General features: G+C 51.2%; 49 protein-coding genes and 1 riboswitch (1 of these 50 running past the window's edge). Of the genes, 21 read left to right on the forward strand and 28 right to left on the reverse strand.

Going from position 1 to position 57671, the window contains the following annotated elements; genetic code table 11:
• Positions 1-246, forward strand: a 246-nt coding sequence (locus OH663_RS18945; RefSeq protein ID WP_263525791.1) for a hypothetical protein, incomplete at its 5' end; no start/stop codon positions are given.
• A gap of 25 nt (positions 247-271) precedes the next feature.
• Here the strand turns inward: OH663_RS18945 and murI are convergent.
• Together murI and btuB are read right to left on the reverse strand one after the other, a co-directional pair.
• A complete protein-coding gene (gene murI / locus OH663_RS18950) occupies positions 272-1123 on the reverse strand; it encodes a glutamate racemase (RefSeq protein ID WP_048223449.1) in 852 nt (283 codons plus the stop codon).
• Positions 1068-2951 (reverse strand): TonB-dependent vitamin B12 receptor BtuB, encoded by a 1884-nt coding sequence (gene btuB, locus OH663_RS18955; protein WP_045449384.1) that lies wholly within the window; start codon positions 2949-2951, stop codon positions 1068-1070. The genes murI and btuB overlap by 56 nt, the downstream gene beginning before the upstream one ends.
• A 65-nt stretch (positions 2952-3016) precedes the next feature.
• Positions 3017-3212, reverse strand: a riboswitch (cobalamin riboswitch).
• Positions 3213-3327: 115 nt separating this feature from the next.
• On the opposite strand from btuB, the gene trmA reads away from it, so the two are divergent.
• On the forward strand, positions 3328-4428 hold the full coding sequence (gene trmA, locus OH663_RS18960) for a tRNA (uridine(54)-C5)-methyltransferase TrmA (RefSeq protein ID WP_200013361.1): 1101 nt from the start codon (positions 3328-3330) through the stop codon (positions 4426-4428).
• Between the two features lie 57 nt (positions 4429-4485).
• Here trmA and OH663_RS18965 read toward each other — a convergent pair whose 3' ends face one another.
• The gene (locus tag OH663_RS18965; protein WP_045449381.1) at positions 4486-4845 is read right to left on the reverse strand and encodes a YijD family membrane protein; all 360 of its coding nucleotides are present in this window, start codon (positions 4843-4845) and stop codon (positions 4486-4488) included.
• A 15-nt stretch (positions 4846-4860) separates the two neighbouring features.
• Entirely contained in the window at positions 4861-5496 is a 636-nt protein-coding gene (gene fabR / locus OH663_RS18970) for an HTH-type transcriptional repressor FabR (protein WP_003028862.1), read from the reverse strand.
• A gap of 191 nt (positions 5497-5687) precedes the next feature.
• Between fabR and sthA the strand changes: the two genes are divergently transcribed.
• Entirely contained in the window at positions 5688-7088 is a 1401-nt protein-coding gene (sthA, locus tag OH663_RS18975; RefSeq protein WP_048223440.1) for a Si-specific NAD(P)(+) transhydrogenase, read from the forward strand.
• Here the strand turns inward: sthA and oxyR are convergent.
• From oxyR to OH663_RS19015, 8 genes are all read right to left on the reverse strand, one after another.
• The gene (oxyR, locus tag OH663_RS18980; protein ID WP_045449377.1) at positions 7071-7988 is read right to left on the reverse strand and encodes a DNA-binding transcriptional regulator OxyR; all 918 of its coding nucleotides are present in this window, start codon (positions 7986-7988) and stop codon (positions 7071-7073) included. The two genes, sthA and oxyR, sit on opposite strands and share 18 nt — an antisense overlap.
• A gap of 268 nt (positions 7989-8256) precedes the next feature.
• Entirely contained in the window at positions 8257-9738 is a 1482-nt protein-coding gene (locus OH663_RS18985; protein ID WP_200013362.1) for an FGGY-family carbohydrate kinase, read from the reverse strand.
• Positions 9739-9748: 10 nt separating this feature from the next.
• A complete protein-coding gene (locus tag OH663_RS18990; RefSeq protein ID WP_048223436.1) occupies positions 9749-10630 on the reverse strand; it encodes an L-ribulose-5-phosphate 3-epimerase in 882 nt (293 codons plus the stop codon).
• On the reverse strand, positions 10630-11676 hold the full coding sequence (locus OH663_RS18995; protein WP_200013363.1) for an ABC transporter permease: 1047 nt from the start codon (positions 11674-11676) through the stop codon (positions 10630-10632). The genes OH663_RS18990 and OH663_RS18995 overlap by 1 nt, the downstream gene beginning before the upstream one ends.
• A gap of 13 nt (positions 11677-11689) precedes the next feature.
• Positions 11690-12682, reverse strand: coding sequence for an ABC transporter permease (locus tag OH663_RS19000; protein WP_200042382.1), 993 nt, complete (start codon positions 12680-12682; stop codon positions 11690-11692).
• Complete coding sequence (locus tag OH663_RS19005; protein WP_048223429.1) at positions 12675-14192, reverse strand: sugar ABC transporter ATP-binding protein; 1518 nt, start codon at positions 14190-14192, stop codon at positions 12675-12677. Before OH663_RS19005 ends, OH663_RS19000 begins: the two co-directional genes overlap by 8 nt.
• A 61-nt stretch (positions 14193-14253) precedes the next feature.
• Positions 14254-15258, reverse strand: coding sequence for a substrate-binding domain-containing protein (locus tag OH663_RS19010; RefSeq protein ID WP_048223427.1), 1005 nt, complete (start codon positions 15256-15258; stop codon positions 14254-14256).
• A gap of 145 nt (positions 15259-15403) precedes the next feature.
• The gene (locus tag OH663_RS19015) at positions 15404-16216 is read right to left on the reverse strand and encodes a DeoR/GlpR family DNA-binding transcription regulator (RefSeq protein ID WP_048223424.1); all 813 of its coding nucleotides are present in this window, start codon (positions 16214-16216) and stop codon (positions 15404-15406) included.
• 430 nt (positions 16217-16646) lie between these two features.
• Between OH663_RS19015 and araD the strand changes: the two genes are divergently transcribed.
• Positions 16647-17339 carry an L-ribulose-5-phosphate 4-epimerase gene (gene araD, locus OH663_RS19020; RefSeq protein ID WP_200012991.1) on the forward strand — a complete coding sequence of 231 codons (693 nt, stop codon included), beginning with the start codon at positions 16647-16649 and terminating at the stop codon, positions 17337-17339.
• Between the two features lie 60 nt (positions 17340-17399).
• Here araD and argH read toward each other — a convergent pair whose 3' ends face one another.
• The 3 genes from argH to argC form a co-directional block, all read right to left on the reverse strand.
• Positions 17400-18773: an argininosuccinate lyase gene (gene argH, locus OH663_RS19025; RefSeq protein WP_048223418.1), complete on the reverse strand. Its 1374-nt coding sequence runs from the start codon at positions 18771-18773 to the stop codon at positions 17400-17402.
• A 108-nt stretch (positions 18774-18881) separates the two neighbouring features.
• Positions 18882-19658, reverse strand: coding sequence for an acetylglutamate kinase (gene argB, locus OH663_RS19030; protein WP_144243093.1), 777 nt, complete (start codon positions 19656-19658; stop codon positions 18882-18884).
• Positions 19659-19665: 7 nt separating this feature from the next.
• Positions 19666-20670: an N-acetyl-gamma-glutamyl-phosphate reductase gene (argC, locus tag OH663_RS19035; RefSeq protein ID WP_200012987.1), complete on the reverse strand. Its 1005-nt coding sequence runs from the start codon at positions 20668-20670 to the stop codon at positions 19666-19668.
• 155 nt (positions 20671-20825) lie between these two features.
• Between argC and argE the strand changes: the two genes are divergently transcribed.
• The 4 genes from argE to OH663_RS19055 all read left to right on the forward strand — a co-directional run bounded on the left by argE (position 20826) and on the right by OH663_RS19055 (position 27933).
• Positions 20826-21977, forward strand: a complete 1152-nt coding sequence (gene argE, locus OH663_RS19040; RefSeq protein ID WP_045449364.1) for an acetylornithine deacetylase — start codon at positions 20826-20828, stop codon at positions 21975-21977.
• A gap of 365 nt (positions 21978-22342) precedes the next feature.
• Positions 22343-24994, forward strand: coding sequence for a phosphoenolpyruvate carboxylase (ppc, locus tag OH663_RS19045; protein WP_045449361.1), 2652 nt, complete (start codon positions 22343-22345; stop codon positions 24992-24994).
• A 209-nt stretch (positions 24995-25203) separates the two neighbouring features.
• The gene (locus OH663_RS19050; RefSeq protein WP_045449359.1) at positions 25204-26937 is read left to right on the forward strand and encodes a phosphoethanolamine transferase CptA; all 1734 of its coding nucleotides are present in this window, start codon (positions 25204-25206) and stop codon (positions 26935-26937) included.
• A 135-nt stretch (positions 26938-27072) separates the two neighbouring features.
• Positions 27073-27933, forward strand: coding sequence for an AraC family transcriptional regulator (locus tag OH663_RS19055; RefSeq protein WP_045449357.1), 861 nt, complete (start codon positions 27073-27075; stop codon positions 27931-27933).
• Here the strand turns inward: OH663_RS19055 and OH663_RS19060 are convergent.
• From OH663_RS19060 to OH663_RS19080, 5 genes are read right to left on the reverse strand one after another with little or no spacing between them, the layout of a single operon-like run.
• A complete protein-coding gene (locus OH663_RS19060; protein WP_045449354.1) occupies positions 27920-28276 on the reverse strand; it encodes a PTS fructose-like transporter subunit IIB in 357 nt (118 codons plus the stop codon). The two genes, OH663_RS19055 and OH663_RS19060, sit on opposite strands and share 14 nt — an antisense overlap.
• A gap of 1 nt (position 28277) precedes the next feature.
• Positions 28278-29156 carry a [formate-C-acetyltransferase]-activating enzyme gene (locus OH663_RS19065; RefSeq protein WP_200012986.1) on the reverse strand — a complete coding sequence of 293 codons (879 nt, stop codon included), beginning with the start codon at positions 29154-29156 and terminating at the stop codon, positions 28278-28280.
• Positions 29122-31419: a formate C-acetyltransferase gene (locus tag OH663_RS19070; RefSeq protein ID WP_045449351.1), complete on the reverse strand. Its 2298-nt coding sequence runs from the start codon at positions 31417-31419 to the stop codon at positions 29122-29124. Before OH663_RS19070 ends, OH663_RS19065 begins: the two co-directional genes overlap by 35 nt.
• 25 nt (positions 31420-31444) lie before the next feature.
• Positions 31445-31765: a PTS fructose-like transporter subunit IIB gene (locus OH663_RS19075; protein ID WP_045449349.1), complete on the reverse strand. Its 321-nt coding sequence runs from the start codon at positions 31763-31765 to the stop codon at positions 31445-31447.
• 14 nt (positions 31766-31779) lie between these two features.
• Positions 31780-32859, reverse strand: coding sequence for a PTS fructose transporter subunit EIIC (locus OH663_RS19080; protein ID WP_263525792.1), 1080 nt, complete (start codon positions 32857-32859; stop codon positions 31780-31782).
• A gap of 306 nt (positions 32860-33165) precedes the next feature.
• Here OH663_RS19080 and ptsP point away from each other — a divergent pair, with 306 nt between their 5' ends.
• From ptsP to gldA, 3 genes are read left to right on the forward strand one after another with little or no spacing between them, the layout of a single operon-like run.
• Positions 33166-35667 carry a phosphoenolpyruvate--protein phosphotransferase gene (gene ptsP, locus OH663_RS19085; RefSeq protein WP_200012982.1) on the forward strand — a complete coding sequence of 834 codons (2502 nt, stop codon included), beginning with the start codon at positions 33166-33168 and terminating at the stop codon, positions 35665-35667.
• Positions 35668-35679: 12 nt separating this feature from the next.
• Positions 35680-36342 carry a fructose-6-phosphate aldolase gene (gene fsa, locus OH663_RS19090; RefSeq protein ID WP_045449343.1) on the forward strand — a complete coding sequence of 221 codons (663 nt, stop codon included), beginning with the start codon at positions 35680-35682 and terminating at the stop codon, positions 36340-36342.
• 13 nt (positions 36343-36355) lie between these two features.
• Positions 36356-37459, forward strand: coding sequence for a bifunctional L-1,2-propanediol dehydrogenase/glycerol dehydrogenase (gldA, locus tag OH663_RS19095; RefSeq protein WP_048223407.1), 1104 nt, complete (start codon positions 36356-36358; stop codon positions 37457-37459).
• A gap of 59 nt (positions 37460-37518) precedes the next feature.
• Here gldA and OH663_RS19100 read toward each other — a convergent pair whose 3' ends face one another.
• The 4 genes from OH663_RS19100 to OH663_RS19115 form a co-directional block, all read right to left on the reverse strand.
• Positions 37519-38412 carry a DMT family transporter gene (locus OH663_RS19100; protein ID WP_045449339.1) on the reverse strand — a complete coding sequence of 298 codons (894 nt, stop codon included), beginning with the start codon at positions 38410-38412 and terminating at the stop codon, positions 37519-37521.
• 225 nt (positions 38413-38637) lie between these two features.
• Positions 38638-40818, reverse strand: coding sequence for a catalase/peroxidase HPI (gene katG / locus OH663_RS19105; RefSeq protein WP_048223404.1), 2181 nt, complete (start codon positions 40816-40818; stop codon positions 38638-38640).
• Between the two features lie 168 nt (positions 40819-40986).
• Complete coding sequence (metF, locus tag OH663_RS19110; RefSeq protein ID WP_045449335.1) at positions 40987-41874, reverse strand: methylenetetrahydrofolate reductase; 888 nt, start codon at positions 41872-41874, stop codon at positions 40987-40989.
• 109 nt (positions 41875-41983) lie between these two features.
• Positions 41984-42937, reverse strand: a complete 954-nt coding sequence (locus tag OH663_RS19115) for a LysR family transcriptional regulator (protein WP_200012980.1) — start codon at positions 42935-42937, stop codon at positions 41984-41986.
• 89 nt (positions 42938-43026) lie between these two features.
• Here OH663_RS19115 and OH663_RS19120 point away from each other — a divergent pair, with 89 nt between their 5' ends.
• Positions 43027-43401 (forward strand): carboxymuconolactone decarboxylase family protein, encoded by a 375-nt coding sequence (locus OH663_RS19120; protein ID WP_045449331.1) that lies wholly within the window; start codon positions 43027-43029, stop codon positions 43399-43401.
• 92 nt (positions 43402-43493) lie between these two features.
• Here OH663_RS19120 and metL read toward each other — a convergent pair whose 3' ends face one another.
• Together metL and metB are read right to left on the reverse strand one after the other, a co-directional pair.
• The gene (gene metL / locus OH663_RS19125; protein ID WP_200012978.1) at positions 43494-45926 is read right to left on the reverse strand and encodes a bifunctional aspartate kinase/homoserine dehydrogenase II; all 2433 of its coding nucleotides are present in this window, start codon (positions 45924-45926) and stop codon (positions 43494-43496) included.
• A gap of 2 nt (positions 45927-45928) precedes the next feature.
• Positions 45929-47089: a cystathionine gamma-synthase gene (metB, locus tag OH663_RS19130; RefSeq protein WP_045449327.1), complete on the reverse strand. Its 1161-nt coding sequence runs from the start codon at positions 47087-47089 to the stop codon at positions 45929-45931.
• A gap of 270 nt (positions 47090-47359) precedes the next feature.
• On the opposite strand from metB, the gene metJ reads away from it, so the two are divergent.
• Positions 47360-47677: a met regulon transcriptional regulator MetJ gene (gene metJ, locus OH663_RS19135; RefSeq protein ID WP_003862042.1), complete on the forward strand. Its 318-nt coding sequence runs from the start codon at positions 47360-47362 to the stop codon at positions 47675-47677.
• A gap of 54 nt (positions 47678-47731) precedes the next feature.
• On the opposite strand, the gene rpmE is transcribed toward metJ, so the two are convergent.
• A complete protein-coding gene (gene rpmE, locus OH663_RS19140; protein WP_008787040.1) occupies positions 47732-47944 on the reverse strand; it encodes a 50S ribosomal protein L31 in 213 nt (70 codons plus the stop codon).
• A gap of 204 nt (positions 47945-48148) precedes the next feature.
• Here rpmE and priA point away from each other — a divergent pair, with 204 nt between their 5' ends.
• The 7 genes from priA to rraA all read left to right on the forward strand — a co-directional run bounded on the left by priA (position 48149) and on the right by rraA (position 56154).
• Positions 48149-50347, forward strand: a complete 2199-nt coding sequence (priA, locus tag OH663_RS19145) for a primosomal protein N' (protein WP_048223394.1) — start codon at positions 48149-48151, stop codon at positions 50345-50347.
• Between the two features lie 157 nt (positions 50348-50504).
• Positions 50505-51530, forward strand: a complete 1026-nt coding sequence (cytR, locus tag OH663_RS19150; protein WP_045449321.1) for a DNA-binding transcriptional regulator CytR — start codon at positions 50505-50507, stop codon at positions 51528-51530.
• 93 nt (positions 51531-51623) lie between these two features.
• Complete coding sequence (gene ftsN / locus OH663_RS19155; protein ID WP_200012975.1) at positions 51624-52616, forward strand: cell division protein FtsN; 993 nt, start codon at positions 51624-51626, stop codon at positions 52614-52616.
• A gap of 91 nt (positions 52617-52707) precedes the next feature.
• Complete coding sequence (hslV, locus tag OH663_RS19160; RefSeq protein ID WP_003028805.1) at positions 52708-53238, forward strand: ATP-dependent protease subunit HslV; 531 nt, start codon at positions 52708-52710, stop codon at positions 53236-53238.
• Positions 53239-53247: 9 nt separating this feature from the next.
• Positions 53248-54579: an HslU--HslV peptidase ATPase subunit gene (hslU, locus tag OH663_RS19165; RefSeq protein ID WP_045449318.1), complete on the forward strand. Its 1332-nt coding sequence runs from the start codon at positions 53248-53250 to the stop codon at positions 54577-54579.
• Positions 54580-54646: 67 nt separating this feature from the next.
• A complete protein-coding gene (gene menA / locus OH663_RS19170) occupies positions 54647-55576 on the forward strand; it encodes a 1,4-dihydroxy-2-naphthoate polyprenyltransferase (protein WP_045449316.1) in 930 nt (309 codons plus the stop codon).
• 92 nt (positions 55577-55668) lie between these two features.
• A complete protein-coding gene (gene rraA, locus OH663_RS19175) occupies positions 55669-56154 on the forward strand; it encodes a ribonuclease E activity regulator RraA (protein WP_045449315.1) in 486 nt (161 codons plus the stop codon).
• Between the two features lie 216 nt (positions 56155-56370).
• On the opposite strand, the gene zapB is transcribed toward rraA, so the two are convergent.
• Positions 56371-56616, reverse strand: coding sequence for a septal ring assembly protein ZapB (zapB, locus tag OH663_RS19180; protein ID WP_005121725.1), 246 nt, complete (start codon positions 56614-56616; stop codon positions 56371-56373).
• A gap of 428 nt (positions 56617-57044) precedes the next feature.
• Between zapB and OH663_RS19185 the strand changes: the two genes are divergently transcribed.
• A protein-coding gene (locus OH663_RS19185; protein ID WP_045449313.1) for an MIP/aquaporin family protein crosses the window boundary here: on the forward strand, positions 57045-57671 show its 5' portion. The gene runs 219 nt beyond the window's last position; the window shows 627 of its 846 coding nt (coding positions 1-627); it begins with the start codon at positions 57045-57047; its stop codon lies off the right edge, out of view.

Below are 57671 nucleotides of genomic sequence, written 5' to 3' on the forward strand. Positions count from 1 at the left end.
TGCCCACACAGATTGTCTGATAAATTGTTAAAGAGCAGTGCCGCTTCGCTTTTTCTCAGCGGCGCGGGGTGTGCATATTACGCCATCCCGCTTCAGAGTCAAGCATTTATTTTTGCTTTTCTCCGCGAAGTTCTCAGTGGAACCCCGCTGACCCGGCGGCCTGTAGTCCGTTGTTCCGTGTCAGTGGAGGCGCATTATAGGGAGTTATTTCAGACTGACAAGGGGAAATTTAAAATAACTTTCTGAGTGCGTGTTTTTTCACCAAAACTGATTAAACCGTCAGCTTTTCGAGCGTTTTGAAGCCATAACGCTGCAAAACGGGCAATAATTGTTCAGCTTCTGTCGTCATTGCCATGCAGAAGGCAATGTTCTCATCAGTTGATTTCGCATCAGGCGCTTCATGTTCTAATAACCAAGCCGTTCGACGCGCAATCGCTGCTCCTGAATCCACCAGTCGCGTCCCTTCAGGAAGAACCTGCAAAAGTTCTTCCTGTAATAGAGGGAAATGCGTACATCCCAGGACCACCGTATCCGGTGGCTCTGGCATCCGTAGCCACGGCCGCAGAATACGACGCAGTTCCTCCAGGGAAACGGGTTCACCGTGCAGCTTCGCTTCAGCCAGCTCCACCAGCTCAGCAGATCCCAGCATTGCAATCTGGCATTCGTTAGCAAACCGCTCAATCAGTTCGTGCGTATAAGAGCGCTTTACTGTCGCACGCGTAGCCAGTAACCCGACGATGCCATTAGCCGTGAGTCGCGCCGCCGGTTTAATAGCGGGTACAACACCAACTACAGGGAAGGCGAACTTTTCGCGTAAGGCGGGGAGTGACACCGTACTTGCGGTATTACACGCGATGACAGCAAGTGAAAGGGGGTAGCGCAGCTGAACCGCAGTAACTATCTCAACGACACGCTCGACAATAAACTCCTCGCTCTTCTCTCCATAAGGAAAGGCAACGTTATCGAAAGCGTATATATAGTGGAGATCCGGCAAGAGATTCCGGATCTCATTGTAGACCGACAACCCACCGACGCCGGAATCAAACACCAGCACGGTGGGACGTGGATCAGAAGGTGTAGCTGCCAGACAAGGTGTATTCCCGTCCTGCAGTTTGGTAGCCATATACTGTCTCGTAATCTTTATCGAACAGGTTGGCGATTTTACCACGAACTGTCAGCTGTGAGGTGACCGGATATGAAAGTCCAATATCCCACAGACTAACACCACCTAGTTTAACCGGATGAGAAGTGCCGGTTGCTTCGTCATAGGCGTTGTCATTGCGCTGCCCCATATACTGGTAAGCCACATTCCAGCCGAGATCATAAATCTGCCCCGTCAGCTCATACTTCACCTGCTGTTTCGCACGGCGAGCAAGGGTCTTATTGGTTTCATCATCGCGCGGATCAACATATTGCAGCGTCAGGTGATGTTCCACCGGGCCGGTCGTCACATTCCCCGTCCACTCAAGCCCCTTAATAGTTGCCGACTTGACGTTGACATACTGGTTGAGGCCATTAGTGCTTTTATAGTCTATCAGGTTTTGAATTTCATAACGGTATGCCGAGAGACGCCAATCCAGTGGCCCGGTTAAACCATCAATCCCCGCTTCCCACTGTTTAGACTCTTCTGGCTTCAAATCCGGGTTGGCAGAGATACCAGAATAATATTCCGAAGCATAACGTGTAGCGCCAAACTGCTGACCCAGAGACGGCGCCAGGAAGCTGGTTCCGTAGGAAAGCGTTGCGCGATAGCCGTCCACAAACTCCCAACCGGCGGCGGTCTGCCACGTACCATGCCAGCCAAACTGCTCGTCGTGGTCTTCACGGCCTGAAGCTTCCAGCGTCACACTATCGATCTGCTGTTGCCCGGTCAGGTAAAGCCCGGTGGTATCGCGTTTGTAGACATCGGATTTTGTTGTGCTGCTGGATGTCAGCTTTTCCTGTTTCCAGTCAACACCACCATTAATCGCCCCATGCCCGACCTCAACGCTATTACCCCACTGGATATAGCGCTGTTCCATGTCATCCAGCGTGGCATCACCCGCATAGCGACCAAGATTATTGGTGTAGTTGTAATTTTTAAGATGTTGGTAATTAGCGATCAGTTGGGAAGAATAGATACCAGAATTGTAGCGCAGACCTGTATCCCAGGATTGGTTGTAATTCTGGCCTTCTTCATTACCTTTAGCAGAACCATATGCTGAACCCTGGTCGTAATCGCTGTTAGCGGTATAGCTATAGCCGCGGAAGAAGCCAGAGAGGTTATCGTCAAACTTGTGCTGCACGCCACCCCAGAACAGCTTATTACGGTAGCCATCACGATCGCTGTCACCGCTGTAAGGAGAATTAGGCTGGATATTAAAGCCTTTGGTGGTCTGGTACGCGCCGGCCGCTGTCACCATCGTGTCGCCAAAACGCTTGTTAACCGCACCATCATAGGTCTGGTAGCCGTGCGTTCCCATCCCTGCATTAATTTGCGCGCGCTCATCATCCGACATGGTAATGATATTGACCACACCACCAATCGCGCCAGATCCGTACACCGCTGAACGCGGTCCGCGAATGTATTCAATGCGTTGCACCAACGATACCGGAATCTGACCAATATCAATCGCGTTGCCAATACCCGCACGCGCCATTGGCACACCATCAATCAATACCAGAACATGGCGCGATTCAGTGCCACGGACATACAGAGAAGAACTACTCCCCATACCGCCACTCTGCGAGATGTCCACACCAGGAAGGCGGCGCATTACGTCATTGAGATCTTTTGACTGCCAGCGCTGAATATCTTCATGTGTCACCACATCGGTAGGCGCCAGAACAGTATTAACAGGCTGCTGAAAACGGTTCGCAGTGACGACGAGTGTATCCGGGCTAGCGTCCTGCGCCCAACCAGAAGATGCCGCGACGGAGAGTGCCGTCAACAGCAACGATTTTTTAATCATTGTAAAGCATCCACAATATAAGAAGGATGCCGCAGGCCCCACCGATAGTACGCGATGGTGAAAACCAGATGCGACGTTAGCCGGCAGGTCTTCGGGCTTGGAAGGTTATTCAGGATATAGAATAAAAAGAAATGAAGACTTCCCACCCGCAGGCAGTGTCTGCTTACGCTCTCATCTCACCTTTCTTTACCGCTGCGCGTCAGCTCCAGATTCACACTGGATTCCCTATTAACTCACAGGACCGGAACGCGGATGCTACAGTCTGTTACAACCTTGTGTCCAGACCGTATATCACAATATCGGAAATCATCAATAACTGGACATCTACTGAGCAATCCCTACAATCCCCGCGTACTTTTATTTTTCAGGATACATCATGACCCCCGAACACCTTCCGACAGAACAGTATGACGCGCAGTTAGCTGAAAAAGTGGTGCGTTTGCAGAGCTTAATGACACCATTCTCTGATCAAGCTCCGGAAGTGTTTCGCTCACCGGTCAGTCATTACCGCATGCGCGCTGAATTCCGCCTGTGGCATGACGGTGATGACCTGTATCACATCATGTTCGATCAACAGACCAAAAGCCGTATTCGCGTCGACAGCTTTCCGGCGGCCAGCGAACTCATCAACACGCTGATGACGGCAATGATTGAAGGTGTTCGCAACAACCGTATCCTGCGTCACAAACTCTTCCAAATTGATTACCTCACCACCATGAGCAATCAGGCGGTGATATCTATGCTGTATCACAAAAAGCTGGATGACGAATGGCGCCAGGAAGCCAAGGTATTGCGTGACGCGTTGCGTGCACAGAATCTGAACGTGCATCTGATTGGTCGGGCAACCAAAACCAAAATCGAGCTCGATCAGGATTATATCGACGAGCGTTTGCCGGTTGCGGGGAAGGAGATTATCTACCGCCAGGTTGAGAACAGCTTTACACAACCCAACGCCGCCATGAATATTCAGATGCTGGAATGGGCGATTGATGTCACCAAAAATTCAAAAGGCGATCTGCTCGAACTTTACTGCGGCAACGGTAACTTCTCACTAGCCCTGGCACAAAATTTCAACCGCGTACTGGCAACCGAAATCGCCAAGCCATCTGTTGCAGCCGCACAGTACAACATTGCAGCCAACCACATAGATAACGTACAAATTATTCGTATGGCAGCTGAAGAGTTTACTCAGGCGATGAACGGTGTACGTGAATTCAACCGTTTGCAGGGAATCGATCTGAAGAGCTACCAGTGTGAAACCATTTTCGTGGACCCACCGCGTAGCGGTCTGGACAGCGAAACGGAGAAGATGGTGCAGGCGTATCCGCGAATTCTGTACATCTCTTGCAACCCGGAAACACTGTGTAAGAACCTGCAAACATTAAGCCAGACGCACAATGTTTCACGTCTGGCTCTGTTCGATCAGTTCCCGTATACGCACCATATGGAGTGTGGTGTATTGCTGACAGCAAAGTAGTTTGCAGTCCTGTAGGCCCGATATGCACAGCACCATTGGGCCTACAGAGCGGAGAAATTATTCAGAGATCTCCTGCTTACGGTTACGCACTTTGAAGCCGATCCAGAACACCAGAATTACCGACAGTACCGCCGGGAAGAAGTTAGAGCCGATATCCGGATATTCAGCCCGCACTACGGTACTGTACAGCAGGACGCCGAGAATGAAACAGGCAGCAGCCAGACCCGGCAATCCCACAGGCATGGTGCGATTTTGGTAACGTTGATGCAGGCAGTAAACCGTCAGCACCAGCGAAATAATCGGGAATACAGAGAATGGCACAATGGAGCTAAACAGCGCCGCGAATGTGCCATTGATCGATAAGCCAGCAACCAGCGCCAGCAGCAGAGTACCTTTATCTTGACCTGACTGTTTCATTGCTCGTCCTTCTCGTTACTCGGAGTGATGCGTCATCTTCTCTTGTTCACGTCGGTACCAATAAAATGCGCCTTTCGCGATCATGCGCAGCTGCAATACCAACCGCTCTTCCAACTGCCGGCGCTGTTCTGCGCCAACATCCAGTGCCTCTGCCCCCGCACTGAAAACAATCGTCACCATGGCTTCAGCTTGCGCTTCAGTAAACGCACGAGGCATATGGTTTTCGAGTTCCAGATAGTCCGCAAGTTCCGCAATGAAATGCTGAATTTCACGCGCTACCGCTGCACGAAACGCTGCGGAGGTACCAGAGCGCTCGCGCAATAATAAACGGAAGGCGTTGGGATTGTTGCCAATGAATTCCATAAATGTTGAGACCGAGGTACGGATCACACTACCGCCCTTGGCGATACGCTGACGCGCCTGGCGCATTAGCTGGCGCAGCATCAGACCACTCTCGTCTACCATCGTCAGGCCGAGTTCATCCACATCGCGAAAATGGCGATAAAAGGAAGTTGGGGCAATGCCCGCTTCACGAGCGACTTCTCGTAAACTGAGGCTGGCAAAACTACGTTCTGCGCTCAGTTGACTAAATGCAGCTTCTACCAGCGAACGCCGGGTTTTTTCTTTTTGTTGCGCTCTAACGCCCATCACGATGTCTGAATCCTTCCATATACCTTGCTGGCACTATACCAGAGATTAGGTTGTTGGCATGGCTTTGTGAATGTTTGTTTACGCGCAGTTTGTGCTTCGACTTCGCAAAAAAGCACAACGATAATTGGGTTATCCCGACAACGATGTTACTATTCTGTTGCTTTTATGTATAAGAACAGGTAAGCCTGACCATGTCACATTCCTACGATTACGATGCAATAGTAATAGGTTCCGGTCCCGGCGGCGAAGGCGCTGCAATGGGTCTGGTTAAGCAAGGAGCTCGCGTCGCGGTTATTGAGCGCTATCATAATGTCGGCGGCGGTTGTACCCACTGGGGCACTATCCCGTCTAAAGCGCTCCGCCACGCAGTCAGCCGTATCATTGAATTCAATCAGAACCCCCTTTACAGCGACCATTCCCGACTCCTCCGCTCCTCCTTTGCCGATATTCTCAATCACGCTGATAACGTGATTAACCAGCAAACGCGCATGCGGCAAGGGTTTTACGAGCGTAACCACTGCGAAATTCTGCAGGGGAATGCCCGCTTTGTTGATGAACACACCATTGCTCTGGAATGCCACGACGGCACAGTGGAAACGCTAACGGCAGATAAATTTGTTATCGCCTGTGGCTCACGCCCTTACCACCCTGTTGATGTCGACTTCTCCCACCCGCGCGTTTACGACAGCGATTCTATCCTCAGCCTGCACCATGAACCTCGCCATGTGCTGATTTATGGCGCTGGCGTGATTGGCTGTGAATATGCGTCGATTTTCCGCGGAATGGACGTCAAAGTTGATTTAATCAACACCCGCGACCGTCTGCTGGCGTTCCTCGACCAGGAGATGTCCGATTCGCTCTCTTATCACTTCTGGAACAGTGGTGTTGTTATTCGCCACAACGAAGAATACGAGAAGATTGAAGGCTGTGATGATGGCGTCATCATGCACCTGAAATCCGGCAAAAAGCTGAAAGCCGACTGCCTGCTGTACGCGAATGGTCGCACCGGGAATACAGATTCACTGGCGCTGGAAAACATTGGCCTGAAAACAGACAGCCGCGGGCAGCTCAAAGTGAATAGCATGTACCAGACAGCGCTGCCGCATGTGTATGCCGTGGGAGATGTTATCGGCTATCCGAGCCTTGCATCTGCAGCCTACGATCAGGGCCGCATTGCCGCCCAGGCGCTGGTGAAAGGTGAAGCTAACGCACATTTGATCGAAGACATTCCGACTGGCATTTACACCATTCCGGAAATCAGCTCTGTCGGGAAAACCGAACAGCAGTTAACAGCAATGAAAGTCCCTTACGAGGTTGGTCGTGCTCAGTTTAAACATCTGGCTCGCGCCCAAATCGTCGGGATGAGTGTAGGAACGCTGAAGATCCTGTTCCATCGTGAAACCAAAGAGATTTTAGGGATCCACTGCTTTGGAGAACGCGCTGCCGAAATTATTCATATCGGTCAGGCGATAATGGAGCAAAAAGGTGGTGGTAACACCATTGAGTACTTCGTTAACACCACCTTTAACTACCCGACCATGGCGGAAGCCTATCGGGTAGCGGCGCTAAATGGCCTAAACCGCCTGTTTTAACGCACTGTCGAAATGGCCATCCATTGCTCCACGGATGGCCTCTGCCAGCTGTTCATAACGGCTGCGCAGCGGCGAGCCAGGACGATACACCAGGCCAATCGTACGGCGTGGTTCAGGCTTAATGCACGGCAGATAGACAACACCATCACGTTTACGCTCCGGTGGAACCGCCAGCGCGGGCAATAAGGTAATACCGCTGCCTGCCGCCACCATGTTACGCAGCGTTTCCAGGCTGGTAGCCCGGAAATGGGTATCTTCATCTGCACCCGCTTCAAAGCAGAAACCCATCGCCTGGTCACGCAGACAGTGGCCATCTTCCAGCATCAGCAGTTTTTCACCCGCCAAATCGGACATCGGAACGCACTCGCGATTTGCCCATGAATGTTCTTCATAGATCGCCAGCAACATCGGCTCATCAAATAGCGGAACTTCGATGAATGCCTCACTCTCTTTCACCAGCGCCAGAATTACGCAGTCAAGCTTACCGCTATCCAGTTGCGCCAGCAGCTGATGCGTCTGCGCTTCATGCAGGTACATTTCCAGTTTCGGGAAGGTCTGGTGCAACATAGGGATAATATGCGGCAGCAGATAAGGTCCCACCGTTGGGATCAAACCAATATGCAGAGGACCAGACATTGTCTCGCCTTGTTGGCTTGCCATCTCCTTGAGCACTTTGACCTCACGCAGCACAGTGCGCGCCTGATCCACCAGCAGTAAACCTGCCTGAGTGAACAGCACTTTACGACTCGTACGCTCCAGCAGCATGACGCCAAGCTCATCTTCCAGCTTACGGATTTGCCCGCTAAGCGTTGGCTGGCTGACGTGGCAGGAGTCCGCCGCTCGTCGGAAGTGACGATGTTCGGCTAGCGCTACCAGGTATTCAAGATCACGAATATTCATTATTCATCCTCCATTGCCACGATAGTTCATGGCGATAGGTAGCATAGCAACGAACGATTATCCCTATCAAGTTTTCTGTTTAATAATGCACCACAGAAACGGAGCGGTACCCTTTAACCCTTGAAGTCACTGCCCGTTCAGAGAGTCTCTCTCATACTCGAAATAACTAAAGCCAACGTGAACGTTTGCGGACCTCTGGTCCGCTTTTTTTTTGCGTAAAAAAGCCCGGCTTAATGCCAGGCTGGATTGATACAACAATGTGCTGTTGTTACGTTGCTACCGTGCTCAGTGCATCAGCGACACGTTTGAACCGTTCGAATCGGCTCCGCAACATACTATGTTTCGCCGCATCCGGCTCCAGGCGAATCACTGGTGGCAGGGTCGCTTTAATCGCCTGTTCAAAACCTGAATAATCACCGGTTCCCACGGCAGCACACATTGCAGCCGCCCGGCAACCGGACTGTTCAATATCAACAATCTCAATCGGCAAGTTACTGGCATCGCAAAACATTTGCATCCAGATGCGCGAATGCGTTGGACCACCGGTAAAACGAATTGATTCCGTGCCGTCACTGAGCTGCAACAATTTGTCCTGATGCAATAAATGCGAAAAAACGACACCCTGATAGATTGCGTAAACCATATCCGCAACATCGTGATGGCCTCCTAACCCGAGAAATCCACCACTCAATGAATCGCAGTAGTTTGAGCCGTACAACCAGGGGAAAAATAGAATGCAGTCCTGTTTCTCGTAGCCACAAGCCGCCCATTGGTTGAGCGTGTCATGATCGTCCAGTAAATCCGGGAAAAAACGATTAATAAACCAGGTCAAATTACTGGCAGAAGTAGGGCTTCCTTCATGGGCAAAGTATTGCCCAGGGATACTGAATTTCCCCCACACATACGGATATTCTGCCGGAATGATGTTATCAAAAACGCGGGTGGCAATAGACCATGTTCCAGCAACAGCGCTGAGTTGCGTATTGTCATACACTCCGGAGGTCATTGCTGCGCCAACAACATCAAAGACGCCGCCAAAGACCGGCGTTCCCGGTTTTAATCCACACAATGCGGCAGCGTCTGTCGTAACGACTCCTGCCAGATCGGCGGAGCCGATCACCTTAGGCATACACCCCATCATCTCTTCAATGCCAAATATCGAGAACAATTCAGGATCGAATTCATTACGTTGCAGATTGAATAACTGGCTGCCCGAAATATTGGTCTCTTCACAGGTAAATTCAGCCGTAAGGCAGTAACGTATGTAGTCGTGAGCCATCAAAACATAGCCCGTACGTGCGTAATTCTCCGGCTCATGCTGCTTCAACCACCCCAACAACGCGACCGGATGAGAAGGCCATAGTTGTTGGAAACTGCGTGGATAAGCCAAACGATCGATATCCTGCGCCTTCCAGGCAGTAACCAAGGGCTGGGCCCGAGAATCAGAGGACACAATACCATTGCGTACCGGGTGCCCTGACTTATCGACCAGATAAAGCCCCTTACCGTGTGAGGAAAAACCAATCCCGTGAATCTGTTCCGCTGAAAGATGGCTCTCTGTCAACGCTCGCCGGATAACTTCACAGGTTGTCATCCAGAGGTCAGTCATATCACGTTCACAAAACCCCGCCTGCGGACTCAATAATGGTAAGGTCTGGGCGGCCACAGTGATTTCCTTACCCTCGGCAGTGTAGAGCCCCACTTTGGTAACAGTGCCGCCCAAATCAATGCCCATATAGTAATGGTCCATCGTATTCTCCTTATCCGGCGATAAGCGACCGCTCGTCATACCATCCAGCCGCCTGCATCTTGCTCTCTATCCACTGGCGTGCGTGAATAATTTCCAGTAATGGCTCTGCAGATTTTTCCGTCCACATTTCTATCAAGAAGGTTCCCCGATAGTTAAGTTGGCGTAATATTTTGAATAATTTGATAAAATCTACGCAACCTTCACCAAAGGGAACATCGCGGAACTGCCCTGGGGAATCCGGTGTCACTGGAAATGTGTCTTTAAGATGGATTGCGGCAATCCGATCAATACCTTTTGCCAGTTCACTCTCCAACTCGTTGCCCCATGCAGTTAGATTGCCGACATCAGGATAAACGGCAAACCATGGAGAGTTAATTTTGGCATCCAGCAATTTCCATTTACTGATGGAGTTAATAAAAGGTGTATCCATAATTTCCACAGCGCACATAACCTGTGCAGCCGCAGCTTGTTCCGCCGCCCAAGCCATCGCATCTTCAAACCAGGCAATAGTTTCATCATTTTGCGGCTCATAATAAACGTCATAACCGGCAAGCTGGATGGTTCTAATCCCCAGATCCTGCGCCAGTCGTAGCGCTTTTTGCATAATAATTCGCGCTTGCTGTCGGGTATCACTATCGCGACTGCCAAACGGAAAACGTCGATGGGCAGAGAGGCACAAGGTTGGAATACGTACCCCTGTCTTCTGAATGGCGCTGATAATTTCCATACGATCCGCAAGGGACCAGTCCAGGCGAGCAAGTCGGTCCTCACTCTCATCCACCGACATTTCAACAAAATCAAAGCCGCATGATTTAGCCAGTGCAAGCTTCTCGACCCAACTGGTGTTCCTGGGGAGCGCCTTTTCATAAATACCTAACGGGTGGCTACGCATTATCTTCCCTCACGAGTTGCCAATTGTTGTTGAAACGCTTTCCGACTGTTATTCATGGCGCGCCGTGCCTGCCATTTTTGTTTGAAGAACTTAAATGCCAGTGCGGCAATCAATGTAATCCCCCATACAGCCAGATTAAAATGCAGGCTAAGACCAAGCAGGCTAAGCCCGGTAGCAATAACCTGGAGCACCAATAGTGCGCAAAATACATGAGCAACTTTGCCTACCCCACCGAACGGATCGGTGCCGCCCAAAACAATAGCCAGTACTGTGAGCAGAAGATAAGAATCACCATACCCCATACGAGCGGAATTGAAGCGGGCAAGCATAATCAGCCCCGCCAGGACGCATAACAGACTGGAGATAGCATAAATAGCAATCAGCACGCGCTCAGTGCGAATGCCGCTAAACCAGGTTGCATTAATATTGCTGCCGCACATATAGATGACTTTTCCAGTGCGCGTTTTTCCAAGGAATAGTGCCAGCCCGAGAGTCGTAATGATAAAAATCACCATCGGAACCGGCATCCCATAAATGACCTCTGACCCAATGCTACGGACTATCGGTGGCATACCACTTAAGGCAGCGCCTTTAGTGAGATAAATACCAATACCACTGATAATCGTCATACTGCCCAGTGTTACCAAAATTGGGTGTGCGCCAACACGAGAGATGATCATTCCTGTCACAACGCCAATCGCGACAGCGATCATCATCGCTCCCACTATCGCCAAAAATAACCACCCTAACTGCATACTGGTAGAAGCATCAGCAGGTACAAATTGGATCAACAGCCAGGCCATAAACAGGCTGGTTAGATTAGCGGTACCAATAATCGCCAGATTCAGCCCACCGCTCAGCATTGGCACAAACATCGCAAAAGTGAGCAATCCCAACTCGGGTAGCTGGAAGGCAATACTCAGAAAAGTATTATCGGTAAAAAAACGTCCGGGCATCGCCAGGCTAAAAGCCACTACTGCAAAGAAACATATCGCCAGTAAGCCGGAGCTGGTGCCATCAATTGGTAAAAATGCCTTTTTTTTCATTTCACGCCCCCTGTCAGACAAATCCAACGTCCGTTTCTTTACGCTTTTTGTAATGGGTGACGCAGATAGCCGAAACAATCACCACACCGATGACGATATTGACGAAGTAGCTGGACACGCCAATCAAGTTGAGACCATTTTTGAGTATGCCGATGAGGAAGACCCCCATAAGCGTACCGATCACCGAACCACGACCTCCGGATAAGCTAGCACCTCCCAGTACAGCAGCGGCCAGAACATCCAATTCACCGCCAACCAACGCATTGGGAACAACCTCGCTCATGCGGTAAGCCTGCAGCATTCCGCCGATCGCCGCCGCCGCGCCAAGATAGCCGTAGGCGAACAAATAAATCAGTGAAACCCGGATACCAATACGCCGCGCCGACTCTGTACTGCCGCCCACAGCATAAAGCTGACGTCCAATATGGGTTTTCGTCATTACAATCCATGTAAAACAGGCCATGCCCAGCATCACTATCAGAGGTAATCCAACCTGATAAACCTCCCCTTCAAATTCGAAGCTAAAAAGGGAACGTTGCGTTATCCACCAGTCAGGTAAGTCATAGATACTGTGACCATTAGTCAGCCACATCAACATGCCGAATAACAACGACTGCATACTGATGGTGATAATGATGGAAACTACGTTGAGGTAATAAATGAGGATCGCATTGATCAGGCCAAACAAAACACCCAGAGAAATAGCAACCCCGAGACATAGCAGTGGATTGGCTATTGTTTCGTTAAGCAGTAATGACGCCACCACATACTGAACAACTGAGGCTACAGCAGCGAATGAAATATCAATTCCTCCTGTCACCAGCACAACAAAAAGCCCGAGGGCAAAGATCCCTGTAACGGCATAGCTTTCTGTCAGATCCAGCAGGTTTTGAATTGACAGAAATTGATCATTCATAAGAGAAAACAGTACCAGCATCAGGGCGATAACCCATCCCAGCCATCCTTCGACTGAACGTGGAAACCGCAGGTGCAATAAACTAGCCATTAATCACCTCCGCTAGCTGTTGTTCGGTATAGAGAGAAGGCTGCAGTTCGTTAATAATCTTCCCACGCCGCATGTGAAAAATACGATCGCAGTTGTAATACGCTTCTGGCGCTTCATCAGTAATCAGCAAGACTGAAATACCTACACCGGAAAGCCGGTGAATAAGCTGATAAATACTGTCTTTCGCTCCTATATCGACACCAACTGTAGGGGCATCAAGAATAAGTACTTTTGGACGCGTTAAAATCCATTTCGCCAGCACCACTTTTTGTTGATTACCACCAGAAAGTGTTGAAAGTGGGTTATCAGGATTGGTGACTTTAATATCCAGATCCTGAATCCATTCTTTAACCAAGGCGTCCTGGCGTTTTTCATCAATAAATTGCCATGGTGTTTTTAACCGGTTAAGAATCGAAAGTACCATATTGTCACTGACTGACTGGGATAAAACCGCTCCCAATGTAAGACGATCTTCAGAGACATAGGCAATACCTAATTTCGCTGCCTGGGTATTATCTTTAATCACAACTTTTTTACCCTCCAGATAGATATCTCCGCTATCTGGATGAGTAATACCAAATAGGCTCAACGCCAGCTCTGTTCGTCCCGAACCTAACAAACCGCACAATCCCAGAACCTCACCCTGGTGAAGTTTCAGGGAAATATCTTCAAATTGTCCTTTCCTGCTCAACTTTTTCAGCTCAAGGACAACTTTACCTTCAACACTATTCGGTAATTTTTTCTGGTGAACAATGGTCCTGCCGGTCATCAGTTCTGTGATGCGTCCCGGAGACAACTGTTCAGCTGCCCAGGTACCTATAATTTCACCATCGCGAATAACCGTGATACGGTCGGAAATCTCTTTGACCTCATCCAAGCGGTGGCTAACAAAAACTACAGTGATATTTTTATGACGGAGATAATTTACCGTACGTAGTAGTTGGTTAACTTCGGTACGAGTAAGTGAAGCCGTTGGTTCGTCCATTATCACCAGTCGGGCTTCTGCGACCAGAGCACGACAAATGGCAACCTGCTGGCGCTGCGCAATAGGCAAATGCTGAACCAATGCGTCAACATCGAGGTTAAAATTTAATTCCTGTATAATCTTCTCTGATACCGCTTTCAGATGTGCTTTTTTGTGCCACCTAAAATACCCCTTAAGGTTATATTCAAAGGCTATGTTTTCTGCCACCGTCAAATTAGGAAATAATGAGAGATCCTGATAAATAACCTGGATACCTAACTCGCGAGCTCTATCTGGTGAAAGTCTGGACCAGGATCTATTATCAATAATAATTTCGCTACCCGTATCCGGGATATACACACCACTCAGCGTTTTTATTAATGTACTTTTACCACAACCATTTGCACCAGCAAGACAGTGGACTTCACCTTTATTTAGAGTGAGATCAATATTTTTTAATGCCCGATGACCGCCGAAGCTTTTAGTTAACGATTTTAACGTCACTAACGGTTCACCTGTATTTTTCTCTGTAATATGAGGCATCATACTGTTCCTAAACGACCAAAGGATTTCCGGGCCAGTTTAGGCCCGGTGATGCAAACTAAAATTACAAACCTAACTTCACTAAACGTTGCGTATTTTCCAGATCGAGTTTTTCAGGGTTATCGCTGAGAATGGTGTTGTTCTGAACTTTAATTTCTCCCATATCACCGATTTTTACACCATCCTTAATTGGCTCACCGTTCATCATCGCCGTGGCGACCTGAACAAACACTTTACCTGCAGTCATCGGGTTAGAAATGTAGCCGCCATCGATAGCACCTTTTTCCAGCAACTTAATGCCCTGGCCTGGGGTGAACGTACCAAATACGCAAATTGCATCATTTTTCTTACGTTTATCAATAGCACGGCCTGCACCGATTGGTCCCTGCGAACCAAAAGACATGATGCCTTTCAGATCTTTGTATTTAGACATCAGATCATTGGCTGTACGCATAGAGTCATCTACAGACTCCGCTACACCAAAGCGATCCTCAACGAGCGTCATTTTAGGATAATGTTCTTTTTGATAAGCAATGGCGGCATCAGCCCAGTCATTCACCAATGGAACCGTCAGACTGCCTACAAACATTGCGTACTTCCCTTCTTCACCCATGCATTTCGCCATGTCTTTCATGTGATTGGCGCCCATCGTTTGGGTGTTAAGCAACTCAAAGTCCCAGTCAGCATTGGCCTGGTTCGGTGACTCATGAGTAATGACTTTAATACCAGCCTCCTGGGCGCGCTTTAACACCGGTTCCAGAACTTTCGCATCATTTGGAACAACGCCAATCACATCAACTTTCTTGGCGATTAAATCTTCAATAGCTCGCACTTGCTCGGCGGGATCCGCAGTTGTCGGTCCTACTTGCCAGGCATCTACACCTAATGCTTTACCTTCTTCCTTAATGCCTTGTTCCATCACGTTAAACCATGGAATACCACCAACTTTTACCACGACGCCCATCGTAAAAGGTTTATTCGCTTTTTGCGCTGCTGCAGGTTGTTCTGCCCATACAACAGATGATGACAAAGCTGCAGTAATCAGACAGGGTAAGATTAATTTTTTCATCGTAAATTCCTTAAGAAATATTCTTCATATGTCAGGAAATCCCGATAAAAATATCAGCCTGACTTTTTATTTATTTCAACTTTCCTCTGGTATTGGCTAAATAATCGGGCACAGCCTTAATTATTTAGTTAACGACTAACATCTATTACTTATCGACTTCTACTACATTTAATTGCGGGTAAAGGCTACGATAACGTTCGTCAATACAATTATTAGTAACCATGACGTCAATTTCATCTAACATACAAATTTTACTGAATGCATACTGCTCAAACTTACTGGAGTCTACCATTAATATTTTTTGAGCAGAGACCTGAAGCATCACCTGTTTTAATCTGGCATTTATTTCGCTGCCATCTCTAACTCCATTCTCCAAATTCAGCCCCTGACATGAAAAGAAAAAGCTATTAATCTGGAAATTCCTGATCGCACTCTCTGCTACTGGTCCATGAAAGTCATCATGACGCTCTGAATACTCTCCGCCGATACCAATAATGCGAACTTTATCCCGGCACGCTAATGCCTGGATAATCCGTAACGAATTCGTCACAACCGTAATATCAATATCCGGAATCTGCCGGGCAAGAAACCAACAGGTGCTACTGTTATCCATCAAAATACAATCGCCAGAGCGAATAAACTGCAACGCCGCCTTGGTTATTTTGGCTTTAACATCGGGATGTGCTTCAGTACGCTTGCGAAATGACTCTGCGCGATCCACGCTATTTGTTTGCCAGGTTTTATCTTCTGTTATAGCCGTAGATATTAAATCAGGAGCATCCAAAGATACGGCGCCGCCAAAACTGCGGGTGAGTTTCTTTTTTTGTTCAAGTTTTGTCAAATCTCTTCGAATAGTTTCCTGGGATACCTGGCATAATTTCGACAGTTCCGTTACACGCACAGCGCCCATTTGTTGAACGTGTGCGCAAATTATTTTATAACGTTCTGCCTGCAACATAATTTCAGCCCACCAAGACAAAATTCACTGTGTCTACATAATTAATCTTTTTGCCTTAACTTAAAGTGATTGGTATCAAGAATTGCTTTACAGAAATAATACACAATTAACAGTGTGATCTAAGTTTAATTTATTGATGTAATAAATGAATTTTATAACGCAATAGTGAGATTTTCATCACAGAATTAATCTCTTTTCTTATTTAACTATCACAGCATAACGACTAAACGGGCATATACGGGCATCAATAAAATAGAAAAACACGCCCGAATACTTCCGAATTTGACCGTTTTAGCCGTTTTATACATAAGTATCGTCTGCTTGTATTTTACATCTTATGTATTCGGCGTAATTTAAATAGCAACATAATTTCCCAGCAAAATTAAAGAACTCATTTTTATAAAGCTAAATAATATTTCTGGAGTCAAGAATGGATACACTGAAGGAAAAAGTATTTAACGCTAATTTATCCTTGCCAGCCCATCATCTGGTGACGTTTACATGGGGCAACGTCAGCGGCATGGATCGTGAAAAAGGCATAATGGTCATTAAACCTTCTGGTGTCGAATATGACAGCATGAGCCTGGATGATATGGTTGTTGTCGACATACAAAGCGGGAAGGTTGTTGAGGGGAATAAAAAACCTTCATCTGATACCGACACACATCTGGCTCTGTATCGCGCCTTTCCAAATATCGGTGGGATCGTTCATACCCATTCCCGTCATGCCACCATTTGGTCACAAGCAGGAAAAGACTTAATGCCGCTGGGAACAACGCATGCGGATTATTTCTACGGTGCGATTCCCTGTACACGAACGATGCTTGATGACGAGATTAATGGGCATTATGAACATGATACCGGCAAGGTAATCATTGAAACATTTAAACAACGTGGAATATCTCCCGACCATATCCCGGCAGTGTTGGTTAACAGTCATGGTCCTTTTACCTGGGGAACTGATCCCGCCAACGCGGTTCATAACGCTGTCGTGCTTGAAGAAATTGCCTATATGAATTTGTTCACACAGCAACTGCAACCCCATTTGACTGCCATGCAACAAACGTTACTGGATAAACACTTTTTAAGAAAGCACGGTGATAATGCTTATTATGGTCAGTAAAAAATAGGTCTTTTGACAAAAAGCCTGGCACCACGCCAGGCCTTATAATGATCAATGCCGTTACGCGAGACGTGCCTTCGCGTAGTCAATCGCTTGTGCGACTTGCTGCGGTGAAACACCACCTTTTGCCGCACGTTTATCGAGACACGACTGCAGCGACAGAATCGGGTAAACATCATCGCTAATTACGCTGCTGAACTTCTGTAAATCAGCAAGCGGCAACGCTTCCAACGGTTTGCCCTGACGAATCGCCTCTACGACCGTTTCACCCACAATATGGTGCGCTTCACGGAACGGTACGCCTTTCGCTACCAGATAATCTGCCAGTTCGGTGGCGTTAGCATAGCCCTGCTGCGCCGCTTCCTGGCAGCGTGGGCGTTTCACCTGAATACCGTCCAGCACCAGTGCAGCCATATGCATGCAGTCCAGCCAGGTATCAAGAGCATCGAACAGCCCTTCTTTGTCTTCCTGCATATCTTTATTGTAAGCCAGCGGCAGTCCTTTCAGCGTCATCATCATTCCGGTCAGCGCGCCCTGTACACGACCGCACTTGCCACGAATCAGCTCTAACGCATCCGGGTTTTTCTTCTGCGGCATCAGCGATGAACCAGACGTCACGCGATCGGACAGCTCAACAAAGCCCGCTTCGCCGGTATTAAAGAAAATCAGGTCTTCGGCGAAGCGCGACAGATGCACCATACCGATAGAGGCGTCGGAGAGCAGCTCCAGCACGTGGTCGCGGTCAGACACACTGTCCAGGCTGTTACGGGTTGCCGAAGCAAAGCCCAGCCAGTCGGCCAGTTGCTCACGATCGATTTCATAGGCGGTGCCAGCCAGCGCGCCGCAGCCTAACGGGCTAACGTCCAGGCGCTTGAGCGTATCCTGCAGGCGGCTCTCATCACGTGCCAGCATTTCTACATAGGCCAGACACCAATGAGCAAACGTCACCGGTTGCGCGCGCTGCAGGTGAGTGTAACCCGGCATTACGGCGTCCTGGTTGTTCTCCGCCGTAACCACCAGCGCACTTTGCAACTGTCGGTTCGCGGAAAGCAATTCAATCACTGTGTCTTTGCACCACAGTTTGAGATCGGTCGCAACCTGGTCATTACGGCTACGACCAGTGTGCAGTTTTTTACCGAGTTGACCGACTTTATCGATCAGCTTACCTTCCACCCAGCTATGAATGTCTTCGGCATCGCTCTCAAGAATTTGCTGCGGATTCACACGAACCTCTTCCAGCAAAGTGTTCAGCGCCTCTTCCAACTGGAGTTGTTCATCCGCAGTCAACACGCCTACCGTTACCAACGCTTTGGACCAGGCGACAGAGCCAGTAATGTCCTGCTCCGCAAGGCGATAGTCGAAGCGCAAAGAGTCATTGAACTGTTTGAACCGTTGATCCGCAGCCTGTGTAAAACGCCCACCCCAAAGTGCCATAACTTTTTTCCTTAAGTTCTTCGATTTCAATGCCGCCGGATGATGCTATGTTCATCCAGCCTTCGGTCTTGTAGGCCCGGCAAGCAAAACGCCGTCGGGCATAAAGTCTTAAGCCAAAATACGTGTGCCAATCGGCGTGCCGTTAAACAGCGCCGGAAGCTGTTCTGCATGACGCCAGGAAGCGATATCCACCGGACGACCCAGCGTACGGGCAGCATCCAGCGCGGCGTTCACCTTCACTATCATGCCATCAGTAATAATGCCCTGCTCGATCAACTGTTCCGCTTTCGCAGCGGTCATTTCGCCAATACGCTGACCTTTGCCATCGAGGATACCACTAACGTCAGAAAGCAGGATCAGATCCGCGCCCAGCGTTGCCGCCAATGCCGTCGCCGCCTGATCGGCATTGACGTTCATCAGTAACCCATCATCTGTTACGCCAATGGAGCTGACGACCGGCAAAAAACCGCTTTCCAGCAGGGTATTAATCAGCTTAGGTGAACCCGGTTGCGCCAACCCAACGTGGCCTAACTCTTTATCAAGCGGGGTTACTTTAACGCTATCACCATCGCCAAGATACAGACCCACTGAAGAAATACGATGTTTTTTCGCCCATGCCAACAGCGTTTTATTCGCGGTTCCCGCCAGCGCACCGGTGATGATGTCAATCTGATCGGCAGGCGTCACACGCAGGCCATTTTTCTTTTTCACAGGCAGGTTAAGCTGTTTCATCAGCTCATCGACCACGCAGCCACCACCGTGCACAATGACCAGTGGACGCTGATGCGACTCGCGATAATTCACCAGCGCGGTAAACAGACGCTCCAGCGCCTCTTCGCTATCCAGTAACACACCGCCCAGCTTGATAATTAATGGATTCATCATTGCACCCTTAAATAAGAGACTGCGTTTCAGCAAAGCCGAAACGGATATTTGCACACTGCATGGCCTGTGCTGCCGCGCCCTTCAATAAATTATCTTCTGTCGCTACCACAATCAGATGCTCACCCTGAACGGCGAATCCGATATCGCAGAATGGTAAACCAACCACGTTTTTCAGTGCCGGTACACCTTTGTCATACAGACGTACCAATGGCTTATTGCTATACGCCTGCTGTAACACATCGGCGACCTGGGCGTGGGTGATACCCGGCTGCAAACGGCAGGTGATGGTTTCCAGAATCCCGCGCGGGAAGTTGCCCAAATGTGGTGTGAAAATAACGTCCGCCCCCAGATGAGTAGCAATTTCTGGCTGATGGCGATGGGTAAACACGCCATACGGCTGCAGACTGACCTCGCAAAAACTGTTCGATATTGCCACTTTACGGCCCGCGCCGCTCACGCCACTGGTGGCGTTAATCACAGGCCACTGGCTGAGATCCAGAAGATCGGCATCAATCAGCGGCTTGAGTGACAGTTGCGCTGCTGTCGGGTAACAACCAGGGACAGCAATCAGATTCGCGTCTTTCAGTTTGTCTGCGCTCCACTCAGCCAGGCCGTACACCGCCTGCTCCAGCAGGTCCGGGTGCTGGTGAGTAAAGCCATAATATTTTTCATAGAAGGCGCCGTCGTTTACACGGAACGCACCCGAGAGATCGAATACCACACAACCCGCTTGCAGAAACTGTGGCGCCAGGTCATGGCTCACTTCATGCGCTGTTGCGAGGAACACAATGTCAACCCCTGCGCTAAACTCGCTAATATCCGACATTGGCTGCAATGGTAAATCAACAATGCCCTTTAACTGCGGATGTAAATCAGAGATTAATTTTCCTGCATCATTGCTTTGCGCTGAGACAGTCAAAGCGGTTATGGTCATATCAGGATGGCGATTTACATAGGTCACAAGCTCTGCGCCAGCATAGCCACTGGCGCCCACAATCAGCGTATTCAACATCGGGGCTGTTCACCTTCTTATATTCGGTTGCCAGGTATAAGCCTTTATCACCTCACCTTACACTTGGTGGGTTTTATTACGCTTAACGTTAGTGTATTTTTATTCACAAATAATGCATGAATATTGATACTATCATGACCCGAGGTGTGTCAACAATGAAAAACAATTTACCGCCATTTATCGAGATTTACCGTGCTCTGATTGCCACACCGTCGATTAGCGCCACGGAAGAAGCGCTCGATCAAAGTAATGCAGGTTTAATCACTATGCTGGCGGACTGGTTCAAAGAATTAGGCTTCAGTGTTGAAGTCCAGCCTGTTCCTGGTACGCGCAATAAATTCAATATGCTGGCAAGTATCGGACAAGGTGCAGGTGGTCTGTTGCTTGCGGGCCATACCGATACCGTACCGTTTGATGACGGACGATGGACGCGTGATCCATTCACCCTGACCGAACACGACAATAAGCTCTATGGCCTGGGCACGGCGGATATGAAAGGCTTCTTCGCCTTTATCCTCGATGCGCTGCGCGATGTGGATGTCGCAAAACTGAAAAAGCCGCTCTACATTTTGGCGACCGCCGATGAAGAAACCAGCATGGCGGGGGCACGCTATTTCGCTGAAACCACCTCGTTACGCCCGGACTGTGCAATCATTGGCGAACCGACCTCCCTGCAACCGGTTCGTGCGCACAAAGGTCATATTTCTAATGCGATACGTATTTTGGGGCAGTCTGGTCACTCCAGCGATCCGGCGCGTGGCATTAACGCTATCGAGCTGATGCATGACGCGATTGGCCACATCATGAAGCTGCGCGATGACCTGAAAGAACGTTATCACTATGAGGCGTTTACGGTTCCGTACCCCACGCTCAATCTCGGCCATATCCACGGGGGCGATGCCGCCAACCGCATTTGTGCATGCTGCGAACTGCACATGGATATTCGTCCGCTCCCGGGCATGACGCTCAACGACCTCAATGGGTTACTAAACGATGCACTGGCTCCGGTCAGTGAACGCTGGCCGGGTCGTCTGACGGTATCCGAACTGCATCCACCCATCCCTGGCTACGAATGTCCGCCAGATCATCAATTGGTGGAAGTGGTTGAAAAACTGCTGGGCGCGCAAACGGAAGTGGTGAACTACTGCACTGAAGCGCCGTTTATCCAGACGTTATGCCCAACGTTGGTACTCGGACCGGGTTCAATTAATCAGGCGCACCAACCAGATGAGTATCTGGAAACACGCTTTATTAAACCAACTCGCGAATTGATAACCCAGGTTGTTCATCACTTCTGCTGGCATTAATTTATATTGCCCGGTGGCGTAACGCTTTCCGGGCCAACAATCGCGTGCATGCCAGCCGTGATCGTTTTGTGCTCAGTTTTGTATATTCCCATAAGCATTTCTTATCTGGCAGGTTGTGAATTAACTTTCGTAAATTCCCGCCATTTATTCGTTTGCTGAACCGATTTCGCAGCAATTGACGTCAGGGGTTTTACGTGGCTTTATAAAAGTGAATAAAGTTGAGCCTGAAAGATTTCGCAGCGCAGCAAGACGGCAAGCAGGCACATCCCAGGGAGCATAGTGACCAGGGTGAGCAAACGCAGCCAATACCGCTGTGCGTGAAAGCTACAGGGCAATCAAATTAAAGATGGGGTGTCTGGGGTCATATGAACGAACAATATTCCGCGTTGCGTAGTAATGTCAGTATGCTCGGCAAAGTGCTGGGAGAAACCATCAAGGATGCGCTGGGAGAGAACATTCTTGATCGCGTAGAAACAATCCGTAAGTTGTCCAAATCATCTCGCGCTGGCAATGAAGCTAATCGCCAGGAGTTGCTCACCACGCTACAGAACCTGTCTAATGACGAGCTACTGCCAGTTGCCCGCGCGTTTAGCCAGTTCCTGAACCTGGCCAACACCGCCGAGCAATACCACAGCATTTCGCCAAAAGGCGAAGCTGCCAGCAACCCGGAAGTGATTGCTCGCACCCTGCGTAAACTGAAAGCCCAGCCCAACCTTGATGAAGCCACCATCAAAAAAGCAGTGGAGGCGTTGTCTCTGGAGCTGGTACTGACCGCACACCCGACCGAAATTACCCGTCGCACGCTGATCCATAAAATGGGTGAGGTCAATGCCTGCCTCAAACAACTGGATAACAAAGACATCGTCGATTACGAACGCCACCAACTGATGCGCCGCCTGCGCCAGTTAATCGCCCAGTCCTGGCATACGGATGAAATCCGTAAAATACGTCCCAGCCCGGTTGATGAAGCCAAATGGGGCTTCGCCGTGGTTGAAAACAGCCTGTGGGAAGGTGTGCCGAACTATCTGCGTGAACTGAACGAACAGTTGGAAGAGCATCTGAACTATAAGCTGCCCGTCGATTTTGTCCCGGTCCGATTCACCTCCTGGATGGGGGGTGACCGTGACGGCAACCCGAACGTGACGGCGGATATCACCCGTCATGTACTGTTGCTCAGCCGCTGGAAAGCGACCGACCTGTTCCTGAAAGACATCCAGTTTCTGGTTTCTGAGCTATCGATGGTCGATGCCACTCCGGAGCTCTTAGCGCTGGTGGGTGAAGAAGGGGCGGCAGAACCTTACCGCCACCTGATGAAAATGCTGCGTTCACGCCTGATGACGACCCAGGCCTGGCTGGAAGCGCGTCTGAAAGGCGAAAAATTGCCAAAACCTGCAGGCTTGTTGACGCAAAACGAGCAGCTATGGGAACCGTTGTACGCGTGTTACCAGTCTCTGCAAGCTTGCGGTATGGGTATCATCGCCAATGGCGAACTGCTCGATACCCTCCGCCGGGTGAAATGTTTTGGCGTACCGCTGGTGCGTATCGATATTCGTCAGGAAAGCACCCGTCATACCGAAGCGCTGGGCGAACTGACCCGTTATCTGGGAATTGGCGACTACGAAAGCTGGTCAGAAGCAGACAAACAGGCCTTCCTGATCCGCGAACTGAATTCCAAACGTCCACTGCTGCCACGCAGCTGGGAACCGAGTAACGAAACCCGTGAAGTACTCGATACCTGTCGGGTGATTGCCGAAGCACCTTATGGCTCTATTGCCGCCTACGTTATCTCGATGGCGAAAACGCCGTCAGATGTGCTGGCCGTTCACCTGCTGCTGAAAGAAGCTGGCATTGGTTTTACCATGCCGGTAGCACCGCTGTTTGAAACGCTGGACGACCTGAACAATGCTGACGATGTTATGACTCAGCTGTTAAATATCGACTGGTATCGCGGTCTTATTCAGGGCAAACAGATGGTCATGATCGGCTACTCTGACTCGGCAAAAGACGCAGGCGTGATGGCGGCCTCCTGGGCGCAATATCAGGCACAGGATGCGCTGATCAAAACCTGCGAAAAAGCCGGCATTGAGCTGACGTTGTTCCACGGCCGTGGCGGTTCAATTGGACGGGGTGGCGCACCAGCCCATGCCGCGTTACTCTCCCAGCCGCCTGGCAGCCTGAAAGGCGGACTGCGTGTGACTGAGCAAGGTGAGATGATCCGCTTCAAATACGGTCTACCGGAAGTCACCATCAGCAGTCTGTCTTTGTACACGGGCGCAATTCTGGAAGCCAACTTGTTGCCACCGCCAGAGCCGAAAGATGCCTGGTGTCATATTATGGACGAGCTTTCAGATATCTCCTGCGAACTGTACCGTGGTTATGTTCGCGAAAACAAAGACTTTGTTCCGTACTTCCGCTCTGCAACCCCGGAGCAAGAGCTGGGTAAATTACCGCTAGGCTCACGTCCGGCAAAACGCCGCCCAACTGGCGGGGTAGAGTCTCTGCGAGCCATTCCGTGGATTTTTGCCTGGACCCAGAACCGCCTGATGCTTCCGGCATGGTTGGGTGCAGGTACCGCGCTGCAAAAAGTGGTTGAAGATGGAAAACAAAGCGAACTTGAAGCGATGTGCCGCGACTGGCCATTCTTCTCCACGCGTCTTGGCATGCTGGAAATGGTGTTCTCGAAAGCTGACCTGTGGCTGGCAGAGTACTACGATCAGCGTTTGGTCAAAAAAGAGCTCTGGCCGCTGGGCGAAGAACTGCGTCACCGTCTGGAAGCTGATATCAATGTGGTGCTGGCGATTGCCAATGACTCACATCTGATGGCCGACCTGCCGTGGATTGCCGAGTCTATTCAGTTAAGAAATATTTATACTGATCCGCTAAACGTTCTACAGGCAGAGCTTTTACATCGTTCGCGCCAGGCGGAAGAACAAGGTAAAGCACCGGATCCACGCGTTGAACAAGCGCTGATGGTCACTATCGCAGGTGTTGCTGCCGGTATGCGTAATACAGGTTAAGTTAATCCCCCGTCACCCTCGTGCTATTGCGCGGGGGTGACCTCGAAAACGCTTGTCATAACCACTTCATTTCAAATATATTTCCAGCCTGATTCATTCATTTCATGAATAAATCATCAACAAAACGCGATATTTACGTCGCGAAGCTTCAGTTCCTCTTAATATTTAGCCGCTACTCTTGGCGACACGATTAAAGACAGGCTCACACTATGCAATCCTTACAACTCCAGCCTAAACCTTTGTTTAGCTGGAAAGCCCTGGGTTGGGCGCTCCTCTATTTTTGGTTTTTTTCCACCTTACTACAGGCCGTTATTTATTTCAGTGGTTACAGCGGGTCTACCGGATTACGCGACTCTTTACTGTTCAGCTCACTGTGGTTGATCCCAGTATTCTTATTTCCAAACCGTATTCGCATTATCGCCGCCGTTATTGGCGTGGTGCTGTGGGCTGCTTCACTGGCTGCGCTGAGCTATTACGTTATTTACGGACAGGAGTTCTCGCAGAGCGTTCTGTACGTGATGTTTGAGACCAACGCAAACGAAGCCAGCGAATACCTGAGCCAATACTTCAGCCTGAAGATTGTCCTTATCGCATTGGCCTACACGGCAGTTGCTATTCTGCTGTGGACCCGCCTGCGCCCGGTCTATATTCCGTCACCCTGGCGTTATCTGGTGTCGTTTGCGCTGTTATACGGTCTGATTCTGCATCCGATGGCCGTTAATACGTTTATTAAACACAAACCTTTTGAGAAAACGCTGGATGGCCTTGCTTCACGTATGGAGCCAGCCGCGCCGTGGCAGTTTATCTCAGGCTACTATCAGTATCGTCAGCAACTGACCTCATTGAATAGCCTGCTGAATGAGAACAATGCGCTGCCGCCACTGGCTAACTTTAAAGATAACTCAGGTGATGCCCCGCGCACGCTGGTACTGGTGATTGGTGAATCAACTCAGCGTGGACGCATGAGTTTGTACGGTTATCCACGTGAAACCACGCCTGAGCTGGACGCATTGCACAAATCTGATCCTAATTTAACCGTGTTCAATAATGTCGTGACCTCACGTCCGTACACGATTGAAATCCTGCAGCAGGCGCTGACCTTCGCTAACGAGAAGAATCCGGATTTGTATCTGACGCAGCCGTCACTGATGAATATGATGAAACAGGCAGGGTATAAAACCTTCTGGATCACCAATCAGCAAACAATGACTGCGCGTAATACCATGTTGACCGTATTTTCTAAGCAGACGGACAAGCAGTTTTATATGAACCAGCAGCGTACCCAAAGTGCGCGCGAATACGACAGCAACGTGCTGGCTCCATTTAAAGAAGTCATGGCTGACCCGGCACCGAAAAAGTTCATCATCGTTCATCTGCTGGGTACGCACATTAAGTACAAATTCCGTTATCCGGAAGGTCAGGGCAAGTTCGATAATAATATCGACAACGTTCCTCCGGGTCTGAGCAGCGATGAACTGGAGTCATATAACGATTATGACAATGCCAATGTTTATAACGACCACATCATTGCTAGCCTGATCAAAGATTACAAAGCGACCGATCCGAACGGCTTCCTGCTCTATTTCTCTGACCACGGAGAAGAGGTATATGACACACCGCCGCATAAAACGCAGGGTCGAAATGAAGACAACCCAACTCGCCATATGTATACGGTTCCGTTCCTGCTGTGGACCTCTGAAAAATGGCAGGCCGCGCATCCACGAGATTTCTCCCAGGATGTGAATCGAAAATACAGCAGCTCTGAGCTTATCCATACCTGGTCTGATTTAGCTGGCTTCACTTACGATGGATTCGATCCGACCCGTGCTATTACCAACCCGCAGTTTAAAGAAACAACCCGCTGGATTGGTAATCCGTACAAGAAAAACGCCCTGATTGATTACGATACCCTGCCGTATGGGGATCAAATCGGGAATCAGTAATAGAATGCCTTATCCGGCCTACGATCCACTCAGTCCCGTAGGCCGGAAAGCGCAGCGCCATCCGGTAATTTATCACTTGAGACTCCCCGCTTTCGACGCTACTGTTTCCCTGTCTGCGATCTGCAAGGGATTAACATGTATCACGACATCAGCCATCTTCTCTCCCGCCTGATTAACGGCCCGACACCACTGTGCAAGGTGTATTTCCCCAGTACTAATGGTTCAATGCCAGAGCTGGCATATCAGGTTGATTTTCCGCGACTGGAGATTGTGCTGGAGGGCGAATTCACCGATAGCAGTGTTGCAGGCGCATCCACTACGTTAACGCCTTATGATGTTCTGTATATCCCGGCAGGGGGCTGGAACTTCCCACAATGGCAAACACCGGTAACGACGCTGAGCATCTTATTCGGCAAACAGCAACTGGGTTTCAGTGTCGTGCAGTGGGATGGTAAGCAGTATCAAAACCTCACAAAGCAACACGTCGCACGACGCGGGCCACGTATCGGTTCTTTCCTGTTACATACACTCAATGAAATGCAGATGCAGCCTCAGGAGCAGCAAACGGCCAGACTGATCGTCTCCAGTCTGCTCAGCCATTGTCGCGACCTGCTGGGAAGCCAGATCCAGACGGCGTCACGCAGCCAGGCGCTTTTTGAAGCTATTCGTGACTATATTGACGAACATTACGCCTCTCCGCTCACCCGGGAATCCGTGGCCCAGGCGTTCTACATCTCTCCAAATTACCTTTCGCACCTGTTTCAAAAAACAGGGACCATTGGCTTTAACGAATACCTGAACCATACGCGGCTGGAGCACGCAAAGACGCTACTAAAGGGTTACGATCTGAAAGTCAAAGAAGTGGCCCACACCTGTGGATTTGTTGACAGCAATTACTTCTGTCGCCTGTTTCGAAAAAATACCGAGCGTTCACCTTCAGAGTATCGTCGGCAATATCACAGCCAGTTGACGGACAAGAAAGTTAGTCCAGAATAAGATGAGTATGTTGTGGTGCCGACAGTACTTTACGTACGGCACTCATCACCCGTTGAGGTTCCCGCAAAAAAGCGCTAATTCCCGACTGGACGTAACGACTTTGCGTAAATCGCTCAGCACCTGCCAGCTCAATATCGGTAATCAGCAACACCACATCGGCGCGACTAATATCGTCTTCCGTCAAACGATTCTCCGTTCCCAGCGCCCCCTGAGTTTCAATCTTGATGTTCCACTTGTCCTGCTGAAAGAGTTTTTCCAGCCGCTCGGCAGCCATATAGGTATGTGCGACGCCGCTGACGCAAGCGGTCACTGCAACCAGATATCGAACAGATGCGACTGCCATATCAACCTCCTACGGTTACCTGAAATCCGGCGTCTTCTGCCATCTTACGCAACGTCGCCACCTCTTGTGCTGACGGGGCGGGCACATCCTTCATCGACCACTGCTGCCCAAGAAGGCGATATTTCGGCTCACCATACTGATGAAACGGTAGCAGATGTACTTGCTTTATATCTAATGATGACAATAAGGTCAGCGCACGCTGCATGTTCTCCACGCTGAGCGTAAAGCCCGGAATCAGCGGCAGACGAGGGATCACATTGACCCCCTCACCAACTAATAGCTGTAAATTCTTTAGTACACGCGGCAGATTCATATTCACCATCTCGCGAGCCTGGCGTTCATCCATAATTTTAAGATCGAAAAGCACCTCATCGCATAACTTTGCCAGCGGGAGCAGACGACTGGCGGGAGCATCCCCCGCCGTTTCAATCGCGCACTGCACACCGTTGCGTCGCAGACGCTGTAAAAACCGGATGGCGAAAGCGGCCTGCATCAGTACTTCGCCACCAGAAAGCGTCACCCCGCCACCAGAGGTTTGAAAGAAAATATCATCTTTCATTACCTCACGTTCCAGCGCATCAAGGGAGATATCACGACCAATGTGCTCAAACGCGCCGGAAGGGCATTCATCGACATCTCGCAGACACGGTGCGCAGTGCAGACATTTACTCTCCCGCCGTACTGTTTCAATACGCGGGGAAATAGATTCAGGATTAGCACACCACGGACAGGTGTGCGGGCAGCCTTTAAAAAAGACTACAGTGCGGATCCCCTGCCCGTCATTCAGCGAGTAACGCTGAATATTGAAAATGCGTGCAACCTCCTCGCCAGATACCTCCACAACCTCACAGTTGATGTGCGGTCCGGCGAATAATGTCATCCTGAATCTCCTTCGATAATTCGACAAAGAAAGCGCTGTATCCAGCCACGCGAACCACCAGTCCGGCGAAGTCCTGCGGACGCTGCTGGGCTTCCCGCAACGTATCGGCATTCACCACGTTAAACTGGATATGCTGTAGTTTAAGCTGGGTAAACGCCCGCAAGAAATCCGCCAGCTTGCGCAAACCAGCCTCACCTTCCAGCGTGGCCGGTGTGAACTTCACGTTCAATAACGTGCCGTTCGACAGCAGGGTGTTGTCCAGCTTACTAACTGACTTCAGCACCGCTGTCGGCCCCTGCATATCCTGACCGAGCATCGGCGATAAGCCGCCATCAGCCAGCTGCTCCCCGGCATAACGACCGTCCGGCGTCGCCCCAACGACCGATCCCAGCGGTACGTGTGCAGATACGGTATATGAACCGGGTGTAAATTGCCCACCGCGCGGATTCTGGTATTTTTCCACCTCTTTGCAATAATGACGCAGCAGTTCGGCACTGATGTTATCCACATCATCAATATCGTTACCGTATTTCTCAAATCGGTTAATCAGTCTGGCGCGAATTTTCTCGCCCTCCGTCGTAGCGAAATTACGCTTCAATACCGACAACAGCTCGTCAAAACTTAAGCGCTGCTGTTCGAATACCAGCCCATTAAGGGCATGCAGAGAGTCACTCAGGTTGGCAATACCGATCCCTTGTACGCCGGAGAAATTGTAACGCGCTCCACCATCGGTGATATCGCAGCCCTTCACCAGACAATCGTTAATAAACGAGGAGAGCAACGGTACCGGAGCCCAGTCACGATGACCGATGTCGCAAATATTACTCCCTTCCACCATCAGGGTAATGTAGTGGCTGATTTTGGCTCGAATGTGTGACAGCAGACCTCCGAACGTCAACTCGTGGTTACCCTCATTCTCATACAGGCTGATTTCCATCACTTTCAGCAAATTAAACATGGCAATATCGTGCAGACCGTAGGTTCTACCCGGGATCGACAGCTCCACACAGCCCACCACCGCGTAATCTCGCGCATCTTCCAGCGATACGCCCCGGTTCAGGAAAGCAGGCACCACCACTTCGTCGTTAAAGACTTGAGGAATACCGGTGCCCAGGCGGATGGTTTCCGCCGTTTTCATCAGGAATGGCGTATCAATTAACGCATTGGTGCGTACACCGAGATTTGGCTGTGGTAGTTGCACACTCTGGTAGGCATCAAGGCAGAGGAAAGAGAGCACGTTTACCGCACTGCGCCCGCTCTCCGTCAACCCACCAAGCAATGCGGTATACCCCGTCGGGAATCCGGCGAAGTAGCGCGCGCTACTGGTGGAACGCAGCAGCACGATGTCATTGCATTTCACCCACAGCGATTCGAGCAGTTCTTTTAAGAAGGCTGGATCGTCTCCCTGGGTCAGGGAAACCTGGTAAAACGGCAGCATATACTGATCAAAACGTCCCAGCGAGAGCGAGCTGGCATTGGATTCATACTGCAGAATGATGTTCATGTACCAGAACAACTGGCACGCCTGCCAGAAAGTTTGTGGCTTATGTTGCATGTTATGACGAGAGTTAGCAGCAATAGCGAGCAGTTCCTGACGACGATGCGCATCCGGACAGCTTTCCGCCATTTTCTCTGCCAGTGTGGCATAACGTTGAATGTGGTTTTGCGAGGCCTCAAGTAACAACAGCGCCGCCTGATAAAAATGGTTATCCGGATTCAGTCGACTATGTGTACGCATCTGCGATACCAGTTCACCCAACCCGTGTTTCAACAGGTGCGGATAATCAATAATGATATGCCCCTGTCCTTTATCCGTTTGGTTAATGCTAAAAATCTGCGTACTGACTGCCGCCTTCACCTCATCGGTCATCTGGCCGTTGATGAAATCTTTCATCGAGCGTTTTTCCCAGTAGGGAAACAACACCTCGCGATAGAGACGCTTATCTTCTTCGCTGATGTCAAAACGATCCTGCGGACGTGTCGGGAACTGATCCAGCTCCTTAAGCAACCAGTACGGGTCCATTTCCGGCGACATAATACCTGCTCGCGGCTTCACGGTACGGTTCCCGGCAATCAGCTCCTCATCACGAATCGATATTTCAACATGCTCAAGGATATATGCGGTTGCTTTAGCCCGACGCAGAATAACCGGCTCCCCTTCTGTCTGCTGATGGCTGGCGGTATACAGCTGCGCACGCTCGAGCGAAATCTCACGATGGTTTTTAAACAGAGCGGCTTTGAGGCGTTGAATACGATTCGTCATGAGGCAGGCTCCCTGGCATATAAAGTTACGCGGTTTGCGCCAAATGCGCGCCAATCTTGTTCATGATGGCATCGGCACGTTTTACCGCATCGCTAATGTTGACACGAACGATGGTTTTCCCCGCAAAGCGCTCCTCAAACTTGATACCGATATCTTTGGTCAGAATCACCATATCGGCATCTGCCACATCCGCTGCGGTCAGTTCGTTTTCCAGACCAATCGAACCCTGTGTCTCAACTTTTATCTCCCAGCCCCTGGCCTTCGCTGCGTTTTCCAGCGCTTCGGCTGCCATATAGGTGTGTGCAACACCAGAAGGACATGCTGTTACTGCGATAATTTTAGTCATAGCTCATTCCTCACTTAATTCGTTTCAAAATCCAAATCCAGATCGTCTTCATTCTCGTCAACCAGAGACACTTTCTTCCTTGCCAGACTTTTCAGCACGTTAACGCAGACCGCCGTCACCACTGCCCCAACCACGACCGCCGCGATATAACCTAGTTTTCCTTCCACAACGGGCAGAACGATTAAGCCCCCCCAACCGGCATAACACTGTGCGCCAAACAACGCGGCCGTTACTGCACCACAAGTCGAACCGACCATAATGGATGGAATTACGCGCAGTGGGTCAGCAGCAGCAAAAGGAATCGCCCCTTCCGTAACACCAACACACCCCATCACTAATGCGGCTTTACCCGCTTCGCGTTCTTCAGAAGAGAAATTTTTACGACTCATTAGCGTCGCTAGCCCTAATCCCAGCGGTGGTACACAGATCCCCACAGCCGCTATCGCTACCACGGTATAAACACCCTGCGCTACGCAAATCAGCATGAACGCATAAGCAACCTTGTTAATCGGGCCACCCATATCAAAAGCCAGCATCAGACCCATAATGACCGCTAACATCACGACACTGCCCTGCTGCATTCCCTGCAACCATTGCGTCAAATTGGCGGTTAACGCACCGACCGGTTCACCCAGTCCCCACATCATGATGCCCGCAGTAATAAAGGTGCCGACAATAGGAATAACAAAGATGGGCATTACCGAGCGCAACACCTTATGCACCGGAATCTTCTTCAGATAGTGAACAACAATACCGCCGATGACCCCGGCAATTAGCGCGCCAAAGAATCCAGCGCCAAAGCTGTTGCCCACCCAGGCACCAATCGCACAAGGTGCCAGCGCAGAGCGCTCGGCGATCGAGTACCCGATGTATGCCGCAAGAAAAGACACCATTAAGGTCAGCCCGGCGACACCAATATCGAATAGCTTCTTGAGATTGGGATCGGTCACAGCATCCGGTACCGCTCCTTTGCCATACAGCATGACGGAGACCGCCAGTAAAATACCGCCCGCTACGACGAAGGGGATCATATGCGAAACACCTGTCATCAGGTGCTGACGGGTGTTTTTCAGGATCTGCACCAACTCTTTCATAAGTCGCTCCCGGGCTTTTTGAGGCCCATGTCCATAATGTTGTTGCGGAAACAATAGGCAATCCGATGCAGCGCAGACAGTGGATAAAAAGGCCATTTACTGGATTTTTGTAATATCAGTACAAAAATGCGATCCGCCTCATAACTTGCGGAATACCAGGAATTCTTAAATGGATTAAGACTTGTGAGGTATATCCCACTTTGAAACTTACATTACATTTGTCCAGTTTTTGACAGATTTGTCACATGGCAGGCCTGGGCATTGCCCTTTTATTCTGTAGTCAGAAATCGTTATGGGAGAGAGGCTATGGCCCTGATTGTGGAATTTACTTGTGAGCTACCCAATGGCGTACATGCCCGTCCGGCAAGCCACATTGAAACGCTGTGCAACAGCTTTATCTCACGCATTGAGTGGCATAATCTTCGCACTGACCGAAAGGGCAACGCCAAAAGCGCGCTGGCGCTGATTGGCACCGACACTCTGGCAGGTGACAACTGTCAACTGCTGATCTCCGGTGCCGATGAGGAGACTGCTCACCAGAGATTGAGTCAGTGGTTACATGATGAATTCCCTCACTGTGATGCCCCGATGGAAGAGGTCAAAAACAGTGAACTGGAACTGCTTCCGACGTCACTAACGAATCTTAATCCTCAGCTTTTTCGAGCCAGGGCAGTCTGCAGCGGCAGTGCAGGCGGCATGCTGACACTTCTCTCTTCACTGGATCTTAACGCGCTCGGCGAACTCCCCACTGCCAACGATGTGGAAGCCGAGCAATCCATGCTCGATAATGGCTTGACGCTGTTGATGAAGAATATTGAGTTCCGCCTGCTCGACAGCGATGGTGCAACCAGTGCAATTCTGGAGGCTCACCGCTCACTGGCCAGTGACACCTCCCTGCGTCAACATTTGCTGACAGGCATTTCTCGTGGTTTAAGCTGCGCCCAGGCGATTGTCGAAAGCGCCAACCATTTCTGTGATGAGTTCACCCGCTCCAGCAGCAGTTATTTACAAGAACGCGCACTGGACGTACGCGACGTCTGCTTCCAACTTCTGCAACAAGTTTATGGCGAACAGCGCTTCCCTGCACCGGGAAAACTCAGCCAGCCAGCAATCTGTATGGCTGATGAACTCACACCCAGCCAGTTCCTCGAACTGGATAAAACATTCCTTAAGGGCTTATTGCTAAAAAGCGGTGGCACGACTTCCCATACGGTTATTCTTGCACGCTCATTCAATATTCCCACGCTAGTGGGCGTGGATATTGAAGCCTTAACGCCGTGGCAACAACAAACCGCCTACATCGACGGCAACGCAGGCGCGATCGTCGTCGCGCCGACTGAACCCGTTGCCCGCTACTACCAACAGGAAGCCCGCGTACAGGAGGCCTTGCGCAAACAACAGCGTATCTGGCTGACTCAGGAAGCTCGTACTGCAGATGGTATACGTATGGAGGTTGCAGCCAACATTGCTCATTCCGTGGAAGCACAGGCGGCTTTTGGCAACGGTGCAGAAGCCGTTGGCTTGTTCCGTACAGAAATGTTGTATATGGACCGCACCAGCGCTCCCGGTGAAAATGAGCTGTACAACATTTTTTGCCAGGCACTGGAGTCCGCACAAGGACGCAGCATTATTGTGCGGACCATGGACATCGGTGGTGATAAACCCGTTGACTACCTGAATATTCCAGCCGAAGCGAACCCGTTCCTCGGCTATCGCGCAGTCCGTATTTATGAAGAGTACGCTTCGCTGTTTACTACGCAGCTCCGGGCGATACTTCGAGCCTCTGCACACGGCAGCCTGAAAATCATGATCCCAATGATCTCCTCAATGGAAGAGATCCTGTGGGTCAAAGAGAAGCTGGCAGAAGCCAAACAACAGTTGCGTAATGAACATATCCCGTTTGATGAGAAGATTCAGCTCGGCATCATGCTGGAAGTACCATCAATAATGTTTATCATCGATCAGTGTTGCGAAGAAATTGATTTCTTTAGTATTGGTAGCAACGACCTGACCCAGTACCTGCTGGCGGTCGATCGCGACAACGCCAAGGTTACGCGCCACTACAATAGCCTGAATCCAGCTTTCCTGCGCGCTCTGGATTTCGCGGTACAGGCGGTACATCGTCAGGGTAAGTGGATTGGCCTGTGCGGTGAACTTGGCGCAAAAGGATCGGTGTTGCCGCTACTGATTGGCCTGGGATTAGATGAAATCAGCATGAGCGCACCATCCATTCCTGCCGCCAAAGCACGGATGGCGCAACTGGACAGCCGCGCCTGCCGCCAGTTACTGAATCAGGCGATGGCCTGTCGCACCTCGCTGGAAGTGGAGCACTTGCTGGCCCAGTTCCGCATGTCTCAACAGGATGCCCCGCTGGTTACGGCGCAATGTATTACTCTGGATAGCGACTGGCGCAACAAAGAGGAAGTGATCAAAGGAATGACTGACAACCTGCTGCTGGCAAATCGTTGTCGCTACCCGCGCAAGCTGGAGGCCGATCTGTGGGCACGTGAAGCGGTCTTCTCCACTGGATTGGGCTTTAGCTTCGCCATTCCGCACAGCAAGTCTGAACATATTGAACAATCCACGATTAGCGTGGCGCGCCTGACAGCACCTGTACGCTGGGGTGATGAAGATGCACAATTCATCATCATGCTTACGCTCAACAAACACGCCGCCGGTGACCAGCATATGCGTATTTTCTCACGCCTGGCGCGCCGCATTATGCATGAAGAATTCCGCAACGCACTGGTTAACGCGGCATCTGCCGATGCTATTGCCAGCCTGCTGCAACACGAGCTTGAACTTTAAGAGGGTATTTATATGGAACTGTATCTGGATACCGCCAACGTGGCGGAAGTTGAACGTCTGGCCCGCATCTTCCCTATCGCAGGTGTGACCACCAACCCGAGCATTGTGGCGGCAGGTAAAGAGCCCATCTGGGACGTACTGCCACGCCTGCAAAAGGCCATTGGCGAAAATGGCGTTCTGTTTGCCCAGACGATGAGTCGGGATGCGGATGGCATGGTGAAAGAAGCCAAACGCCTGAGCAACGCGGTACCGGGCATCGTGGTGAAAATTCCGGTCACTTCCGAAGGTCTCGCAGCTATCAAACAATTGAAAAAAGAAGGCATTACAACACTCGGCACCGCCGTATACAGCGCGGCGCAGGGACTGCTGGCAGCGCTGGCCGGGGCAAAATATGTCGCACCGTATGTTAACCGTATTGACGCTCAGGGCGGCGACGGTATCCGCACGGTACAAGAGTTGCAAACATTGCTGGAGCTGCATGCACCAAACAGCATGGTGCTGGCAGCCAGTTTTAAAACGCCACGTCAGGCACTGGATTGCTTACTGGCAGGATGTGAGGCAATCACCCTGCCATTAGATGTAGCGCAACAAATGCTCAACACCCCTGCGGTAGAGTCAGCAATAGAGAAGTTTGAGCAGGACTGGAACAACGCATTTGGTCACATCAACCTGTGAAGAGGATTAAAGTATGGATCGCATAATTCAATCACCTGGTAAGTACATCCAGGGGGCAGATGTTATTACCCGTCTTGGCAGCTATCTCAAACCACTGGCAGAACGCTGGCTGGTCGTTGGGGACAAGTTTGTCTTAGGTTTTGCACAACCCGCTGTAGAAAAAAGCTTCCATGATGCCGGTTTATCACTGGAAATCGTGCCATTTGGCGGTGAATGTTCACAAAACGAAATCGACCGCCTGCGCGGTGTGGCTGAACAAGCGAAGTGTGGCGCGGTTCTCGGTATTGGCGGTGGTAAAACGCTGGATACCGCGAAAGCGCTGGCTCACTTTATGGACGTGCCCGTCGCCATTGTGCCAACCATTGCTTCAACCGATGCGCCATGCAGCGCGCTATCCGTGATTTATACCGATGCTGGCGAATTCGATCGCTATCTGCTGCTGCCCAACAATCCGGACAGGGTTATTGTTGACACCAAAATTGTGGCGGGCGCACCGGCGCGTCTGTTAGCTGCGGGTATTGGCGATGCGCTGGCGACCTGGTTTGAAGCACGCGCCTGTTCACGCAGTGGCGCCACCACAATGGCGGGTGGTCAGTGTACTCAGGCTGCGCTGGCGCTGGCTGAACTGTGCTACAACACGCTGATTGAAGAAGGCGAAAAAGCCATGCTTGCCGCCGAGCAGCATGTGGTTACCCCGGCACTGGAACGCGTCGTAGAAGCCAACACCTATCTGAGCGGCGTCGGTTTTGAAAGCGGTGGTCTGGCAGCCGCGCACGCAATCCATAACGGCCTGACGGCAATCCCGGATGCACATCACTACTACCACGGCGAGAAAGTGGCTTTCGGCACGCTAACGCAACTGGTACTGGAAAACGCACCGGTAGAAGAAATTGAAACCGTTGCCGCATTGTGCCATTCCGTTGGTCTGCCGATTACGCTGGCGCAGCTGGACATCAAACAGGATATTCCAGCCAAAATGCGCATAGTGGCACAAGCAGCCTGTGTCGAGGGCGAAACAATTCACAACATGCCTGGCGGTGCGACACCCGATCAGGTTTATGCCGCCCTGCTGGTGGCAGACCAGTACGGTCAGCGTTATCTGCAGGAATGGGAATAAAATCTGACCAAGACCCCCGGCTCACGCCGGGAGTCTTTTTGAATGTCCTTCCTGTCGCTTCATTTTCCATCCGCCTGCGTTTTCCGGCTCACAAGCGCTAACGCCAGTACAATCAGCACAATGCCGCCGCCTTCAATCGGTCCTGGATTTTCACCAAGCAACCACCAGGAAAACAGCACACCGCATACTGGCACCGCCAGCGTACTTAAACTGGCAATGCTCGCAGGCAGATTTTTCAGCACAAACAACCACAGGCTCCAGGCCAGCGCAGTGGCCAGAATAGCGCTATAGGCCAGTGCCCAAAAAACAATAGGTTGCCAGTTAACTTCCGGTTGGGGCACCCACCAGGCAACGACGCTCATGACCAGCGCGGCATACAGCATTTGCCACGCCGTGAGTGAGAGCAAATCAATCCTGGGATGACGAGCGTACATTCGCTTGGCGACAATTGCGCTCGCCCCCCAGCTCACACCGGAAAGGATCGCCAGCAGCGCACTTTTCATCGAGGTGAAATCAAGCTGCCACGGTTGCATCACCAGCACCAGTCCAACAGCGGCAATGCCGATTGCCGCATATTGCATACGTCGAAACCGCTCCCCCAGAAACAACGCCGCCAGGATCACCACCCAGAATGGCATGGTATAAGTGAGGATGGCGACCTTTCCCGCCCCGCCGCTGACCAGCGCCCATTGCGCCAGTCCGATCATGCCACAGGTCTGTAACAACGCTATCGCCAGGGTAAATTTAAACGGCGTCGGTCTTAATCCACGACCACGCAAGAGCAAAACAAGAAATAAGACGAGGGTGCCGAAAATACAGCGAAGAGATGTAAAGTCGAACGCGCCAATATAGCTCGTGACTTGCTTCATGAAGATCCAGCTATAACTCCAGATAAGAGTGAGAACGAGAAGACCACTGACAGCCAGTGGGTTGCTCTTTCCTGAGGCAGACATGATAAATCCCGTAGAGTGACGTTTCCTTTATGTACTATACCCTAAATAATTCGAGTTGCAGGAAGGCGGCAAAGGAAGAAATCCCCAGGGGCATAGATAACTATGTGACTGGGGTTTCTGAGTGTAGCCAACACACCGGCAACTTGAAGTATGACCGGTATATACGCCTCAAAAAAAACTTCAGCGACTGCCGGGAAGCAGCCGCTGAAGTGTTAGACGTTGAGATTACAGCAGATCAAAACGGTCCAGATTCATCACTTTCACCCATGCCGCGACAAAGTCCTTCACGAACTTCTCGTGGGCATCGCTGCAAGCATAAACTTCTGCCAGTGCACGCAGTACCGAGTTAGAACCGAATACCAGATCGGCGCGGGTAGCGGTGTATTTCACATCACCGTTCAGGCGGTCGCGCCCTTCAAACAGTTCTTGCGACTCATCCACCGCTTTCCATTCGTTGCGCATATCCAGCAGATTGACGAAGAAATCATTGCTGAGCACGCCAGGACGATCGGTAAAGACGCCATGCTGGCTACCATCAAAGTTGGTTCCCAGCACACGCATACCACCCACCAGCACGGTCATTTCCGGTGCGGTTAACGTCAACTGCTGCGCTTTATCAATCAGCAGCGATTCGGTGGTTGATACGTCAGGACGGGAACGATAGTTACGGAAGCCATCGGCAATCGGCTTCAGCAATTCAAACATCTCAATATCGGTTTGATCCTGACGCGCATCCACGCGGCCTGGAACAAAAGGTACAGTGATACTGACGCCCGCTGCGCTTGCTGCCTTCTCCACACCGACAACACCGGCCAGCACGATAATATCGGCCAACGAGGCTGTATGGGCAGATTTATAGATACCTTCCAGCACAGGCAGAACACGTGCAGCAGTGGCATTCACATCCCAACCACGTTGTGGATTCAGCGCCAGGCGAGCACCGTTAGCACCGCCACGTTTGTCACCACCACGGAATGTAGAAGCCGAAGCCCACGCCACCGATACCAGCTCGCCTACGGAAAGTCCGGAAGCCGCGATGGTCGCCTTCAGGTTAAGAATATCTTCTTCGCTTGGGTTGAAGAACGCATGCGGCAGCGGATCCTGCCAAATCAGATCTTCTTGTGGTACTTCCGGTCCAATGTAACGCGCTTTCGGCCCCATATCACGGTGCGTCAGTTTAAACCACGCACGGGCAAAAGCTTCGTTGAACGCCTGCGGATCGTTAAGGAAACGACGAGAGATTTTCTCGAACTCAGGATCAAAACGCAGCGTCAGGTCGGTGACCAGCATCGTCGGCTTACGTTTTTTCGACGGATCAAACGGATCAGGAATGATTTCTGGCGCATCAACCGCTTCAAACTGGATGGCACCGGCCGGGCTGCGAGTTTGTACCCATTCGTATTTGAACAGGTTCTCGAAGAAATAGTTGCTCCACTGGGTTGGTGTTTGCGTCCAAACCACTTCCAGACCAGACGTGATAGCATCTGCGCCCGCACCGCTACCATAGCTGCTGGCCCAGCCTAAACCCTGTGCTTCAATCGGTGCTGACTCTGGGTCGGCCCCGACATGTGATGCAGGTGCTGCACCATGAGTTTTACCTAACGTATGGCCACCACCGATTAGCGCTACGGTTTCTTCGTCGTTCATCCCCATGTTGCCGAATGTCGCACGAATAGCTGCAGCTGCAGAAAGCGGCTCACCGCTGTGATCCGGACCTTCCGGGTTTACATAGATAAGCCCCATCTCGGTCGCGCCCAATGGCGCTTTTGCCAGCTCTTCAGGGTGGCGGTGAGTCAGCCAGGCTTTCTCATCACCCCAGTTTACGTCAAGATCCGGTTCCCAGACGTCTTCACGACCAGCACCAAAACCGAAGGTACGGAAACCTGAGTTTTCCAGCGCTACGTTACCCGCAAGGATAAACAGATCAGCCCAGGAAATTTTCTGACCATATTTCTGCTTAACTGGCCACAGCAGACGGCGTGCCTTATCAAGACTCACGTTGTCCGGCCAGGAGTTCAGTGGTGCAAAACGCTGCTGTCCACGACCCGCTCCACCGCGTCCATCAATAGAGCGATAGGTACCTGCGCCGTGCCATGCCATGCGGATAAATAAACCGGCATAAGTGCCCCAGTCAGCGGGCCACCACGGTTGAGATTCGGACAGGAGGGCTCTGAGATCCCCTTTCAGGGCAGAATAGTCGAGTTTGCTAAATTCTTTGCGGTAGTTAAAGTCCTCACCCAGTGGGTTCGAACGGTTGGAATGTTGGTTCAGCAGATCTACACGGAGTTGATTAGGCCACCAGTCGCGGTTGCTCGTTCCTGCTCCCGCGCTCTGGTCGTGACCGCCTTGATGAAAAGGACACTTACCGGCAGTTGATGCGTTATGGTTATCGTCGGACATGCTCATCTATATGCTCCCTTTACAGTGTTCTGACTACGATATACACCACCAGAGATAAGATATAGTCGAAATAACCCACAGATTCGATAGCTAATTCCTTTTATATTTTAAGTTACAGAGATGTAGATCAAAATGATCAATAAAAAGCCCTCCGTAGAGGGCTGGGGCATCTGTTTAATTCGGTCTTACACCCAGCGTGTGGCAAATAGCGTAGCTCATTTCCGCACGATTGAGGGTATAGAAGTGGAAATCTTTCACCCCTTCACGACTTAAAATCTTCACCATATCCATGGCGATATTCGCCCCAACCAGCTTACGGGTCTCGGCATCGTCATCCAGGCCATCAAACATTGTCGACATCCACGCCGGAATGCGAACGTTAGTCATGTCAGCAAATTTTTTCGCTTGCTTAAAGTTGGAAACCGGCAGAATGCCCGGGATAATCTCCACATCGATCCCCGCAGACACACAGCGATCGCGAAAACGCAAATAGCTTTCCACATCAAAGAAAAATTGGGTGATCGCGCGGTTCGCTCCGGCATCGACCTTACGCTTCAGGTTGAGCAAATCAGCCTGTGCGCTTTTCGCTTCAGGATGCACTTCCGGATAAGCCGCAACTGAGATATCAAAATCTGCGACATCTTTCAGCAAGGTCACCAGATCAGAAGCGTACATATCCGGCTTACCACCACCTGCCGGCAAATCACCGCGCAGAGCAACAATATGACGAATACCGTTGTTCCAGTAATCCTGAGCAATAGTGCGCAACTCATCACGGGTAGCATCAATACAGGTCAGGTGCGGAGCCGCTTCGAGGCCCGTGCGATCCTTAATTCCCTTAATAATGCTGTGCGTGCGGTCACGCTCACCCGAGTTTGCACCATAGGTGACGGAAACAAACTTAGGTTTCAGACTGCTCAGACGATCGATGGAGTTCCACAGGGTTTGCTCCATTTCACTGGTGCGCGGCGGGAAAAACTCGAACGAAACGTTAATCTGACCCTGCACTTCTGCCAGGCTCTGATTCAGGGCTTCCCGCTGGTTGGCGTGAAAAAAGCTCATACCTTACCTCATCAATCTTTTGTCGTTATATGTTGTGTTGTGAACTGCTATACGTTTAGACGTCTAGATGTAAAAATGACGGAAAAGCGCAGTGACGTCAACTGAAAAATCATTGTGGAAGGTGAGGAATACTCAGCGAAGGTGAAATAAATTCATTCTGGTTTGCTGGCAGAAGAGATTTTATCAACGCCGGGAGCCATTTCAGGCGATCTTCCTGCCCTGGTGATATCACCAGACCAGTGTTGATACGCAAATCACAGCCATTCAGCGGGCAAAAAGTCACGCCCTGACGCTGAATAGCCGCAAAAGAGGCGGGGAGAATACTCAGGCCATCGCCATGCGCAATTCGGGCTAATAAAACATCATGTTCAAGAGGTTCTTCAATACAGGCAGGAGAATAACCTGCGCGTCTGAATATCTGGTGGGTATAGTCGAAAAAGGCCGGATTACGCTCTCTCTTAAACCAGAACAGCGGCCTGTGATTGAGCGTCCTCAGTGACAGCGATTTCTCAGCCGCTTCTGGCCAGGAGGCTGGCAACGCGGCAATCAGCGGCTCATGCCAGGGTAAATCCGTCACCGTAAGCCCCGCCGTTTCCAGCGGTAATGCCACCAGCGCAGCATCCAGTTTACCCCGGCGTACCTGCCGCACCAGTTCGGTCGACGCGTGACGTACAATGTGCAGCGTCTCGACACGCTCAACCAAATGCGACTCAAACGATGCAAATATACCTTGCTCAAACGCTGTGCTTAACCCCAGTCGTAGCGCTTGCCCATCCGCTTTCGCCAGTTGGCTCAACGCAAGATAGGTTGTGTCCTGTAGCGTCAGCAGCGGGCGAACCATCTCCAGTACACGCAACCCATCTTCCGTCAGCGAGAGTCCACGGCTATGACGGGTAAAAAGCGTCACCCCCAGGCGAACTTCAAGCTGGCGAATATGGCGACTGAGCGGAGGCTGCGACATAAACAGGCGCTGTGCCGCACGGCTCATGTTGTTCTCTTCCGCTACCACGACGAAATAGCGTAGCAGGCGGATATCCAGAGAATTAAGCGGTTGGGTTGTCATACCGAAAAGGTATCACGAAAACGGTATTATCTATAGAAACGCCCACAACCTATCCTCACGTCATACACCAGACAAACGAGGGATAAACCATGTTTTCAGAACGCTATATTACCGGACAAAAAATGCTGCAACAGGTGGATGGCAAAAGCGGCGACGCAGTGCTGGAAAGCCTGAAAGATATTGCGCCAGATTTCGCCCGCTATCTGCTCGAATTTCCTTTCGGTGATATCTATTCCCGACCGGGACTCGATTTACGCAGTCGGGAAATTGCGACCGTCGCCGCATTAACCGCTCTTGGCAACGCGACGCCACAGTTGAAAGTACACATTGCCGCTGCTCTGCATGTTGGATTAACGCAGGAAGAGATCATTGAGGTGATAATGCAGATGGCTGTATATGCAGGTTTTCCAGCCGCGCTGAATGGCCTTTTCGCTGCAAAAGAGGTCTTTTCAGCTCACGAATAGCGAAGCTGCACGCCGGATAAGATGCGTTAACATCTTTATCCGGCCTAACAATCACACTGGCCGGATAAACTCAGCGTCATCCGGCAACAAAACTACAGCAGTTGCGCCAGGCGATTGATATCCGACTGAATAGCGCCAGCAGTCACATCGCGACCCGCCCCCGGTCCGCGAATCACCAGCGGGTTATCGCGATACCAGCGACTTTCAATGGCGAACACGTTATCGCACGGCAGTAGCGCCGCCAGCGGATGTTCTGGTCGCACCGCTTCAACACCGACGCGTGCTTTGCCGTTAGCATCAAAACGCGCCACGTAGCGTAGCACCAGCCCCATTTCACGGGCGGCTTCCAGACGCTGTACCATCTGCTCGTTCAGCTCATCGCCATTTTCAAAGAAATGATCAATTGAGCCTTCTTCACAGTGCGCTGGTACCAGGGACTCCACACGAACCTGATCCGGTTCGATATCGTAACCGGCTTCGCGCGCCAGAATCACCAGCTTGCGCATCACATCTTTGCCCGAAAGGTCCACTCGCGGGTCCGGTTCAGTCAACCCCTGCTGCCACGCCTGATCCACCAGATCGGTAAACGGGACAGATCCGTCAAATTGCAGGAACAGCCACGACAGCGTACCGGAGAAGATCCCACTGATCGACAGAATGGTGTCTCCACTGTCAATCAGATCGCGCACGGTATGGTTGATCGGCAATCCGGCACCCACGGTGGCGTTATACAACCAGTGGCGACCCGTTTTCTCGAAGGCATCGTGAATTTGGCGATATTTATTACTGGTGCTAGCTCCCGCCAGTTTATTGGCGCTGATAACGTGAAAACCGTGGCTGGCGAAATCCAGATACTGATCCGCCAGCTGTTCGCTGGCGGTCACGTCCAGCACAACTAAATCATCATACGGGTGGGCGCGCATCCACAGGAACAGCGACTCTTCATCCTGTTCCACTGCTTCGTCATCGAAGAAGGCTAATGCGCGGCTGGCATCCAGCCCTTCATAGTTCAGCAGGCTACGGCGGCTATCCACCACGCCTGCCAGCACAAACTCAAAACCAGTACGTGCAGAAAGCGTGCTTTGTTCACGGGCGAACAGTTCCAGCCAGCGAGAACCAATATTCCCCTTCCCGAACAACACCAGACCAATACGTTTTTCTGCGCGGAAGATAGACTGGTGCAGTCCCTGAATCAGGCTTTCAGTCGGACCGGTACGCAGTACGGCAACCAGACTGATGCCCTCTTCCGACTGCCAGGTAAACTCTACCGGCTGACCTTTCAGTTGCTGCCAGAAACGGTGGCAGTGCAGCGGATTGCGTGTCACGCCAGCCCCAACCATCGCCACCAGCGCCAGCCCCTGACGTAAACGCAGCTCGCCAGGTAAACCGGCCTCATCAAGAATTTTCAGTGCGCCGTCAGCGACTTCTGAGGTGTAGCAAAATTGCAGGAGTTGGCGATCGGGATGCACGCCAACCGCCAGCGGACGCACCTGTGTGCGTTTTAAAATCTGATCGATCTCTTTATACGCCAGCTTAAAGTCCTGACCACCTGGAACCAGGAATTCAATCAGGCAGACATCGTCATGGCTGGTCACAATACGCGCTCCGGTACCGGAAGCCAGCACGCGTTCAATGCGCGTCGATCCCTGATCCGGCGTATAGCTGCAGCGCAACTGAAGGTCGATATCGCTGCCAGAAACCGGCTGTAAAGTCCGGGCATGCAGAACCGGAGCGGCCAGACGAGCCAGTTCGCTGGCTTCGTCCAGACGCAGCAATGGCAACAGACAGGCATCCTTCACTTTTCGTGGGTCCGCACTGTATACCCCGGCGACATCGCTCCAGATGGTCACTCGGGAAACACCCGCCAGCGCACCGACTTGCGTCGCAGAGTAGTCAGAGCCGTTACGCCCCAGCAATACCGTTTCGCCCGCATTGCTACGACTGATAAAACCGGTCACTACCAGGCGCTTGCCCGGATGCTGAGCCAGCAGTTGTTGTAATAATGGGTAAGAGAGACCTTCATCCACCTGCGGTTGAGCGCCGCGCTCAGCACGCAAAAACTCACGCGCATCCAGCCAGGTCGACTCCAGCCCCTGCTGATTAAGCACGGCAGACATCAGGCGTGCCGACCACACTTCGCCATGCCCTACGACTTCGGCGTAGACCGTATCGTTCACGCCACTGTCGAGCAAACCGGCCAGGCGCTCCAGATCGTTGATAAACGCGCCGATCAACCCATCGGCCACGTCTGGCGGCAATAAGCCGCTAATAAGTTCGCTCTGATAGCGGCGTAACGCCTGCTGAACCTGATGCGCAGAAAGACGATCGGTCTGGCTTAACTTCAGCCAGCTAATCAACTGGTTAGTGGTGCTGCCTGCAGCTGAAACAACCATCATATCGTCAGGCTGCGAGTACTCCGCCATAATACCTGCGACACGCAAATAACATTTCACGTCTGCCAGACTACTACCACCAAATTTGTGCAGTTGACGACCCTTCGCCCCTGCCTGCGCAATCACACTCATGTTTACCCCTTGTTTGCAGCCCGGAAGCCATTTTCCAGGTCGGCAATTAAATCTTCGCCATCTTCAATACCGGTGGAGATACGCAGCAGCGTTTCAGAAATTCCGGCAGCAGCACGCGCTTCTGGTGCCATACCCGCATGTGTCATGGTTGCGGCGTGGGAGATCAGACTTTCAACTCCCCCTAATGATTCCGCCAGCGTAAACAACGACAACCCGCCCAGGAAGCGACGCAGCGTTTGCTCATCACCATCCAGTTCAAAACTCAACATCGCGCCAAAGCCTTTTTGTTGGCGCGCGGCAATCTCATGCCCCTGATTATCCGGCAGTGACGGGTGATACAGTTTTTTCACCAGCGGCTGGGTTTGCAAATAGTCCACAATCGCCTGAGCATTACGTTGTGCCACCTCCATACGCGGTGACAAAGTACGCAGGCCACGCAACAGCAGATAGCTATCAAATGCGCCGCCGGTTACGCCAATATTATTCGCCCACCATGCCAGCTCAGTGACCGTTTCAGGATCTTTCGCAATCACTACGCCAGCCACCACATCAGAGTGACCGTTTAAATATTTCGTGCATGAATGCAACACCAGATCGGCGCCCAATGCCAGTGGATTTTGCAGTGCAGGGCTTAAAAAAGTGTTATCCACAACACTCACCGCGCCAGCTTCACGCGCCAGCTGGCAGATTTTCGCAATATCCACCACGCGTAACAGGGGATTACTCGGGCTTTCCACCAGCACTAACTGCGGTTTTTCCGCCAGTGCCGCCTTGAGCGCCTGCTCATTACCCTGATCGACAAACAGGACGCGATAACAACCGCGCTTCGCCAGACTGTCAAACAGACGATAGCTGCCGCCGTAACAGTCGTGTGGCGCCACCAGTAAATCACCAGGCTTCAGGAACACCGTAGTCACCAGATGGATCGCCGACATACCAGTATTGGTCAGCACTGCACCAGCCCCTCCTTCCAGCTCAGCCAGCGCGCGCTGGACGACATCACGCGTCGGGTTGCCGCGACGTGAATAGTCATGGGCTCGCGGCTCATTAAAACCGGTGAAGTTATAGGTACTGGAAAGGTGAATCGGCGGGACAACGCAACCGTACTGCTCGTCGTCATTTAATCCGCTACGCACTGCGATGGTGGCCTGTTTACGCGTCATATTGAGGAGTTCCTGGCTGAGCCGGTGAAAAGTCAGGCACCAGAGTAATCATTGTTACAATAGCCGTCAATACATCTGGACATCTAAACTTCTTTGCGTATAGATTGAGCAAACTGGAAATAGCCGTTAAAATTATATGCATTAGCGCACATCTGCGATGGCTAACTTCGTGTCAGGGCCTCGCCACTACGATAAACTACGCGCAATGAAATTATGGCTCGGGCTCAGTTTCCGGCCTCAATATAAATGACAAAGAGGATTAGGTATCTCATGGCTGAATGGAGCGGCGAATATATCAGCCCATACGCTGAGCACGGTAAGAAGAGTGAGCAAGTCAAAAAAATTACGGTTTCCATTCCTCTGAAGGTGTTAAAAATCCTTACCGATGAACGCACGCGTCGTCAGGTGAACAACCTGCGCCACGCCACCAACAGCGAACTGCTGTGTGAAGCGTTTCTGCATGCCTTTACCGGGCAACCGTTACCCAACGATGATGATCTGCGTAAAGAACGCAGTGATGAAATTCCTGAAGAGGCGAAGGTAATTATGCGTGAACTGGGGATCGACCCGGAAACGTGGGAATACTAAACGCCGGATACAAAAAAAGCGCCGTAAGGCGCTTTTTTTTGACAGCAGAAAAACTTATTTGCTGCCCGGGATGCTGAAACGCTTGTTGAAGCGATCAACACGGCCACCGGTAGCAACATCACGCTGCTTGCCAGTATAGAACGGGTGGCACTGACCGCACACGTCCAGGTTCAGATCGTGACCGACGGTAGAGCGGATTTTCATGACGTTACCGCAAGAGCAGTTTGCAGTAATTTCTTCGTATTTCGGGTGAATATCTTTTTTCATGGGGAAACCTCGGTTTAAGGCCGCGTCGCTCTTCCAGCCCTAACGCCAGACACCACGCGATGTTAATAGTATAGGTCAGTGATACAAATTTGTATCAAAGGCGGCGAATCATACAGAAATTAACCTGCTCATGCAAACTGATCCGCATTCCGCTTCTCACTAATGTGTATACTAACCCGCCAGAATTCAAGTCAGGATGATTAAATGCCCGTTGCGCACGTTGCCTTACCCGTCCCGCTACCCCGCACCTTTGACTACCTCTTGCCGGAAGGCATGAACGCCAAAGCCGGGTGTCGCGTACGTGTGCCCTTTGGCAAGCAGCAGGAGCGTGTCGGCATTGTCCTGTCGGTAAGCGAGCAAAGCGAACTGCCGCTGAATGAATTAAAAGCCGTGATTGAGGTACTGGACAGCGAACCGGTCTATTCCTCCTCCGTCTGGCGTTTACTGCTGTGGGCTGCTGATTATTACCACCACCCTATTGGCGACGTGCTGTTTCATGCTTTGCCTATTCTGCTACGCCAGGGCAGACCTGCCACTAACGCGCCAATGTGGTACTGGTTTGCCACCGAAGAAGGTCAGGTTATTGATTTAAACAGCCTGAAGCGCTCCCCCAAACAACAGCAGGCGCTGGCAGCGCTACGCCAGGGAAAAATCTGGCGTGACCAGGTGGCTGAACTCGAATTTAATGACGCCGCATTACAAGCACTGCGTAAAAAAGGTCTCTGCGACCTGGCGAGCGAAACGCCAGGTTTCAGTGACTGGCGCACGCACTACGCCGTTTCCGGTGAGCGGTTACGGCTAAATACCGAACAGGCCACTGCCGTTGGAGCGATTCACAGCGAATCAGACTGTTTTAGCGCCTGGCTACTAGCAGGCGTGACGGGTTCTGGCAAAACAGAAGTCTATCTGAGCGTACTGGAAAATATCCTCGCCCAGGGCAAACAGGCGCTGGTGATGGTGCCGGAGATTGGTCTGACACCACAAACCATTGCCCGCTTTCGCGAACGCTTCAATGCTCCGGTAGAAGTATTGCACTCCGGTCTGAATGACAGCGAACGTCTTTCTGCCTGGCTGAAAGCGAAAAATGGTGAAGCGGCGATTGTCATCGGTACGCGTTCATCACTGTTTACACCGTTTAAAAATCTCGGCGTAATTGTCATCGACGAAGAGCATGACAGCTCCTATAAACAGCAGGAAGGCTGGCGCTATCACGCCCGCGATCTGGCGGTTTACCGCGCCCACAGCGAGCAGATCCCCATTATTCTCGGGTCGGCCACTCCGGCGCTGGAAACGCTGTGCAACGTGCGGCAAAAAAAATACCGTATGCTGCGCCTGACGCGCCGCGCCGGAAATGCACGTCCTGCCATTCAGCACGTACTGGATCTAAAAGGTCAGCAGGTACAGGCCGGACTGGCTCCTGCGCTTATCACCCGCATGCGTCAGCATCTGCAGGCGGATAATCAGGTAATTCTCTTTCTTAATCGCCGGGGATTTGCCCCTGCACTGCTATGCCACGACTGCGGCTGGATTGCCGAATGCCCGCGCTGCGATCACTACTACACGCTGCATCAGGCGCAGCATCATTTGCGCTGCCACCACTGTGACAGTCAGCGTCCCATACCGCGTCAGTGTCCTTCCTGCGGTTCTACGCATATGGTACCGGTCGGACTCGGCACCGAACAGCTTGAACAGGCTTTAGCCCCCTTCTTCCCAGGTGTACCGATTTCGCGTATTGACCGCGATACCACCAGCCGTAAAGGGGCGCTGGAGCAGCATCTGGCAGAAGTGCATCGCGGCGGCGCACGAATTCTTATCGGCACACAAATGCTGGCAAAAGGTCACCACTTCCCGGACGTCACACTGGTGGCATTACTGGATGTGGACGGGGCGCTATTCTCGGCAGATTTTCGTTCAGCAGAGCGCTTCGCCCAGCTTTACACACAGGTATCCGGGCGTGCAGGCCGTGCCGGTAAACAGGGTGAAGTGGTGCTGCAAACGCACCACCCTGAACATCCACTGCTGCAAACCTTGCTGTATAAAGGTTATGACGCCTTTGCCGAACAGGCACTGGCCGAACGCCAAACGCTGCAGCTTCCACCGTGGACCAGCCATGTGATCGTACGGGCAGAAGACCATAACAATCAGCATGCGCCGATGTTCCTGCAGCAACTGCGCAATCTGATTCAGGCCAGTCCGCTGGCCGACGACAAACTCTGGGTGCTCGGCCCGGTTCCTGCACTGGCACCCAAGCGTGGCGGCCGTTATCGCTGGCAAATTTTGTTGCAACATCCGTCACGCATTCGACTACAACATATCGTTAGCGGGACACTGGCGTTAATCAATACGCTGCCTGATGCACGCAAGGTCAAATGGGTGTTGGATGTCGATCCCATTGAGGGATAGCCCCCTCATGATGCGAGGCGGATCGTAAAATTAAATATCCATCACACTTTTTATGAAAATTCTGTAACTGCTTCTATTCACTATCTGATAAAAATATTTCAAATGAAGGTTACCCAGGGACAGGTCTGCGCCAGCAGCTCTCTGGCGAGGAGAAAGAGTGAAACCGAATAAGCAGGTCGCTGCCGCTACGATGAAAGATGTTGCCCTGAAGGCGAAAGTCTCCACGGCAACCGTCTCCCGTGCATTAATGAACCCGGACAAAGTCTCTCAGTCCACCCGTAGCCGGGTTGAGCAGGCCGCGCTGGAAGTGGGATATCTCCCCCAATCGATGGGGCGCAACGTTAAGCGCAATGAATCACGTACCATTCTGGTGATTGTTCCGGATATTTGCGACCCGTTCTTTAGTGAAATTATCCGGGGCATTGAGGTCACCGCCGCAGAGCAGGGTTACCTGGTGCTGATCGGTGATTGCGCGCACCAGAACCAGGAGGAAAAGACTTTTCTTAACCTCATTATCACCAAGCAGATCGATGGCATGGTACTGCTTAGCTCACGTCTGCCGTTTGATGCCAGCGTGGAAGAGCAACGCAATTTGCCACCGATGGTGATGTCCAACGAATTCGCGCCAGAGCTGGAGCTCCCCACCGTTCATATTGATAACCTCACCGCTGCGTTTAATGCGATGAACTATCTGCTTGAACTGGGTCATCAGCGTATTGGCTGTATCGCCGGACCAGAGGATATGCCACTGTGTCACTACCGCCTGCAAGGTTACGTTCAGGCGTTGCGCCGCAGCGGGATTACGGTCGATCCACATTTTATCGCGCGCGGTAATTTTACCTATGAAGCAGGTGCAAACGCACTGAAACAGCTGCTTGAGCTACCACAGCCGCCTACCGCTGTTTTCTGTCACAGCGATGTCATGGCGCTGGGCGCACTCTCATATGCCAAACGTCAGGGCTTAAAAGTACCTGACGATTTATCCATTATTGGCTTTGATAACATTTCACTCACAGAATTTTGTGATCCACCCCTGACAACCGTTGCACAGCCGCGTTTCGATATCGGACGTGAAGCTATGCTGTTACTGCTCGATCAATTACAAGGGCATAACGTCAGTAGTGGCTCACGTTTACTGGACTGTGAGCTTATTATTCGGGGCTCTACGCGGGCATTGACTTAAAGTAAAGTGCTTTCGGACTCCCCTGTCTGGTCAAAGGCCCGCCGCTTAAGTAACATGGCGGGCTGACGAGCGAATAAATACAGCGAAACGATAGTGGCACAACGAGATTATGTACGTCGCGGCCAACCGGCACCTTCGCGGCGCAAAAAGAGCACTTCACGGAAAAAGCAACGCAATACGTCAGCGGTATCCCCCGCGATGGTCGCTATTGCGGCAGCCGTACTTGTGACCTTTATCGGTGGTCTGTACTTCATTACGCATCACAAGAAAGAAGAGTCCGAAACGCTGCAAAGCCAGAAAGTCACCGGTAATGGGATCCCACCGAAACCGGAAGAACGCTGGCGATACATCAAAGAGCTGGAAAGCCGCCAGCCGGGCGTGCGTGCGCCAACCGAACCTTCTGCTGGCGGTGAAGTGCTTAACGCCGATCAGCTTACCAATGAGCAGCGTCAGCTCCTGGCGCAAATGCAGGCTGATATGCGTCAGCAGCCCACGCAGCTCAATGAGGTACCGTGGAACGAACAAACGCCTGAACAACGCCAGCAAACTCTGCAGCGCCAGCGTCAGGTGCAGCAACAGCAGTGGACCAACGCACAGCAACAGGCTCAGCAGCCGCGTACGCGGGTAACGGAACAACCTTACCAGCAACAGCAACAGCAACAGCAACAAACGCGTACGGTACAGGCTGCGCCGGTACAACAGCCGCGTCAAACGCAGCCAAAACCGGCGGCCCAACAGCCGTACCAGGATCTGTTGCAGACGCCAGCGCATACCACAGCTGCTCAGCCGAAAACGCAACCAGCCGCGCCGATTACGCATGAAACAGAAGCGCCAAAACAGACGGCAGAGAAAAAAGATGAACGTCGCTGGATGGTTCAGTGTGGATCATTTAAAGGGGCTGAGCAGGCAGAAACTGTGCGTGCACAGTTGGCCTTTGAGGGCTTCAATTCCCGCATAACCACCAACAACGGCTGGAATCGCGTGGTCATTGGCCCGCTCAAAGGCAAAGAAAATGCTGACAACACTATCAGTCGTCTGAAAGTGGCTGGCCACACAAACTGCATTCGACTCGCTACCGGGGGTTGAAACCCCCAAAATCCCCCCCATCTATACTTGCATTACGCCCCGTACACTGTGCGGGGCCTGTATTCTGCATTTGTAACCAAGGGGTCTGCTCGTGACAACAATAGTAAGCGTACGCCGTAACGGCCATGTGGTAATCGCCGGTGATGGTCAGGCCACACTGGGTAACACCGTAATGAAAGGCAACGTGAAAAAAGTCCGCCGTCTGTACAACGACAAAGTCATTGCGGGCTTTGCGGGCGGCACTGCGGATGCATTCACGCTGTTTGAATTGTTTGAACGCAAACTGGAAATGCATCAGGGTCATCTGGTGAAAGCTGCCGTTGAACTGGCGAAAGACTGGCGAACCGATCGTATGCTGCGCAAACTCGAAGCATTGTTGGCCGTTGCAGATGAAACTGCATCGCTCATCATCACGGGTAATGGCGATGTCATCCAGCCAGAAAACGATCTGATTGCCATCGGCTCCGGCGGTCCCTACGCCCAGGCTGCAGCACGCGCTCTGCTGGAAAACACCGAGCTTGGCGCACGCGAGATTGCTGAGAAAGCGTTGGATATTGCAGGGGATATCTGCATTTATACCAACCACTTCCATACCATCGAAGAATTGAACTCCAAAGCGTAAGGATCCCCCATGTCTGAAATGACCCCACGCGAAATTGTCAGCGAACTGAACAAACACATTATCGGCCAGGATAACGCCAAGCGTTCCGTGGCGATTGCCCTGCGTAACCGCTGGCGCCGTATGCAGCTCGACGAAGAGCTGCGCCATGAAGTCACGCCAAAAAACATTCTGATGATTGGTCCAACCGGTGTCGGTAAAACCGAAATTGCCCGCCGTCTGGCAAAACTGGCCAACGCACCGTTCATCAAAGTTGAAGCAACGAAATTCACCGAAGTAGGCTATGTTGGTAAAGAAGTTGACTCCATCATCCGCGATTTAACCGACGCAGCCATTAAAATGGTTCGCGTTCAGGCTATCGAGAAAAACCGCTTCCGTGCAGAAGAAATGGCGGAAGAACGTATTCTCGATGTGCTGATTCCTCCAGCCAAAAATAACTGGGGACAGTCAGAACAGCCGCAGGAACCTTCCGCTGCACGTCAGGCGTTCCGTAAAAAACTGCGTGAAGGCCAACTGGACGATAAAGAGATTGAGATTGATCTCGCTGCTGCACCGATGGGCGTAGAAATCATGGCGCCTCCGGGAATGGAAGAGATGACCAGCCAGTTGCAGTCCATGTTCCAGAACTTAGGCGGCCAGAAACAAAAACCGCGTAAGCTGAAAATTAAAGATGCGATGAAGCTGCTGATTGAAGAAGAAGCGGCGAAACTGGTCAACCCGGAAGAGCTGAAACAGGAAGCTATCGACGCCGTTGAACAACACGGGATCGTGTTTATCGACGAAATCGACAAAATCTGTAAGCGCGGTGAATCTTCTGGTCCGGATGTGTCCCGTGAAGGCGTACAGCGCGACCTGCTGCCGCTGGTTGAAGGCTGCACCGTCTCCACCAAGCACGGCATGGTGAAAACCGATCACATACTGTTTATCGCCTCCGGCGCGTTCCAGGTGGCGAAACCGTCTGACCTGATCCCAGAACTGCAGGGTCGTCTGCCAATCCGCGTCGAGCTACAGGCGCTGACCACCAGCGATTTCGAGCGTATTCTGACTGAACCGAATGCCTCTATCACCGTGCAATACAAAGCGCTGATGGCGACCGAAGGCGTGAATATCGACTTCACTGAATCAGGTATTAAACGTATTGCCGAAGCGGCCTGGCAGGTCAACGAAACCACCGAAAACATCGGTGCACGTCGTCTGCATACCGTTCTCGAGCGTCTGATGGAAGATATTTCCTATGATGCGAGCGATTTGAACGGCCAAAGCATCACAATTGATGCCGAATATGTGAGCAAACATCTGGATGCGCTGGTCGCAGATGAAGATCTGAGCCGTTTTATCCTATAATCGCGTTCAATGCATTTTCATCACTGTTGATGGGGCTGATAAAGCCCCATTTTTATTGGCGCTAAATATGACTGAACAACAACAAATTAGCCGCTCACAAGCCTGGCTGGAAAGTTTACGACCTAAGACCTTACCGCTCGCCTTCGCGGCGATCATCGTCGGTACGGCATTAGCATGGTGGCAAGGGTATTTCGATCCGCTGGTTGCTCTGCTGGCATTAATCACGGCAGGACTGCTGCAAATTCTGTCCAACCTTGCGAACGACTATGGCGATGCTGTCAAAGGCAGCGACAAGCCCGACCGCATAGGGCCGTTACGTGGAATGCAAAAAGGGGTCATCACGCAGCAGGAAATGAAGCGCGCGTTGATTATCACCGTGGTCTTAATCTGCTTGTCCGGTCTGGCGCTGGTAGCAGTGGCCTGCCACACGCTGACTGATTTTGTCGGCTTTTTGATACTCGGCGGCCTGTCGATTATCGCCGCTATCACTTATACCGTAGGTAATCGTCCTTACGGCTATATTGGCCTGGGCGATATTTCCGTGCTGGTCTTCTTCGGCTGGCTCAGCGTTATGGGGAGCTGGTATCTGCAGGCGCATACGCTTATTCCCGCGTTGATTTTGCCGGCAACGGCCTGCGGTCTGCTGGCAACCGCCGTGCTCAATATCAATAACCTGCGCGATATCAACAGCGACAGAGAAAATGGCAAAAACACGCTGGTTGTACGTTTAGGCGCCGTCAATGCCCGTCGTTACCATGCCTGCCTGCTGATGGGTACGCTGGTCTGCCTGGCACTGTTTAACCTGTTCTCGCTGCAAAGTCTGTGGGGATGGCTGTTTATTCTGGCCGCTCCGTTGCTGATCAAACAGGCAAGATATGTGATGCATGAGATGGATCCTACAGCGATGCGCCCAATGCTGGAACGCACCGTGAAAGCTGCGCTATTAACTAACTTACTGTTTGTTGTTGGGATTTTCTTAAGTCAGTGGTCCCTTTAACTGACAAATATCAATTAACAATTGATGATTTTGCCAACAGTACACATAGCGCGATATACTAAAAATTCTCGCAGCAACTGAACGTTAAGCCTATGAAATACGATACATCCGAGCTTTGTGACATCTATCAGGAAGATGTCAACGTCGTGGAACCGCTGTTCTCTAACTTTGGGGGACGGTCGTCGTTTGGCGGACAAATCATCACGGTAAAATGTTTCGAGGACAACGGGTTGCTGTACGATCTGCTCGAACAAAATGGCCGTGGTCGAATTCTGCTGGTCGATGGCGGCGGTTCTGTCCGTCGTGCGCTGGTCGATGCCGAACTGGCTCGTCTGGCTGTACAGAATGAGTGGGAAGGTCTGGTCATCTACGGCTCAGTCCGCCAGGTGGACGATCTGGAAGAACTGGACATCGGCATTCAGGCGATTGCCGCTATTCCGGTGGGTGCCGCAGGTGAAGGAACCGGGGAAAGCGATGTGCGCGTCAACTTTGGTGGCGTGACGTTCTTCTCCGGCGACCATCTGTACGCCGACAATACCGGGATAATCCTTTCCGAAGACCCGCTCGATATCGAGTGATCAAAAAAGGCACCGCAAGGTGCCTTTTTTATGCGTTATCGCTGAGTACCGGAAGCAGCTTGCGCCTTATCCAGCCTACACGTAGGGGCGATTACGCGAGAGATTTCGTGTTGTAGCAAGGCGGCAAACGAAGGTATCCCCAGGAGCGTAGTAAACTACGAGACTGGGGTAACTAAGCGCAGCCAACGCTGCTACGGCGCGAAAGATAAAGCGTAATTAGACTTCTTCCATACGGCCGAGCAGAGCATGCAGACGATCCTGCCAGCCATTCTGCTGTTCTTTCAGGCTGTTATTCTCACGCTCCAGCTCTTCACGCTGCTGCTGTGCAGACTGAACTTCCTGCGACAGTGAGTTATTCTTTTCTTTCAGCTCTTCGATTTCCATCTGCAACAGCGTGATGGTATCAATCGCCTGCTGTACTTTTGCTTCCAGTTTCTCAAACACTTCTAATGACATCGTCATACCTCTCCTGAATTGCAAGGCGTTGATGGATAAAAATCCTCGTCCCGATAACCGGCGACGCCTTAATAAAAACGAGCGCACTCTACTTAGCTCCGATTGTATGAAGCCGCGCCATCCCTGTCCAGCAGCATCCCGCGCAGATTGCGGTTTGCAACACTTTTAATCTTTGTCCTGGTGACAGACAGCGCATAACTCAAAAGTGTTAACATATTGGTTAATGAAATGATTCAGCTCACACTCTTTTTGTATAACAAATACCTCGTTATGGCGCGATAACGCTCATTTTGTTGATGCAGTACACACATTTCAATTTCGATATTTCTCGTTTTTGCTCGTTAACGATAAATTAACAGTGTGCCTACCGGCTCCGGGGATGTCAGTGACCTTCTCGAACACAATAAACATTAAACTCTCTTCAGGATCCGATTATGAGTCAAACATCAACCTTAAAAGGCCAGTGCATTGCTGAATTCCTCGGTACCGGGTTGTTGATTTTCTTCGGTGTGGGCTGTGTTGCTGCACTTAAAGTGGCTGGCGCTACTTTTGGTCAGTGGGAAATCAGTATCATCTGGGGTCTGGGGGTAGCGATGGCTATCTATCTGACGGCAGGCGTTTCTGGTGCACACCTGAACCCAGCAGTCACAATCGCACTCTGGTTGTTTGCGTGTTTTGACAAACGCAAAGTAGTACCTTTTATTATTTCGCAAATTGCCGGCGCCTTTTGCGCAGCGGCATTGGTTTACGGGCTTTATTACAATCTTTTCATCGATTTCGAACAAACTAACCATATCGTGCGCGGCAGTACCGAGAGCCTGGGTCTGGCTGGTACTTTCTCCACCTATCCGAACCCGCATATCAATTTTGTGCAGGCCTTCGCGGTTGAAATGGTCATTACCGCTATTCTAATGGGGCTGATTCTGGCACTGACCGACGATGGTAACGGTGTACCTCGTGGTCCGCTGGCACCCCTGCTGATCGGCTTATTGATTGCCGTTATTGGTGCCTCCATGGGTCCACTGACCGGTTTTGCGATGAACCCGGCTCGTGACTTTGGG

It is taken from the genome of Citrobacter sp. Marseille-Q5395 (assembly GCF_947057495.1).
GTDB lineage: Bacteria > Pseudomonadota > Gammaproteobacteria > Enterobacterales > Enterobacteriaceae > Citrobacter > Citrobacter murliniae.

Bases quoted from the DNA above. Each gene is read 5' to 3' on its own strand.
- OH663_RS19120 (WP_045449331.1), top strand. From the start codon at position 43,027: ATGTTTTCAGAACGCTATATTACCGGACAAAAAATGCTGCAACAGGTG.
- btuB (WP_045449384.1), bottom strand. From the start codon at position 2,951: ATGATTAAAAAATCGTTGCTGTTGACGGCACTCTCCGTCGCGGCATCT.
- araD (WP_200012991.1), top strand. From the start codon at position 16,647: ATGGATACACTGAAGGAAAAAGTATTTAACGCTAATTTATCCTTGCCA.
- sthA (WP_048223440.1), top strand. From the start codon at position 5,688: ATGTCACATTCCTACGATTACGATGCAATAGTAATAGGTTCCGGTCCC.
- hslU (WP_045449318.1), top strand. From the start codon at position 53,248: ATGTCTGAAATGACCCCACGCGAAATTGTCAGCGAACTGAACAAACAC.
- OH663_RS19010 (WP_048223427.1), bottom strand. From the start codon at position 15,258: ATGAAAAAATTAATCTTACCCTGTCTGATTACTGCAGCTTTGTCATCA.
- OH663_RS18985 (WP_200013362.1), bottom strand. From the start codon at position 9,738: ATGGACCATTACTATATGGGCATTGATTTGGGCGGCACTGTTACCAAA.
- trmA (WP_200013361.1), top strand. From the start codon at position 3,328: ATGACCCCCGAACACCTTCCGACAGAACAGTATGACGCGCAGTTAGCT.
- fsa (WP_045449343.1), top strand. From the start codon at position 35,680: ATGGAACTGTATCTGGATACCGCCAACGTGGCGGAAGTTGAACGTCTG.
- OH663_RS18995 (WP_200013363.1), bottom strand. From the start codon at position 11,676: ATGAAAAAAAAGGCATTTTTACCAATTGATGGCACCAGCTCCGGCTTA.
- OH663_RS19050 (WP_045449359.1), top strand. From the start codon at position 25,204: ATGCAATCCTTACAACTCCAGCCTAAACCTTTGTTTAGCTGGAAAGCC.
- argC (WP_200012987.1), bottom strand. From the start codon at position 20,670: ATGTTGAATACGCTGATTGTGGGCGCCAGTGGCTATGCTGGCGCAGAG.
- ppc (WP_045449361.1), top strand. From the start codon at position 22,343: ATGAACGAACAATATTCCGCGTTGCGTAGTAATGTCAGTATGCTCGGC.
- zapB (WP_005121725.1), bottom strand. From the start codon at position 56,616: ATGACGATGTCATTAGAAGTGTTTGAGAAACTGGAAGCAAAAGTACAG.
- OH663_RS19070 (WP_045449351.1), bottom strand. From the start codon at position 31,419: ATGACGAATCGTATTCAACGCCTCAAAGCCGCTCTGTTTAAAAACCAT.
- argH (WP_048223418.1), bottom strand. From the start codon at position 18,773: ATGGCACTTTGGGGTGGGCGTTTTACACAGGCTGCGGATCAACGGTTC.
- rraA (WP_045449315.1), top strand. From the start codon at position 55,669: ATGAAATACGATACATCCGAGCTTTGTGACATCTATCAGGAAGATGTC.
- OH663_RS19000 (WP_200042382.1), bottom strand. From the start codon at position 12,682: ATGGCTAGTTTATTGCACCTGCGGTTTCCACGTTCAGTCGAAGGATGG.
- OH663_RS18965 (WP_045449381.1), bottom strand. From the start codon at position 4,845: ATGAAACAGTCAGGTCAAGATAAAGGTACTCTGCTGCTGGCGCTGGTT.
- OH663_RS19065 (WP_200012986.1), bottom strand. From the start codon at position 29,156: ATGACATTATTCGCCGGACCGCACATCAACTGTGAGGTTGTGGAGGTA.
- ptsP (WP_200012982.1), top strand. From the start codon at position 33,166: ATGGCCCTGATTGTGGAATTTACTTGTGAGCTACCCAATGGCGTACAT.
- priA (WP_048223394.1), top strand. From the start codon at position 48,149: ATGCCCGTTGCGCACGTTGCCTTACCCGTCCCGCTACCCCGCACCTTT.
- metF (WP_045449335.1), bottom strand. From the start codon at position 41,874: ATGAGCTTTTTTCACGCCAACCAGCGGGAAGCCCTGAATCAGAGCCTG.
- OH663_RS19055 (WP_045449357.1), top strand. From the start codon at position 27,073: ATGTATCACGACATCAGCCATCTTCTCTCCCGCCTGATTAACGGCCCG.
- katG (WP_048223404.1), bottom strand. From the start codon at position 40,818: ATGAGCATGTCCGACGATAACCATAACGCATCAACTGCCGGTAAGTGT.
- metJ (WP_003862042.1), top strand. From the start codon at position 47,360: ATGGCTGAATGGAGCGGCGAATATATCAGCCCATACGCTGAGCACGGT.
- OH663_RS18990 (WP_048223436.1), bottom strand. From the start codon at position 10,630: ATGCGTAGCCACCCGTTAGGTATTTATGAAAAGGCGCTCCCCAGGAAC.
- argE (WP_045449364.1), top strand. From the start codon at position 20,826: ATGAAAAACAATTTACCGCCATTTATCGAGATTTACCGTGCTCTGATT.
- OH663_RS19060 (WP_045449354.1), bottom strand. From the start codon at position 28,276: ATGGCAGTCGCATCTGTTCGATATCTGGTTGCAGTGACCGCTTGCGTC.
- OH663_RS19080 (WP_263525792.1), bottom strand. From the start codon at position 32,859: ATGAAAGAGTTGGTGCAGATCCTGAAAAACACCCGTCAGCACCTGATG.
- metL (WP_200012978.1), bottom strand. From the start codon at position 45,926: ATGAGTGTGATTGCGCAGGCAGGGGCGAAGGGTCGTCAACTGCACAAA.
- OH663_RS19100 (WP_045449339.1), bottom strand. From the start codon at position 38,412: ATGTCTGCCTCAGGAAAGAGCAACCCACTGGCTGTCAGTGGTCTTCTC.
- OH663_RS19015 (WP_048223424.1), bottom strand. From the start codon at position 16,216: ATGTTGCAGGCAGAACGTTATAAAATAATTTGCGCACACGTTCAACAA.
- menA (WP_045449316.1), top strand. From the start codon at position 54,647: ATGACTGAACAACAACAAATTAGCCGCTCACAAGCCTGGCTGGAAAGT.
- OH663_RS19115 (WP_200012980.1), bottom strand. From the start codon at position 42,937: ATGACAACCCAACCGCTTAATTCTCTGGATATCCGCCTGCTACGCTAT.
- oxyR (WP_045449377.1), bottom strand. From the start codon at position 7,988: ATGAATATTCGTGATCTTGAATACCTGGTAGCGCTAGCCGAACATCGT.
- OH663_RS19005 (WP_048223429.1), bottom strand. From the start codon at position 14,192: ATGATGCCTCATATTACAGAGAAAAATACAGGTGAACCGTTAGTGACG.
- OH663_RS19075 (WP_045449349.1), bottom strand. From the start codon at position 31,765: ATGACTAAAATTATCGCAGTAACAGCATGTCCTTCTGGTGTTGCACAC.
- gldA (WP_048223407.1), top strand. From the start codon at position 36,356: ATGGATCGCATAATTCAATCACCTGGTAAGTACATCCAGGGGGCAGAT.
- metB (WP_045449327.1), bottom strand. From the start codon at position 47,089: ATGACGCGTAAACAGGCCACCATCGCAGTGCGTAGCGGATTAAATGAC.
- murI (WP_048223449.1), bottom strand. From the start codon at position 1,123: ATGGCTACCAAACTGCAGGACGGGAATACACCTTGTCTGGCAGCTACA.
- argB (WP_144243093.1), bottom strand. From the start codon at position 19,658: ATGATGAATCCATTAATTATCAAGCTGGGCGGTGTGTTACTGGATAGC.
- rpmE (WP_008787040.1), bottom strand. From the start codon at position 47,944: ATGAAAAAAGATATTCACCCGAAATACGAAGAAATTACTGCAAACTGC.